Annotated in this window: 46 protein-coding genes and 3 pseudogenes; 16 read left to right on the forward strand and 33 right to left on the reverse strand. The window is 69.3% G+C overall.

The genetic code is table 11. The features are described from left to right. Window positions 1–267 (forward strand): annotated as a pseudogene (locus tag AB0D18_RS38795) (hypothetical protein); the annotation flags it as partial. A 790-nt stretch (window positions 268–1,057) separates the two neighbouring features. On the opposite strand, the gene AB0D18_RS38800 reads toward AB0D18_RS38795, so the two are convergent. The 6 genes from AB0D18_RS38800 to AB0D18_RS38825 form a co-directional block, all read right to left on the reverse strand. Continuing rightward, window positions 1,058–1,300, reverse strand: a complete 243-nt coding sequence (locus tag AB0D18_RS38800; protein WP_362430138.1) for a chaplin — start codon at window positions 1,298–1,300, stop codon at window positions 1,058–1,060. A 755-nt stretch (window positions 1,301–2,055) separates the two neighbouring features. After that, the gene (locus AB0D18_RS38805) at window positions 2,056–2,286 is read right to left on the reverse strand and encodes a hypothetical protein (protein WP_362430141.1); all 231 of its coding nucleotides are present in this window, start codon (window positions 2,284–2,286) and stop codon (window positions 2,056–2,058) included. Continuing rightward, window positions 2,276–2,404, reverse strand: a complete 129-nt coding sequence (locus tag AB0D18_RS38810; RefSeq protein ID WP_362430143.1) for a hypothetical protein — start codon at window positions 2,402–2,404, stop codon at window positions 2,276–2,278. Before AB0D18_RS38810 ends, AB0D18_RS38805 begins: the two co-directional genes overlap by 11 nt. Further along, a complete protein-coding gene (locus AB0D18_RS38815) occupies window positions 2,401–2,577 on the reverse strand; it encodes a replication-relaxation family protein (protein ID WP_362430146.1) in 177 nt (58 codons plus the stop codon). Before AB0D18_RS38815 ends, AB0D18_RS38810 begins: the two co-directional genes overlap by 4 nt. 147 nt (window positions 2,578–2,724) lie before the next feature. Further along, complete coding sequence (locus tag AB0D18_RS38820) at window positions 2,725–3,069, reverse strand: replication-relaxation family protein (RefSeq protein ID WP_362430149.1); 345 nt, start codon at window positions 3,067–3,069, stop codon at window positions 2,725–2,727. Window positions 3,070–3,590: 521 nt separating this feature from the next. Continuing rightward, window positions 3,591–3,836, reverse strand: a complete 246-nt coding sequence (locus AB0D18_RS38825) for a hypothetical protein (protein ID WP_362430151.1) — start codon at window positions 3,834–3,836, stop codon at window positions 3,591–3,593. 774 nt (window positions 3,837–4,610) lie between these two features. Here AB0D18_RS38825 and AB0D18_RS38830 point away from each other — a divergent pair. Beyond that, window positions 4,611–5,042, forward strand: coding sequence for an IS5 family transposase (locus tag AB0D18_RS38830; protein ID WP_362430154.1), 432 nt, complete (start codon window positions 4,611–4,613; stop codon window positions 5,040–5,042). Window positions 5,043–5,365: 323 nt separating this feature from the next. Here the strand turns inward: AB0D18_RS38830 and AB0D18_RS38835 are convergent. From AB0D18_RS38835 to AB0D18_RS38880, 10 genes and pseudogenes are all read right to left on the reverse strand, one after another. Then, a pseudogene (locus tag AB0D18_RS38835) lies at window positions 5,366–5,659 on the reverse strand (IS3 family transposase); the annotation flags it as partial. Next, complete coding sequence (locus AB0D18_RS38840; protein ID WP_362430157.1) at window positions 5,656–5,940, reverse strand: transposase; 285 nt, start codon at window positions 5,938–5,940, stop codon at window positions 5,656–5,658. The pseudogene AB0D18_RS38835 and the gene AB0D18_RS38840, both read right to left, overlap by 4 nt. Window positions 5,941–6,126: 186 nt before the next feature. After that, window positions 6,127–7,380, reverse strand: a complete 1,254-nt coding sequence (locus tag AB0D18_RS38845; protein WP_362430159.1) for a cytochrome P450 — start codon at window positions 7,378–7,380, stop codon at window positions 6,127–6,129. 306 nt (window positions 7,381–7,686) lie between these two features. Then, complete coding sequence (locus tag AB0D18_RS38850; RefSeq protein ID WP_362430161.1) at window positions 7,687–8,703, reverse strand: HEAT repeat domain-containing protein; 1,017 nt, start codon at window positions 8,701–8,703, stop codon at window positions 7,687–7,689. Continuing rightward, window positions 8,697–9,386, reverse strand: a complete 690-nt coding sequence (locus tag AB0D18_RS38855; protein ID WP_362430164.1) for a HEAT repeat domain-containing protein — start codon at window positions 9,384–9,386, stop codon at window positions 8,697–8,699. The genes AB0D18_RS38850 and AB0D18_RS38855 overlap by 7 nt, the downstream gene beginning before the upstream one ends. A gap of 232 nt (window positions 9,387–9,618) precedes the next feature. Next, the gene (locus tag AB0D18_RS38860; RefSeq protein ID WP_362430166.1) at window positions 9,619–10,614 is read right to left on the reverse strand and encodes a carbohydrate kinase family protein; all 996 of its coding nucleotides are present in this window, start codon (window positions 10,612–10,614) and stop codon (window positions 9,619–9,621) included. 345 nt (window positions 10,615–10,959) lie between these two features. Continuing rightward, entirely contained in the window at window positions 10,960–12,168 is a 1,209-nt protein-coding gene (gene metK, locus AB0D18_RS38865; protein WP_362430169.1) for a methionine adenosyltransferase, read from the reverse strand. A gap of 300 nt (window positions 12,169–12,468) precedes the next feature. After that, window positions 12,469–12,654, reverse strand: coding sequence for a DUF5302 domain-containing protein (locus AB0D18_RS38870; RefSeq protein WP_362430172.1), 186 nt, complete (start codon window positions 12,652–12,654; stop codon window positions 12,469–12,471). Window positions 12,655–12,847: 193 nt separating this feature from the next. Beyond that, entirely contained in the window at window positions 12,848–14,038 is a 1,191-nt protein-coding gene (locus AB0D18_RS38875) for a macrolide family glycosyltransferase (protein ID WP_362430174.1), read from the reverse strand. A 488-nt stretch (window positions 14,039–14,526) separates the two neighbouring features. Next, the gene (locus tag AB0D18_RS38880) at window positions 14,527–14,871 is read right to left on the reverse strand and encodes a hypothetical protein (protein WP_362430248.1); all 345 of its coding nucleotides are present in this window, start codon (window positions 14,869–14,871) and stop codon (window positions 14,527–14,529) included. 507 nt (window positions 14,872–15,378) lie between these two features. Here AB0D18_RS38880 and AB0D18_RS38885 point away from each other — a divergent pair. From AB0D18_RS38885 to AB0D18_RS38920, 8 genes are all read left to right on the forward strand, one after another. Beyond that, complete coding sequence (locus tag AB0D18_RS38885) at window positions 15,379–17,622, forward strand: CDP-glycerol glycerophosphotransferase family protein (RefSeq protein ID WP_362430177.1); 2,244 nt, start codon at window positions 15,379–15,381, stop codon at window positions 17,620–17,622. 23 nt (window positions 17,623–17,645) lie between these two features. Continuing rightward, entirely contained in the window at window positions 17,646–19,874 is a 2,229-nt protein-coding gene (locus AB0D18_RS38890; RefSeq protein WP_362430179.1) for a CDP-glycerol glycerophosphotransferase family protein, read from the forward strand. A 51-nt stretch (window positions 19,875–19,925) separates the two neighbouring features. Further along, the gene (locus AB0D18_RS38895; protein WP_362430182.1) at window positions 19,926–22,169 is read left to right on the forward strand and encodes a bifunctional glycosyltransferase family 2 protein/CDP-glycerol:glycerophosphate glycerophosphotransferase; all 2,244 of its coding nucleotides are present in this window, start codon (window positions 19,926–19,928) and stop codon (window positions 22,167–22,169) included. A gap of 145 nt (window positions 22,170–22,314) precedes the next feature. After that, window positions 22,315–23,868 (forward strand): hypothetical protein, encoded by a 1,554-nt coding sequence (locus AB0D18_RS38900; RefSeq protein ID WP_362430185.1) that lies wholly within the window; start codon window positions 22,315–22,317, stop codon window positions 23,866–23,868. A gap of 29 nt (window positions 23,869–23,897) precedes the next feature. Then, a complete protein-coding gene (locus AB0D18_RS38905; RefSeq protein WP_362430187.1) occupies window positions 23,898–25,385 on the forward strand; it encodes a hypothetical protein in 1,488 nt (495 codons plus the stop codon). A 94-nt stretch (window positions 25,386–25,479) separates the two neighbouring features. After that, window positions 25,480–27,531 (forward strand): N,N-dimethylformamidase beta subunit family domain-containing protein, encoded by a 2,052-nt coding sequence (locus tag AB0D18_RS38910; RefSeq protein WP_362430190.1) that lies wholly within the window; start codon window positions 25,480–25,482, stop codon window positions 27,529–27,531. Window positions 27,532–27,597: 66 nt separating this feature from the next. Beyond that, a complete protein-coding gene (locus AB0D18_RS38915) occupies window positions 27,598–28,050 on the forward strand; it encodes a hypothetical protein (RefSeq protein ID WP_362430193.1) in 453 nt (150 codons plus the stop codon). A 56-nt stretch (window positions 28,051–28,106) separates the two neighbouring features. After that, window positions 28,107–28,730 (forward strand): acyltransferase, encoded by a 624-nt coding sequence (locus tag AB0D18_RS38920; RefSeq protein WP_362430196.1) that lies wholly within the window; start codon window positions 28,107–28,109, stop codon window positions 28,728–28,730. A gap of 74 nt (window positions 28,731–28,804) precedes the next feature. Here the strand turns inward: AB0D18_RS38920 and AB0D18_RS38925 are convergent, their stop codons facing one another. Further along, on the reverse strand, window positions 28,805–29,791 hold the full coding sequence (locus AB0D18_RS38925) for a glycosyltransferase family 2 protein (RefSeq protein WP_362430198.1): 987 nt from the start codon (window positions 29,789–29,791) through the stop codon (window positions 28,805–28,807). 126 nt (window positions 29,792–29,917) lie between these two features. On the opposite strand from AB0D18_RS38925, the gene AB0D18_RS38930 reads away from it, so the two are divergent. Continuing rightward, window positions 29,918–30,310: a GtrA family protein gene (locus tag AB0D18_RS38930; protein WP_362430201.1), complete on the forward strand. Its 393-nt coding sequence runs from the start codon at window positions 29,918–29,920 to the stop codon at window positions 30,308–30,310. A gap of 92 nt (window positions 30,311–30,402) precedes the next feature. Here AB0D18_RS38930 and AB0D18_RS38935 read toward each other — a convergent pair whose 3' ends face one another. Together AB0D18_RS38935 and AB0D18_RS38940 are read right to left on the reverse strand one after the other, a co-directional pair. Next, window positions 30,403–31,395, reverse strand: coding sequence for a Gfo/Idh/MocA family oxidoreductase (locus tag AB0D18_RS38935; protein WP_362430251.1), 993 nt, complete (start codon window positions 31,393–31,395; stop codon window positions 30,403–30,405). A gap of 41 nt (window positions 31,396–31,436) precedes the next feature. After that, complete coding sequence (locus tag AB0D18_RS38940; RefSeq protein ID WP_362430254.1) at window positions 31,437–32,540, reverse strand: DegT/DnrJ/EryC1/StrS family aminotransferase; 1,104 nt, start codon at window positions 32,538–32,540, stop codon at window positions 31,437–31,439. A 254-nt stretch (window positions 32,541–32,794) separates the two neighbouring features. Between AB0D18_RS38940 and AB0D18_RS38945 the strand changes: the two are divergent. Then, window positions 32,795–33,227, forward strand: a pseudogene (locus tag AB0D18_RS38945) (Uma2 family endonuclease). Between the two features lie 49 nt (window positions 33,228–33,276). Beyond that, window positions 33,277–33,996 (forward strand): leucine-rich repeat domain-containing protein, encoded by a 720-nt coding sequence (locus AB0D18_RS38950; RefSeq protein WP_362430204.1) that lies wholly within the window; start codon window positions 33,277–33,279, stop codon window positions 33,994–33,996. Window positions 33,997–34,057: 61 nt separating this feature from the next. On the opposite strand, the gene AB0D18_RS38955 is transcribed toward AB0D18_RS38950, so the two are convergent. The 7 genes from AB0D18_RS38955 to AB0D18_RS38985 form a co-directional block, all read right to left on the reverse strand. Continuing rightward, a complete protein-coding gene (locus tag AB0D18_RS38955; RefSeq protein WP_362430207.1) occupies window positions 34,058–34,264 on the reverse strand; it encodes a hypothetical protein in 207 nt (68 codons plus the stop codon). Window positions 34,265–34,389: 125 nt separating this feature from the next. After that, entirely contained in the window at window positions 34,390–35,517 is a 1,128-nt protein-coding gene (locus AB0D18_RS38960; protein WP_362430256.1) for an NAD(P)/FAD-dependent oxidoreductase, read from the reverse strand. 198 nt (window positions 35,518–35,715) lie between these two features. After that, the gene (locus AB0D18_RS38965; RefSeq protein WP_362430209.1) at window positions 35,716–36,063 is read right to left on the reverse strand and encodes a hypothetical protein; all 348 of its coding nucleotides are present in this window, start codon (window positions 36,061–36,063) and stop codon (window positions 35,716–35,718) included. 218 nt (window positions 36,064–36,281) lie between these two features. Beyond that, window positions 36,282–37,214 (reverse strand): methylenetetrahydrofolate reductase [NAD(P)H], encoded by a 933-nt coding sequence (gene metF, locus AB0D18_RS38970; protein ID WP_362430212.1) that lies wholly within the window; start codon window positions 37,212–37,214, stop codon window positions 36,282–36,284. A 256-nt stretch (window positions 37,215–37,470) separates the two neighbouring features. Next, window positions 37,471–38,427 carry an aromatase/cyclase gene (locus AB0D18_RS38975; protein ID WP_362430215.1) on the reverse strand — a complete coding sequence of 319 codons (957 nt, stop codon included), beginning with the start codon at window positions 38,425–38,427 and terminating at the stop codon, window positions 37,471–37,473. A gap of 152 nt (window positions 38,428–38,579) precedes the next feature. Continuing rightward, entirely contained in the window at window positions 38,580–39,311 is a 732-nt protein-coding gene (locus AB0D18_RS38980) for an alpha/beta fold hydrolase (protein ID WP_362430218.1), read from the reverse strand. A gap of 172 nt (window positions 39,312–39,483) precedes the next feature. Beyond that, the gene (locus AB0D18_RS38985) at window positions 39,484–40,305 is read right to left on the reverse strand and encodes an AfsR/SARP family transcriptional regulator (protein WP_362430221.1); all 822 of its coding nucleotides are present in this window, start codon (window positions 40,303–40,305) and stop codon (window positions 39,484–39,486) included. A 280-nt stretch (window positions 40,306–40,585) separates the two neighbouring features. Here AB0D18_RS38985 and AB0D18_RS38990 point away from each other — a divergent pair, with 280 nt between their 5' ends. Then, the gene (locus AB0D18_RS38990) at window positions 40,586–41,680 is read left to right on the forward strand and encodes an AfsR/SARP family transcriptional regulator (RefSeq protein WP_362430224.1); all 1,095 of its coding nucleotides are present in this window, start codon (window positions 40,586–40,588) and stop codon (window positions 41,678–41,680) included. 57 nt (window positions 41,681–41,737) lie between these two features. On the opposite strand, the gene AB0D18_RS38995 is transcribed toward AB0D18_RS38990, so the two are convergent. The 7 genes from AB0D18_RS38995 to AB0D18_RS39025 all read right to left on the reverse strand — a co-directional run bounded on the left by AB0D18_RS38995 (window position 41,738) and on the right by AB0D18_RS39025 (window position 49,981). Beyond that, entirely contained in the window at window positions 41,738–42,559 is an 822-nt protein-coding gene (locus AB0D18_RS38995; protein ID WP_362430227.1) for a 4'-phosphopantetheinyl transferase superfamily protein, read from the reverse strand. A gap of 17 nt (window positions 42,560–42,576) precedes the next feature. Then, on the reverse strand, window positions 42,577–43,386 hold the full coding sequence (locus tag AB0D18_RS39000) for an acyl carrier protein (RefSeq protein ID WP_362430229.1): 810 nt from the start codon (window positions 43,384–43,386) through the stop codon (window positions 42,577–42,579). Between the two features lie 156 nt (window positions 43,387–43,542). Next, window positions 43,543–45,123 carry a DHA2 family efflux MFS transporter permease subunit gene (locus AB0D18_RS39005; RefSeq protein WP_362430232.1) on the reverse strand — a complete coding sequence of 527 codons (1,581 nt, stop codon included), beginning with the start codon at window positions 45,121–45,123 and terminating at the stop codon, window positions 43,543–43,545. A 23-nt stretch (window positions 45,124–45,146) separates the two neighbouring features. After that, window positions 45,147–46,727 carry an acyl-CoA carboxylase subunit beta gene (locus tag AB0D18_RS39010; protein WP_362430234.1) on the reverse strand — a complete coding sequence of 527 codons (1,581 nt, stop codon included), beginning with the start codon at window positions 46,725–46,727 and terminating at the stop codon, window positions 45,147–45,149. A gap of 274 nt (window positions 46,728–47,001) precedes the next feature. Beyond that, on the reverse strand, window positions 47,002–47,403 hold the full coding sequence (locus AB0D18_RS39015) for a DUF6009 family protein (RefSeq protein ID WP_362430237.1): 402 nt from the start codon (window positions 47,401–47,403) through the stop codon (window positions 47,002–47,004). Then, window positions 47,400–48,896, reverse strand: coding sequence for a phage/plasmid primase, P4 family (locus AB0D18_RS39020; protein ID WP_362430240.1), 1,497 nt, complete (start codon window positions 48,894–48,896; stop codon window positions 47,400–47,402). Before AB0D18_RS39020 ends, AB0D18_RS39015 begins: the two co-directional genes overlap by 4 nt. Continuing rightward, on the reverse strand, window positions 48,893–49,981 hold the full coding sequence (locus tag AB0D18_RS39025) for a bifunctional DNA primase/polymerase (RefSeq protein WP_362430259.1): 1,089 nt from the start codon (window positions 49,979–49,981) through the stop codon (window positions 48,893–48,895). The genes AB0D18_RS39020 and AB0D18_RS39025 overlap by 4 nt, the downstream gene beginning before the upstream one ends. 895 nt (window positions 49,982–50,876) lie before the next feature. Here AB0D18_RS39025 and AB0D18_RS39030 point away from each other — a divergent pair. Further along, complete coding sequence (locus AB0D18_RS39030; RefSeq protein WP_362430243.1) at window positions 50,877–52,109, forward strand: ParA family protein; 1,233 nt, start codon at window positions 50,877–50,879, stop codon at window positions 52,107–52,109. Next, a complete protein-coding gene (locus AB0D18_RS39035; protein ID WP_362430245.1) occupies window positions 52,106–53,251 on the forward strand; it encodes a ParB/RepB/Spo0J family partition protein in 1,146 nt (381 codons plus the stop codon). The genes AB0D18_RS39030 and AB0D18_RS39035 overlap by 4 nt, the downstream gene beginning before the upstream one ends. The last annotated feature ends 137 nt before the right edge of the window (window positions 53,252–53,388 follow it).

Genomic DNA, 53,388 nt, shown 5'->3' on the forward strand with positions numbered 1-53,388 from the left:
GACGTCGGTCCGATCGCCTCCCCGAACCTGGAGGCCATCGCCGCACTCAAGCCGGACCTCATCGTCTCGGCGCGCGGTCTGCTCCGCAGACACGACGCGCCGCCGCTACGCGGCGGAAGACGCACCGCGCTCCGCGCGGTGATCCGGCGGCTTCGCCGCACGAATCCGGGCCACTCCGTGGCCCTCGCCGTCGACTTCGTCGTCGGCGGGCTCGGATCGCTCCGCGATCCGGCCAACGGCCCCTGCTCCGCAGTGGCCTTGAGCTAGATACGGGGCCAGGTTGATCGGTGTGCCGGCTGACGGTAAGTCAAGGGTTGGGTTCTGCAAAGTGGTCCAGCCTGTGCGTGCCTGGGAGTGGGGAGTTGGGGTGGGCTGTCACCCTGCTGCGGAGGTTTTGAAGTCTCGCCGTAGTAAGGGCGGGCCCCCTCGTGACGGCTTCTTCCACGTATGTGCGTCAATTCTCTAAGGCGGGTAGGCTCTGGGATAATTAGCCACCTCCGGGTGAGGGTCTGCGAAAAGAAATCTCTTCACCGACCAAAAGAGGGATCGAAACTCCCCAACTCACTCTCAGGAAACCGCAGTTCAAGAATTACGACGACGCCAGAAAAAGACACGCCCCCGGCTAGTCAGGGCACCCGCTACACGCCCCCCCCCCCCCGACCTTCACCAGAATTCAGCGCCAGCTTTCAGCACCAATCCGGCTCCCGGATTCAGCGCACCCAGCCAACCCTCAAACCACACACACCAAACCATCACTGAAAACAGAACACCCAACCGCTGAAACACCAACGACGAGCATCAGTCGAGTGTGCTGAGCGCGGTGATCAGGTCCGTCGCCTCGAACCAGGCCTCGTTGAACGCCCCCGGCTCCCAGCCACCAGGCCGGGCAACACTCAGATCAGTCAAACCTGTTCAACGTCTTCGCCTCCCTTCAGCTCGCGGCACCCGGGAGTAGAGCACGGGGGCGGGTCTTCAGGAAGAGGGGGTGCCGTGCGACTGCGCCCCGGGACCAGAGTGCGGTTCCGGGGCGCAGTCGCCAAGCGGCGCGCGGGTTTGGTCAGGCCGTGCGGCAGTTGTTGTTGGAAGCCGGGTTGAGCAGCCCGATGATGTCGATGGTGTCCTCGCAGACGTTGGCCGGGGCGTTGATGGGAATCTCGACGACGTCGCCGGACAGGACTCCCGGCGGGTCCTCGGCCACGCCGGTCGGCGGTGGCGGCGGGTCGGCGGCTGCGGCGCCGGCGGCGCCTATCACGGTGGCGGCGGCCAGAACCGTGGTGGCGAGTGCGATACGGATACGCACGATTTCCTCCTACAGGTGAGGGGGATCGCTCTTAGCGTCTCCGCGCTCAGGCCCGGGGGAAAATCGCGTGACCCGTTGAGGTGAATGCTGTGGGCGTGAGGCGTAAGCCATTTGTTACTGGTGCATAGAGGGCTTGCAGGCGCGTCACGTGTGGCCGCAGACCCGCGACCGCAAGGAACTGTGGCAGGAGTGGCAGCGTGGCCCGGCGCAGCGCCGAAGCGAGATCAGAACGCGGGATCACATCGAGCGTTGATCGTGTAAGGCCGTATCAGTCGTGCGTTTGCGCCCGACCCTAGGTTCGGCGGGCCCGGACGAACCCGAACCCGCTTCGGTACCATTCTGGGCACTCTGACCTGGTGATTCCTGTTTCGCGTCAAAAGCGTGGAATCCGTGTGCACCTACCACCGCCAGGCCCGATTGCTCACTCCCCCGCGTGTCGGCGTACGTCCTCATTTACGCCGACCGAAGAAGCGGCTGGACCGGCGGTCGGCCTCCCGCCGGGCCTCTTCTTCGGCGCGCTCCTTCGCTGCGAGGGCCCGGGCGCGGGTGCAGGGCCTGCAGAGGCCGCCCTGGGTGAGAGCGGGGCCGGGCTCGGCAAGGTGCCCGCACCCGGGGCAGGTCCAGCGGAGGCTTCGCGGCGGGCGCGCTCGGCTTCCCGTTCCGCCTGCTCGCGCTGGCGGCTCGCTTCTTCGGCGGCACGGCGGGCGGTGTCGCGTACAGAGTAGGCGCGGTAGTCGGCGAAGTTGCCGAGGGCGTCAGCGGGCGTCTCCCCTCGCCGGTGGCCGTACCGCCATCAGAGGCCCGTGCGGCTCCTGGGCGGCCAGACGGGGCAGTGTGGTGGCCAGGACGGGCACCGCACGGTCATAGTCGCGGTAGCCGTCCCGCTCCTGCCCCTGGTGGTAGTCGCCGTGCCAGGTCCCGCCCCAGTACGCGCTCGACAGGCGGGCGATCTCGTCCATCCGCTCACGCATCGGCTCATCGCCCATGGGGCTTGGTGAAGACGAGGGCGACGGGCGGGTGCCCCTCGCGGCCGGTCTCGGGCCACACCGACTGCCACAGCAGCCTGTCCTGCTGCCCCGCAGTCCCCTTCCCGCTCACGGTCACCCGCCGGGCGAGAACTCCTGATAGCGGCGCAGCTTGTCCGCGAGGATCGGCGGGCCTTCGGTGCCGTTGTCGACTTCCAGCACGGGCACGTCCTGGCCCACCGCGCTGTACACGAGGTCGGCGCGCACGCTGCCCCGGGCAGGTGCCGCGAACGTGCCGCCCGTGGGCAGCACCTCCTCCGTCGACCAGGCCGCCCCGGCCCCAGCCCCGCCGGCGGCATCACGAGCGGCCCGGCCGGGACGGTGGGCTGGTGTTTGCGGACGACCGGGGACGTCGCCTCGGCGGGGTCTGGAGGAACCCGGCCAGGGTCTCGGTGACCTTCAACGCGTGCTTCGTCCCGCTCGCCACCGCGTTCTTCGCCGCGCGCCCATCTGCTTGACCGGACGTCCCAGCACGGCGGCGGCCGCTTCCAGCCCTGCCGTGGTCAGCGTCCAGAGCGTCTCGTAGATCCGTGCCCCGGAATCGGTGAGCCGGGAGGTCTTGCCGGACGCCTCGACCAGCTTCTCGTCCTCCAGATCTTTGAGGCCGCCGCGGATCGTCGCCGCGTCCTTGTGCCCCGGCGCCGTCAGCGCCCGGATCTGCGCCGGGGTCGCCACCTTCACCACGCCGAGCGCCGCCAGACACATCGCCCGCGTCTTCTCCGTCGACTTGTACCGCCGTGCCATCCCGTCCCCGTCGCGCCTGCGGTCGCCCCGGGCCGGGAACTCGAGTGTTTTCGAGGCGCTACTAGCCCCTTGACACATAGGCTGACCTGTGGAAACACCGCATACGGTAGGAAATGCCACCGCAGGGGGAACAGGAGGGAGACCCTCGGGAGAGCGCAGGGAGGAATCAGGCGCTGATCAGACTTGCCCACGGCTCAGTTGAGGACCTGAAGTTGACCGACGCTCACCGTGAACGGCGTGGTGCGGGTCTCCGTGAGCTCCCCCGCCTCTCCGGTGCCACCGACGACTTTCCACGTGTTCGCGGGAGACGCAGCACCGCGCCCCCCTCGCCGCCGAACGCCTCCCCGACGACAACCCCGGCCGCCGTGCCCGCGCCCCGGCCGGTTGGGCGCCGCACACTCGGGGGCGGCCCGGCCGCCTGCTGACAGCACCTGCCGGATCCAGCGGACCGGCGGGGTGGCAACCCGGGTTGCCACCCCGCCTGACAGCTACGGGTTGTCAGAAGACTCCGTGGGGCGTGGCTACCGGCCGTGAGGGACTCCGATCTTGGCGGCGAGGGCGAAGCCGGTGCCAGCAATGGTGGTGGCTGCGCCGAGAACGCCGATTCCGGCGGGCAGCACGAGCAGGATCGCGATGGCTCCCGCGAGGGTGCAGATCACAATGAGGACGACGGCTATCGCGTTCGAGCCGGGCAGCGGCGCGACAAACGAGGGCCTGTCTCCCGGCGGTTCGGGCCGGGCACCTTCAGTCAGACGTAGACGTCGCATGACAGTTCTCCTCACTCATAAGCCCAGGTGAGACGGGATACAACGAAGCCCGCAGTAGCAGCTGCGGGCCTGTTTCCGGCGGCTTGCCCTATGCCATGCCCATCACGGGTTTCCGCAGAACGCCGTGGACGGCACTAACTTGCGGCTACGCCCCGCGCCCGAGCCGCTCCTACGGAGAAGGACGCACAGCAGGACACGACGAATGGCCCCACCGCACGTATGCGAAGGGGCCGTTCCGTCCTCGGGTTGCTGCTACAACCCGTCAGGAACAGGAAGCCGATGACGCCCACGGGCCCGAACTCCACTGGATGAACTGCTCTACAGCTGCGCCGCGCTCACCTGGGCTGATGAGGAAAACGGCAGCCGAGTCGGCCAAGTTGGCAACCAACTCTCCTCAGATTGTCCCCACTGAGCTTGGTCCTTTAACCGCCTCCCCCGACAACTCCCGTCAGATGGCTTGAAGTTGTAGTGTCCTGCCGCGCTCCAGCGCTCTGCGGCAATGCCGCCAGGCCACACCGCATCCCGCTCAACGTCCACTGACCTGCGCCGAACCCGGCACCCCTGCCCCCTGAACGGGGCTGCTTGACCTCCCGGACGAGGTCGGAGACCAGGACCCCACACGAGGGTGAACAGGGGCTGCCCCACTTGGCTGAGTCTCCCAAACAACTTCTGAACAACCCCTGATAGCCGTAGCGTTCGGCCGCCTAGGCAGTGTCTGATGGCTCTTGTTCGGACGGTGGGTGGATCTACCGCTGTTCCGGGCAGGAGCCGGTCATGGTGCGTCGGCATGAACTGACAAATGCTCAGTGGGACCGGATAGCTCCGCTCCTGCCGGAAACCGGCGGGCGGTGGGCCGATCACCGCACGGTGGTCAACGGTGTGTTCTACCGGACACGGACCGGGATTCCCTGGCGTGACCTGCCTGAACGTTACGGAAACTGGCAGACCGTCTACGAGCGGCACCGCCACTGGTCGGCCGACGGCACCTGGTTAAAGATCCTGCGAGCCCTGCAGACCGGAGCCGACGCCACCGCGCCGGATGCGGGCGGCGAGTGGGCGGTGAACGCCGACTCGACGACGTGCCGGGCCCACCAGCACGCGGCAGGAGCCCGGCATGCTTCCCCGGCCGACCATCCGGAAAAAGGGGCGGCATCCGTGTGGACGAAGACGGACGTGAGGCCCTGGGACGCTCCCGGGGCGGACTGACCACCAAGGTCCACCTGCCGGCCGACGACCGCTGCCGGCCTCTGGTCTGGCTGACCTCTCCCGGTCAGCGCGCGGACAGTCCGATGTTCATCCCGCTCATGCAAGCCCTGGAGGTGCCCCGCACCGGAGCTGGACGCCCCCGCACCCGGCCGGACCAGCCGGCAGGCGAGGTAGAGCCGGCCCTCGGCGGGGGGCAGGTAGGTGAGGTCGCCGACCAGCTTGGTCCCGGGCCGCTCGGCGCGGAAGTCGCGGCCGATCAGGTCGGGGGCCGGCTTCGCCTTCCGGTCCGGCCGGGCCAGCGAGCGGCGCCCTCGCCGGGTGAAGCCTTGGATGCCGCGCTCGCGCATCACGCGGGCGACGCGCCCGCGGTTCACCCGCTGCCCCGGACGCCGCAGTTCGGCGTGGATGCGCGGGACACCGTAGGTACGGCGGGAGGCGATGTGCAGCACCGTGATCTCGTGCGCGAGCGCCTCGTCGGCGGCCTGCCGGGCCTGGCGGGCGGCTTCGCCCTCGCGCCAGGCGTAGGAGGAGGAGCGGGCGACGTGCAGCACCCGGCACAGCAGAACGATCGGGTAGTTCGCCTTCTCCGCATGGATGAACCGGCACAAGTCGCTCACCGGTCGTTCTCCTTCACGAAGAAGGCGGTCGCTCTTTTCAGGATCTCGATCGTCTGCAGCTGTTCACGGTTCTCCCGCCGCAGCCGCTTGAGCTCCTCGCGCTCGGCACTGCTCAAGTCGCCGGGAGTGCCCCCGTCCCGGCCCGCCTTCGCCTTGCGGTACCAGCCGCGCAGGGACTCGGAACTGATGCCGAGCTCCCGGGCGGCCGCCGTGACCGTCTTGCCCGAGTAGTCGACAAGTGCGATCGCGTCCCGCTTGAACTCTTCGGTGTACCGCTTCATGTACTTGCTTCCCACCTGGTGCTACTTCCTCTGGAACCTCAGGTCCCAGTCTCCAGGTGTCCACGATCAAGGGGAAGGTTCAGCCAGGGTCACCGAAGTCCTCCCTCACTCACCGCTTCCGCGCGCTGCGGGACGCGGGGGTGACCAGGCAGCCGGAGCAGGTGAGGCGCTCGGGCGGCGGTGGTTCTAGTTGGGCAACTGGGTCCAGGTGACCGGGAGTTCGTGGACGCCGTAGATGTTCATGTTGGTCCTGAGTTTTACCTCTTCGGCGGGGATGGCGAGCTTGAGGGTCGGGAAGCGGCGGAGTAGGCCTTCGAAGCCGGCGCGCATTTCGATGCGGGCGAGTTGCTGGCCGAGGCACTGGTGGACGCCGTGGCCGAAGGACAGTTGGCCGCGGGCGTTGCGGTGGATGTCCAGGGTGTCGGGGTCGTCGAAGCGCAGGGGGTCGCGGTTGGCGGCGAGGAGGGAGACGAGGACGGTCGATCCTTCGGGGATCGTCTCGCCGCCGAGTTCGAGGTCCTCGGTGGCGTAGCGGAAGTTGATGTCGACGACGGAGAGATAGCGCATGAGTTCCTCGATCGCGCCGGGCAACAGGTCCGGGGCGGCGCGGAGTTCGGCGAGCTGCTCGGGGTGTTCCAGGAGCGCGAAGGTGCCCAGGCCCAGCATGTTGGCAGTCGTCTCGTGGCCGGCGAGCAGGAGCAGGAAGGCGATGCCGGTGAGCTCTTCGATGGAGAGGTCGTCGTCGCGGGCCAGGTCGGAGAGTATGTCGTCGGCGGGCTCGGCGCGTTTGCCGGTGACGAGTTCGGCCAGGTAGCCGGTCAGGCTGCCGAAGGCGGCCATCTGCTCGTCGAAGGGCAGCTCCTTGTTCAGAATCTTGGCGGAATTGACCTGGAAGTTGTCCCGGTCCTCGTAGGGGACTCCGAGCAGTTCGCAGATCACCAGGGACGGCACCGGCAGCGCGAACTCCTTGACCAGGTCGACCGGCGGGGTCAGGCGCGCCATCTCGTCCAGTTGCCGTTCGGCGATGGCGCTGATGCTCTCTTCGAGCTGCTTCATCCGTTTGACGGTGAACGAGCCGGTGAGCTTGCGCCGCAGCCGGGTGTGGTCCGGCGGGTCCATGGCGATGAACACGCCCGGCGTCTGCGGGGACGGTTCGGTGATGGTGGGCATGCCGGGGATCTCGTACGGCAGGTGGAGAATGCCGATGTCCTGGCGGGAGCTGAACCGGTTGTCGGCCATGAGCCGGCGGACCGCTTCGTAGCCGGTGACGAGCCAGCCCTCGTGGCCGTCGGGGAAGACCAGGGGGCTGACGGGGCGGGTCTCGCGCAGGCGGGTGATCTGGCTGGGCGGGTCGAAGGGGCCGGCGTCACGCTCCCTGGGGAGGCCGTTCGGGGCGGGAAGCGGGTGGCTGGGCTGGGTCGGCCGGCTCGGCTGGCTCATCGGAATTCCTTTCGTGGCGGCTGGAGTTGCTGGGTGGCCAGGGATTCTCCGTGTCCTTGTACGGGTTCTCCGGGGCCGGAGGGGGATCTGAAACGGTGTCCAAGTCACCTATTGCGGCTGCGAGTTCAGCCGGGCCATGTGCAGCAAACCGGTCCGCTGCAGCCGGGCAGCCCCGGTGCGCTCGCGTACGAGGTCACGTTCATGGCGCCACAATGGCACGAGGTTGGTGCCATCCACAAGCCTTGGTGGCTCCTATTGCGTGCCGCGTAGTGCCATCTGGTACGTGGCGGGCTCTTCCGCTCCAGGTCACCGGCCCGGGCGTGCGGTACGTACCCCGAGAACGTAGGCCGCAGTATGCGCAACGGCGCGGTCCTCGTCATGGGACAGCTCCGCGAGGGCACCTGCCGCCGTGCTTCCCGGGATGTCCGCGAGCGCCTGGGTCAGCCGTCGGCGGGTGGACGATTCGGCGGCGGTGCCGGCAGCCAGGCGGTCGACGAGTCCGGCGGCGATCCGGTCCGCCAAAGCGGGGCTGCCCGCCAGGGCGCCCAGTGCGTCGGCCGCATCTACGTCGTTCGTGCCCTCGGCGACCATGTCGATCAGTGTCGGGACCGCGTCGGCCACGCCACGTGCCCCGAGCGCCAGGGCCGCATACCTGCGGACCACGGTGTCGGGGTTCGCGAGGGCGTCCTGCAGCAGTGCCGTCGCCGCATCGTCCGGGATCTCGGCGAGGGACTGGACGGCACGTTTGCGCACCTCGGCCGCGGGTGAGGTGAGGCCCTCGGCCAGCAGTGCCGGGGTGTCGTCGCCCGACTGGGCCAGGGCCCATCGGAGGGCTCCGGCGACGTTCGGGTCCGTCTCGCTCAGCGCCGCTTCGACCAGTGCCTCCACCGGCATCGGGGCCTCTCCGGCCGAGGACAGGGCCGCGCGCTGGCGCTTCCCTGCGCTCGGTGACCCCAGCGCCTGGAGGAGGGTGACGACCTGGAGGACGTCCTCCCAGCCGGCGGGCTCCGCGGCACCGATCCGACGGAGCCGGGTGAGCAACTGCGTCTCGCTCGCGATGCGTTCGCGTGTCTGGCGGACGAGGTCGTCGACGAGTTTGGAGGGCGTGAAGCCGGGGTCGTCGAGCGCGCGCCCGACTTCGCTCAGCGAAAGGCCCAGCGACCGCAGGCATTCGACGTGGAAGATCCGCCGGATGTCCTCGCCGGAGTACTCGCGGTAGCCGCCGCCGGTACGGCCCGTCGGGCGCACCAGGCCGAGCGATTCGTAGTGCCTGAGCATGCGGGCGCTGACGCCGGACTGCCGTGCCACCTCACCGATCAGCACTGCCCCTCCCCCGGGTCGTTCGGGCCGAGGGCCACGACGCGCTTCGCCTCCTCGATCGCGCACTCGAATCCGGCGTCCGGGTCGCGCAGCAGCCGCTGCGTGGCGAGCGCGTGGGTGCGCACCCGGGGGTCGGGGTTCGCCGTCGCCGCGCGCAGGGTCGGCACCATCACCTCGCCGAGTGCGATCAGCGCCCGGCTGAGGCTCAGCTGCAACTCCCGCCCGCCGCGCCCGAGTTGGTACGACAGCGCCACGGCAAGGTCGCGCTCCTCCCCCTCGGGTACGAGCACGACCGCTGCCCGCCACGCGCTCCGCGCCACCTCGTCGTCGGCGTCGGTCAGCAGCTCCGGGGTGATCACCGACCAGGCCTGCCGGTCCCCGATCTTGGACAGCGTGTGCAGCGCCTGGCTCCGTGCCTGCGGACGCTCCGAGTGGACTTCCTTGAGCAGCCCGGGGATGAGTTCCGGGGCCGTCCCTGACGCCGCGTGGCGCAGGAGCGCCCAGGTCAGCATTTCTCGTACGGAGAAGTCGGGCTCGACCGCGCAGCGCTCGATGAGCTTGCCGGCATACCGCGGGTCGGGGGCCGTGCCTACCGCCAGCGCTGCCCGCAGCCGTACCGACGAACGGCTGTCCTCCAGGCTCTGGAGAGCCCGCGATGTCTTCGTGTCCTGATTCACCATGGTCATCCGGACCACCTCCTTGACGCAGTGAAGACCTTGTCACTGTGTCAAGGTCAAGCGCGGGAGGCGGGAGGCGGGAGGTGGGAGGCTGGGCGGCTGGGCGGCGGGCCCGGTGGCAGAGGCACTGCCCGGCGGTACCCAAGGGCCCCGCTCGCGCCGGCCGGCGTGAGCGGGGGCGGGAGCGGGAGCCTGGGCGGGGGCCATTAGCCATTGACCATTTGCTTCAACAGGGCTTCTGTCAGGCCGAGTTGGGCTGGTCTGTCAGAGCGGTGGCGAGCAGTTGTGCCGCGTCCTCGCCGTACGCGCGGGTCGCCGTCGCCAGCAGTTCCTGCGGGTCGGCGCGGTAGGACTGTGAGCCCACCGCTCCCAGTGTCTGTGCCGCCAGGACGCAACCCAGTTGCGCTGCCGACCGCAGTGCCAGGCCGCGGCCGGTGGCCGCCAGGAAGCCGGCGCGGAAGGCGTCGCCGACGCCCGTCGGGTCGGTGACGGGCAGGCCGGGAACCGCCTCGACGGTCAGCGGGTCGTGGCCGCGCCGGTCGATCCGTACCCCTTCCCCGCCTCGGGTGGTGATCCAGGCGCCCACCTTCTCCAGGACCGTCGCGCGGTCCCAGCCGGTGCGTTCAAGGAGCAGGGCGGCTTCGTACTCGTTGGTGAACAGCCAGCGTGCGCCGTCCACCAGCTCCCGGACCTGCGGGCCGTCCAGGCGGGCCAGTTGCTGCGAGGGGTCGGCGGCGAAGGGCAGGCCCAGCTCCCGGCACTGGGCGGTGTGGCGGAGCATCGCCGCCGGGTCGTTCGGGCAGACCAGGACCAGATCGGCCGGGGCTGCGCCGGGGGCGGCCAGCCGGCGGAGGTCGATGTCGGCGGCCTCCTGCATGGCGCCCGCGTAGAACGAGGCGATCTGGTTGGCGTCCTCATCGGTAATGCACATGAACCGGGCGGTCTGCCGGTCCGTGGAGACGTGCACGGGGCCGGTGTCGACACCGTGTTCCTTGAGCCACATCTCGTACTCGGCGAAGTCGCTGCCCACGGCCCCGACCAGCAGCGGCGAGAGACCGAGGCTGCCGAGCCCGAAGGCGATATTGGCCGCGACCCCGCCCCGACGCACCTCCAGCTCGTCGACCAGGAAGGAGAGCGAGAGGTGGGCCAGCTGGTCCGGGATCAGCTGATCCGCGAACCGGCCGGGAAAGACCATGAGGTGGTCGGTGGCGATGGAACCGGTGACAGCGATACGCACGTCAGGATCTCCTCGGAGGGGGTACGGACATCGGCACGCGGTGCGGCTGCGGGCAGGCCGCGGGTCGGTCGCGGATCGGCCGCGGATCGGCCGCGGATCGGCCGCGGGGCAGGCGCAGGCCAGTCGCGGGTGCTGCCGGTCGCAGGCCAGCCCCGGGTGGCGCGGGCCGGTCGCGGGACCGGTCACAGGCCAGTCCCGAGCTGCGCGGGCCCGGCCACAGGACCGGCCACAGGCTAATCCCGAGCTGCGCGGGCCCGGCCACAGGACCGGCCACAGGCTAATCCCGAACCGCGCGGGCCCGGTCGCGCGGGCCCGGGTCACAGGCCGGCTGGGGCCCGCGGTTGCTCAGCGACCGGCGGCGGCCTTCAGCTGCTCGGCGCGGTCGGTGCGCTCCCACGTGAAGTCGGGCAGCTCCCGGCCGAAGTGACCGTACGCGGCGGTCTGCGCGTAGATCGGGCGCAGCAGGTCCAGGTCGCGGATGATCGCGGCCGGGCGGAGGTCGAAGACCTCGGCGATGGCCCGGTCGATGCGGGCCGGGTCGACGGTGGCGGTGCCGAAGGTCTCGACGAAGAGACCGACCGGCTCGGCCTTGCCGATCGCGTACGCGACCTGGACCTCGCAGCGCGCGGCCAGGCCCGCGGCCACGACGTTCTTGGCGACCCAGCGCATCGCGTACGCGGCGCTGCGGTCGACCTTGGACGGGTCCTTGCCCGAGAAGGCGCCGCCACCGTGGCGGGCCATGCCACCGTACGTATCGATGATGATCTTGCGGCCGGTGAGACCCGCGTCGCCCATCGGGCCGCCGATCTCGAAGCGGCCGGTCGGGTTCACCAGGAGGCGGTATCCCTCGGTCTCCAACTTGACGCCGCTGTCGGCGAGTTCGGCCAGCACGTGCTCCACGACATCCTCGCGGACGTCCGGGGTGAGCAGCGAGTCGAGGTCGATGTCCGGTGCGTGCTGCGAGGAGACGACGACCGTGTCGAGCCGGGCCGGGCGGCCGTCCTGGTACTCGATGGTGACCTGGGTCTTGCCGTCCGGGCGCAGGTACGGGATGGTCCCGTTCTTGCGGACTTCGGTGAGGCGGCGGGACAGCCGGTGCGCGAGGTGGATCGGGAGCGGCATCAGCTCCGGCGTCTCGTCGCACGCGTAACCGAACATCAGGCCCTGGTCGCCCGCGCCCTGCTTGTCGAGCTCGTCGTCATCGCCCTCGACGCGCTTCTCGTACGCGGTGTCGACGCCCTGCGCGATGTCCGGGGACTGTGCACCGATGGACACCGACACGCCGCACGACGCGCCGTCGAAGCCCTTCGCCGACGAGTCGTAGCCGATGGACAGGATCGTCTCGCGCACGAGGGCGGGGATGTCGGCGTACGCGGACGTGGTCACCTCACCGGCGAGGTGCACCTGGCCGGTCGTGATCAGGGTCTCCACGGCAACCCGGGAGGCGGGGTCCTGGCGCAGGAGCGCGTCGAGTACGGCGTCGCTGATCTGGTCGGCGATCTTGTCGGGGTGGCCCTCGGTCACGGACTCCGACGTAAACAGATGACGGGACATGGCTCTCCAGAGGAGTGAGGTCGGTTGCGTGCGGAGTACTCAGGGGCTCCGCCGGGAACGCAGGCGCACCCACATCAGTCGCATGCGACGAGCCGCGAGCTGTCTCATCCGGCACCTCCAGAACCCTGCTTCGCACGTGCTTCCGACTCTCACGGCGACCGGTCGAGGACCGCTGGACCAATGGTCGACGTGACGGCCACGTTCCGTGGAAGGGCCTTGATCCTCCAACGGGCGTACGGACAAGGGGTGGTTGCCCCCGGCCGGGAGGCAACAGCCCTTGTCCGTACGCTCACACGCCGGTCAGCCCGTCTTGCGGCGGAACTGCCGCTTGCCGCCGGCCGGGCTGCTGCCGCCCTTCGCGCGCAGCCTGGAGTCCTCGCGCGCCTCTCGGGACGCTCCGCTCCGGTCCTTGCGCGCGAGCGCCTCCCGGAACTTTCGCTTGGCGTCGTTGTCGTCGTCGGCACTGTTCTGCGGGACATCGGTCATGCGAACCTCCTCGGCATATGCAACAGCGAAGTCAGCGTGTCACAGACGGGAAAGTCTGACGAGGTGGCATTCGAGCCCCGATTCAGCGCTTCCGCGCTTCCGCACTTCCCTTCAGTGCTTCCCTTCAGTGCTTCCCTTCCGTGCCACACATTTTCCATTGCGCCGCAATAAAAAACACATCGGCTGGAGGGGGTCAGCGGCCGGAGGCCAGGAACCCCTCGATCGCGTCGGCCGCGACGGCCGGTCCTTCGACCTCGTGCATCCTGCTCTGCAGGGCCGTCACCCGGTCCTTGACGCTCTGGTCCGCGTGGACCTCGGCGGCGTACTTGCGCAGGCTCTCCACGGTGGTGTCGGCGGCGGGCAGCAGCCTGCCGAGGCCCAGTTCCTCGACGCGCAGGCCGTTGGCCCGCTGCTCGTTCATCTGGGGGACGACGACCATGGGCACGCCGTTGTGGAGGGACTCCATGGTGCTGTTCATGCCGCCGTGGGTGATGAACAGGCTCGCGTGGCCCAGCACGTCGAGCTGCGGCACGCGCCGGGAGACGTGGAAGTGGCTGGGCAGTTCACCGAGTTCGGCCGGGTCGACGTGGTCGCCGACCGCCATGACGACCTCCCACTCGGAGTCCTTGAAGGCCTCCACGGCCATCGGGAAGAACTCCGGCCGGCCGGTGGCGGCGGTGCCCAGGGAGATCAGCAGCACCGGCCGGTCCCCGTCTCCCGAAGGCTGCCAGGAGCCCTGGAAGGCGGACCGGTCGCCCAGACAGGGCCCGGCGAAGACGAACCGCTCGTCGAACGAGTCGCCGTCGTAGTGGAACTCCCGCGGCAGGAAGACGATGCCGAGGTCCTCGATCTTGGTGAGGAACTCCATCGCGGTCGTCCCGGGCAGGCCGGTGCTCGGCAGGTGCGCCTCCAGCTCCGTGAGCATGTCCCTCACCTGCGGGTCGCTCATCTCGGCCATCGGGAACTTCTCGTGGATCGCGAAGGCCTCGTTGGCGCCGTACGACGGGAACAGCCGGACCGCCGGCAGGTCGTGCTTCGCGGCGAAGAAGCGGGCGCCCCAGGCCATGAAGTCGTACACGACGACGTCGGGGAGGTCCTTGGCGTAGAAGTCCTCGACCGCCTCCGCGAGGGTGGTCGCCTCGCGGAAGCTGCGCATCCCCTCGCCCTTGACGGTCTCCGCGGTGAACGGGCTCGTGTAGTAGTCGCCGAACACCGAGGTGTAGCGGACCGGTTCGGCGCCGCACGCCTCGATGGCCGGGGCGAAGTGGTCGGTGGCGGTGCAGGTGACCCGGTGACCGCGCCCGACCAGCTCCTGGACGACCCCCAGGTTCGGGTTGATGTGGCCGAAGGCCGGGAAGTTGAAGAAGGCGATGTGCTTACTCATGTTCACCTGTCTCTCTGTGTCGGCCAGCAGCACACCGCGGTACGGACCGGCGGCGGCACCCGGGAAATGGCACCGGGACATGGCCGGCTCCGCTCAATCCGCGTTCGGGCCGCGGTATTTCCCCGTAATGCGTAATAGGTGGCCGGAGCCAGCATCAACCACGCTTGCCCGCAACGCACTTGACCGATGGCCCGCACAGGAATTACCTGACTGATTCTCCAGCCCCCCTCAAGCGTTCTTCCATTTCCGAGGGGGCGGACGCCGTCCCGTACGAAACCGGTCTTGACCGCCACACGGCACGAAGCCTCGTTGAGCGCCGAATGGCCGAGCCCAAGGCGCGCCACGGTCGGCCAGGCCTGTGTGGTCCGCCTCCTGCGGAACTCGTTCCGCCGTGCGGTCCGCCGGGGCTGAACGACCATTACCGCAGGCGTCGGCGGCTCATCGAGAGCCTGGGAGCCGCCGACTGGGCGGTGATCAGCGAGCTCTGCTCAGGTGCGCAGCAGCCGCTGTGTGATCTCTCGGTACTGCCTCATCGCATGGCGGAGTTCGTTGGACTGCGCTTCGGGGTCATGGTTCTGCCAGCCCTCGTGGAGGGCACGCCGTCGTTCCGCGAGAGCGCTCGTGAGCTGGGCGGTGGCTTCGTCGAAGATGACCTCGGCCTCTTCCAACGCCTTGAGCGGGCTGCCGGCGAAGTTGTTGAGGGCCTCTTGGAGTCGCTGGGCGAGCCGGTCTCGTTCGTCCGAGGGGAGCAGCGTCTCTGGGCCCGGGGCGCGGCGTTCAGCAGGGCCGGGGGGTTGGTCCGACGGCTGCTGGGCGCGTGTCTGGTCGTACATCTTGTGCCACTTTCCTGTGCGTCGTGTCGGCCGGGTGGGGGCGGTCGCCGGACCTTTGAGCTGGGGGCGGCGGCGGTGGGAGCGGGCGTCGTCGCGCAGCTCGGTGAAGGCCCGCTCCATCAGACGTCGGTGCCCCGGCGTTCGCGCCGAGCAGCCCCGCGCATCAGTCGGTCGGCAGAGGAGAGAAGCCGATCGGGTCGATGTCGGCGACCAGGTTGTCCGCCGGCTCGGCGAAGGTCCCGGCAAGGAGCTGCTGATCCGGCATGGGCACCCCCTGGTGAGACTATCCCCGCCCGGACGGGGCGGGAAGTGCGCGGTTCGTCCGGCGGGGAGTGTCGGAGCGTCAGGCGCCGCGATCAGTGTCGTCGCCCCGGTCGTTCCACTCGCGGCAGTGTCGGCCGACACCCCCTGATCGCCCAGGCGTCCCTCGTATGCCATATCGGGCGTAACTCTTTCCGCTATCGGTCGTTTTCGCGCAATACGCCGCTGTCGACCCATGGATGCGCATTGTCACGGTTCAGTGTGATTGTCCCCGCCTACATGGTGCAGGCATATCTGCACGAATGCCTTGAATCTGTCTTGGAGCAGCCCTTCACCGATCTTGAGCTGATCGCCGTCGACGACTGCTCACCGGACGGCAGTGGAACGATCATCGACGAGTTCGCGGCCCGCGATCCGCGGGTGCACGCCATCCATCTGACGGAGAACACAGGTCTCGGCCGGGCCCGCAACGCCGGGCTCGCACGCGCCACCGGCGAGTACGTGATCTTCCTGGACGGCGACGACTGCCTCGCCCCCGACGCGCTGCACGCGATCTCCGACCGGCTCAAGAACACCGACAGCCCGGACGTCCTGGTCTACGACTACGTACGGTCGCACTGCACCGGCAGGACGGCCCCCAGCCCTGCCACGGCCCGGCTCGGAGAGGAGGGTCCGGCGGCCTTCACCCTGGACGACAGGCCGGGCCTGCTGAGGGTGCTGCACGTCGTCTGGAACAAGGCGTACCGCCGTGAGTTCCTGGAGCGTGCGGACTTCACCTTCGCTCCCGGCTACTACGAGGACGTCTCCTGGACCTATCCGGTGCTGGTGACCGCGGAGTCGATCGCGGTGCTCGACAGGGTCTGCGTGCGGTACCGGCAGCGCAGGCAGGGAGCGATCACCTGCTCCCCCGGGCCCAGGCACTTCGAGATCTTCGACCAGTACGACCGGGTCTTCGCCTACCTGGACGCACACCCCGAGCTGGAGCGCTGGCGGCCCTTCCTCTTCCGCCGGATGATCGACCACTTCAGTACGGTGTTCACGGCGCGCGACCGGCTGCCGCGCGGCAGCCGCGCCGCGTTTCTGCGCCGGGCCCGCGCCTACTGCCGCCGCTACAGCTGCCCGGGTGCGACTCCCCCCGCGCGCACCAGAATCCGGCACGCCCTGGTACAGCTGGGCGCGCACCGCAGCTACCTCGCCCTGTGCTTCGCACGAGCACTCCAGCGACACGTCCTGCGCGCCGCCCTCGCCGCACACCATGCCGTCAGGGGGGCCGCACTCCAGATCCACTACCGCATCCAGCGGCTCCTTCCGCTGCGCGAGAACGACGCCGTGTTCTGCGCCTACTGGGGCCGCGGCTACGGCTGCAATCCGGCGGCGATCGAGGCGAAGGTCCGCGAACTGGCGCCGGGCATCCGCACCTCCTGGATCGCCGGCCCCGCGCACCACCACACGGTCCCGGCGGCCACCCGTCGCCTCACCCCCGGCTCGGCCGCGTACTGGACGGCTCTGGCCCGCTCCAAGTACCTGGTCAACAACGTCAACTTCGACCGGAGACTCGTCAAGGCCCGGGGCCAGGTGTTCGTGCAGACCCAGCACGGCACCCCGCTCAAGCACATGGGTCTCGATCTGCTCGACCGGCCCGCCGCCGTCGGCGACACCGACGTCCGGCGCATGCTCGCCAACTGCGACAAGTGGGACTACGTCCTTTCCGCGAACCGCCATTCCACGCTCGTCTGGGAGCGGGTCTACCCCGCCGGCTACACCACCCTCGAGTACGGCTATCCGCGCAACGACATCTACCGGCACGCCACCGGCAAGGACGTGGCCTCGCTGCGCGAGGCCCTGGGCATCCCCGGGGACACCATCGCGATCCTCTACGCCCCCACACACCGGGACTACCGCCGCACCCAGCGCCGGGCGATCGATTTGGAGCGCATGCTCCGCTCGCTCGGCCCGAACTACATGGTGCTCACCCGCGCCCACCACTTCTCCGACACCCCGCTCGTGGGCAAGGACTCCTCCCGGCTGGTCGACGTCTCGGACCACCCCTGCGTCGAGTCCCTCTGCCTGGCGAGCGACGCGCTGGTCACGGACTACTCCTCGCTGATGTTCGACTACGCCAACCTCGACCGCCCGATCGTCGTGTACGCCGACGACCGGGAGGTCTACGAGGCGACCCGGGGAACCTACTTCGACCTCCGGAACTTCCCGCCCGGCGCGGTCGCCACCGGCGAGGACGAGCTGATCGACCTCTTCGCGTCCGGCGAGTGGCGCAGCCCGCGCTCCGCCGAGCAGCGGGCCTCATTCCGCGAACGCTTCTGCCCGTACGACGACGGGGGCGCGGCCGAGCGGGTCGTGCGGCATGTCCTCCTCGGTCAGACGCCGGGCCTGCCGCCCGTCGTGCCGCTGGAGGAGCGGCAACCGGCGGCGGCATCCGTTCCGCGGCAGACGCCGGAGGCAACCGTGACACTGCCCACCAGCGCCGCTTGAACGCCCACCGAAGGAGATGTGTGTTGCCCCGCTTCAGCGTTGTCGTCCCGGCCCACGACGGGCCGGGGCGGCTGCCCGACTGTCTTGATTCGGTGCTCGGCCAGTCCTTCGCCGATTTCGAGCTGATCGCCGTCGCCGGGGCCCCGGAAGGGCTGTGTGCCTCGATCGTGGCCGCGCACGCGGACCGCGATCCGCGGATCAAAGTGGTGCACTCGCCACCGGACGACGGCCTGCCGGGCGCACGTAATGCCGGAATCGCCGCGGCCGAGGGCGAGTTCCTGCTCTTCCTCGACGGCGACGACACCCTGGTGCCCGGCGCACTGGGAGTCCTCGACGCGCACCTCACCGAGGTCGAAGAGCCCGATCTGCTGCTCTTCGACCATGAGCGGGTGCACTGGTTCGACGGCGGCAGGGGGCCGACGCTGGAGCGGCTGTGGCAGGGTGCCCCGGCCGGGACCTTCACCGTGGAGCAGCACGCCGCGCTGCCCGATGTGCTGGTGCCCGCATGGAGCGCGGCCTACCGGCGCGACTTCGTCTCCCGGCACGAACTGGCCTTCGTACCCGGCATGTTCACCGACACGGTGTGGAGCGTACTGGCCGCGCTGCGGGCCGAGCGGATCGCGGTGCTCGACCGGGTCTGCGTACGGCATCTGCTGCGCCGGCAAGGCAGCCGGAACCAGCTTCCCGGCCTCCACCATATGGATCTGCTCGACCAGTTCGACCTGGTGATGCGCCGGGCCGTCGAGCTGAAGGCGGACGCGGCGCTGCTCGGCAGGCTCTTCGACCAGTTGGTGTGCGGGGTGCTCAAGACTGCGGCGTCCCCCGGGCGGCTGCCGGGCCCGGCGCTGCGGCGGCAGTACTTCCGGCGGGCCGCCCGGCTCTACCGTCACCACCGCCCCGCGGGCCACCGCCCGCCGGGGGGCAGCGTGGGGCTGCAGTACGCGTTGCTGGCTTGCGGCTGCTACCCGGCATTTCGCGCCTTGCGCGGCACAAGGCGTGGGCTGAGCAGGGTGGCACGGCCTGCCGGGCGGTTCCTGGGAAGGCTGCGGAAGCGGAGCAGCAACCCGTACAGGGCCTTCCTCAGACGGCCCCTCGACGAGAACCTCGCTGTCTTCTCCTCGTACTGGGGCCGCGGCTACGCCTGCAACCCCGCCGCCATCCACGCGGCGGCGCGGCGCCTGGCCCCGCACATCAAGGCGGTCTTCCTGACGACCGAGGACCATGCGCGGCAGATGCCCGACGACGTGGAGAGCGTGGTGATCGGAAGCGACCGCTACTGGGAGGTGATGGCCACCGCCAAGTACACCTTCAACAACGTCAACTTCGAGATGGCGGTCAAGAAGCGCCCCGGCACCGTCCATGTGCAGACCCAGCACGGCACCCCGCTCAAGCGCATGGGCGTGGACCAGGTGGAGTTCCCGGCGGCGGCGGCCACGGCAGGACCGCTCGGCAAGCTGCTGCAGCGCGTGGACCGCTGGGACTTCAACCTCTCCTCGAACCGTCACTCCACCGAGGTCTGGGAGCGTGCCTACCCGGGTGCGTACGAGAGTCTGGACGTGGGCTATCCGCGCAACGACGCGTTCTACACGTCGACGGCCCAGGACGCGGCCGCGATCCGGCGCCGCCTGGGCGTCCCCGAGGACCGGATCGCGGTGCTGTACGCGCCGACCCACCGCGACTACCGCACGGACTTCCTCCCCCAGCTGGACCTCGGCGCGTTCTGCGAGGCGCTCGGCGAGCAGTTCGTGGTGCTGCTGCGGGCCCACCACTCCTACGAGGGGTCCGCGGGTCTCGAAGGGATGCTGCGCTCCGGTGCGTTGATCGACGTGACGGAGCACCGTTCGACCGAGGAGGTGTGCCTCGCCGCGGACGTGCTGATCACGGACTACTCGTCGATCATGTTCGACTACGCCAACCTGGACCGCCCGATCGTCGTGTACGCCGACGACTGGGACGTCTACCGGGAGACGCGGGGCGTCTACTTCGACCTGCTCGCCGCGCCGCCGGGTCCGGTGGCCCGTACCCAGGACGAGCTGGCGCGGATTTTCTGCAGCGGTGAGTGGGACGACGAGGACGCGGCCCGGCTGCGGGGCGCGTTCCGTGAGCGGTTCTGCGAATTCGACGACGGTCTTGCCGCGGAGCGGGTGGTGCGCCGGGTGCTGCTCGGTGAGCCGGCCGAGGCCCTGCCGCCGGTCGTTCCGCTGGGCGAGCGCGTTCCGGCCCCGGCCGCCGCCCGCGTCCTGCACCACTGACCCGTCACAGCCGCACGCCCGCACCCATCCCTCACGACCGTGGAAGAGCCCGTGCCTCGTTTCAGCGTCATCGTCCCCGTCTACAAGGTCCAGGGCTACTTGCGCGAGTGCCTCGACTCGATCCTGACGCAGTCCTGCACCGACTTCGAGGTCATCGCGGTCGACGACTGCTCACCGGACAACTGCGGCAGCATCATCGACGAGTACGCGGCGCTCGACGCACGGATCACAGCGGTACACCTGCCGGAGAACGTCGGCCTCGGCCGGGCACGCAACGCGGGCGTCGGCCACGCCACCGGCGACTATCTGCTCTTCCTCGACAGCGACGACAGTTACACCCCCGGAGCGCTGCGGGCCATCGACGAGCGGCTCAGGGTCACCGACGACCCGGACGTTCTCGTCTTCGACCATGTGCGCACGCACTGGTGGGGCCGTGGCGGCAGGAGCATGACGGCTGATCTGCTCGCCTCCGCGGGCACGGACACCTTCGACATCGTGAGCAGTCCCCAGTATCTGCAGCTGTTCCTGGTCGCCTGGAACAAGGCGTACCGGCGCGACTTCTTCACCGGCCACGGTTTCACCTACCAGCCGGGTCTCTACGAGGACGCCCCGGTCACCTACCAGGCGTTGATGTGCGCCCGCCGCATCGCGTGTCTCGACCGGGTGTGCGTGGAGTATCTGCAGCGCAGACGTGGTGCGATCACCCGTACCCCGGGACGCAGGCACTTCGACATCTTCACGCAGTACGCGGGACTGTTCGCGTTTCTCGACGAACATCCGGAGCTGGACGGGACGAGGCCGCTGCTCTTCGAGCGGATGATCAACCACTTCCTGGCGACGATGCCGCTCGGCGAGCGCGTACTGCCCGAGGACCGGGCCGCCTTCCACCGGGAGACAGTGGAGTTCTACCGGCGCTACAAGCCGGATGGTTTCACCCCGCCGGACGATGTGTACCGCACCCAGTGGCGACTGCTCCCCAGCAGCCCCTACCACGTGTTCCAGGCCTGCGTGCTGGCCGAGCGGCTGCGGAACGCGTCCCTGCGTAAGAAGCGCGAGCTGCGCAGGGCGACCACCCGGCAGATCAAGCGGACCCTCGCCCAGGCCCAGCGCCGGCTCCCGCTCGATCCGAATCTCGCCGTCTACTCGGCTTCCTGGCACCGCGGTGTGCTCGGCGATCCGGCGGCCATCCATGACGCGGCCCGGATGCTGGCCCCGCACATCCGCCCGGTGTGGGTGGTGCGGCCACAGGATGTGGAGGGGCTGCCGAGCGGCATCGACCACGTCGCCCCGGACACGCCGCGCTACCACCGGGTGATGAGCCGCGCCACGTACTTCATCAACAACGTCGACTGGACACACGGCCTGGTGAAGCGCCCGGGGCAGATCCATGTGCACACCCACCAGGGGTCACCTCTGGGGCACATGGGCGTCGACCTGCTCGGCCGCCCGGCCGCGAGGTATCACGTCAATGTCCGTGCGATGCTCCAGCGCGCGGACCGCTGGGACTACAGCCTGGTCTCCAGTGCGTACGCGGAGCAGATCTGGGACCGCGCCTACCCCTGTCACTTCACCTCTCTGCCGACCGGTGCCCCGCGCAACGACGTGCTGGTGAGGGGGGACGCACTGCGGGCGGTCGCCCTGCGCAAGCGGCTCGGTGTCCCGGACGGCAACACCGTGGTGCTCTACGCCCCGACCCGGCGCGACCACCGCAAGTCGTACGTGCCGCGGCTCGACTTCGAGCAGCTGGCGCGGGAGCTGGGGCCGGCGGTCACGCTGCTCGTCCGTTTGCACCCGAGGGACGCCAAGGCCGAGATCCGTACGCTGCAACTGCGCGACCTCCAGCGGCGCGGGCAGCTCCTCGACGTCACCGACGAGCCCTCGGTGCAGGACATGATGCTCGTCTCCGACGCCCTGGTGACCGACTACTCGTCCCTGATGTTCGACTACGCCACCACGGACCGCCCGATCATCGTCCATGGCGACGACTGGACGGCGTACCGGGCGGCCCGCGGCGCCTACTTCGATCTGCCGGCCGAGCCGCCGGGCCACGTCTCCACCAGCACCGGGGAGCTGGCCGAGCTGTTCGCCTCCGGGGCGTGGCAGGACGCGCGCTCCGCCGCTCTTCGCGCCGCGTTCCGCCGGCGGTTCTGCGCGTACGACGACGGGCACGCGGCCGCCCGGACGGTCTCCCTGGTCATGCTCGGCCGGGAGTGCCCCCCGTCGGGCATTCCTCAGCAGCCCGCACGGCTGCTCCGCGACGCCGCGTACCCCGCTCTCCCGGACGGCACACGATGACCCTCGTCCCGGCCGTGGCCACTGCCCTGTCCTTCTTCTCGGCCCGGGACACCGCCCTGTCCTTCTTCTCAGCGTGGGCCACCGCCCTGTCCCTCTTCTCGCCCCTCGCTCGCCGCTCCGGTCCGAACGCCCAGGAGATCTCCGCATGTCAGACGCCTCGTCCCCTCCCCGGCCGCATTCCTCAGCGGCGGCTGTGAAGGCCCAGGACCTGTGGTCTCGCGTACCGGCGGCGCTGCGGCTGCCGCTCGTCGTCTCCCTCTCCTGCCAGGTCTGCTACCTGCTGTGGTGGGCGGCGTTCTACCCGGGTCTGATCGACTACGACGCACTCGCCTACACCTGGCAGGTCACCACCGACCACTGGATCTCCAATCACTCGGTCCTCTACAACTCCCTGCTCTGGCTGTCCCTCAACGCCACCGGGGGCTTCGCGGCGCTGACGCTGCTGCAGACGATCGCGATGTCGGCGGTGCTCGGCTACACGTGCGCGAGCCTGCGCACACTCGGTGTACGCGGACGGTGGAGCGCGCCGGCCGCGGTGGCCTGCGCGGCGGCTCCCCCGCTCGGTGTGTTCACTGTCTACGTGGGGAAGGACGTGCCGTTCACGGTCTGCGCGGTGCTGGCATTCGCCGTGACGGTACGACTGGTGGGCAGGCGGCTGCAAGGGAACTGGAACGGCCGGCTGCGACGCTCCGAACTCCTCCTGCTGTGCGTCGCGTTCCTCGGAATCGGCCTCTTCCGCAACAACGGCTTCCCCGTTGCCGTCATCGCAGCACTGGCCCTGCTACTGGCGCTGCCCGGGGCCCGGCGCGTGATCGCCGCACTGGTCACCGTCACCACTACCGTGACCTTGACGCTGATGTTCGTGGTCTACGCGGCGGTCGGCATCGAGAAGCCGCCCAAGACGCTTGTCTACAACCTCCACTACGCCGACCTGGCGGTGACCTATGCGCAGGCGCCGGGGCTGTTCACCCGGGCCGACCGGAGGCTGATGGCCCGGGCGGCGCCGCTCTCGGACTGGCGTACGGCCGGAGCCAGTTGCTTTGCCTCCGATCCCATGTACCAGAAGCTGAACACGCACGTCAGCGACCCACTCACCGAACCCGTCGTGCAGTTGTGGTGGCGCACCTTGCGCAAGGCCCCCCAACAGGTGATGGCCGCACGCATCTGCCGGGGGCACATCGCCTGGGCCGTCTTCCCCGGGCCGAAGGATCAAGGCGGCAGGACGTACAACTCCCTCAACAAGGTGCCCCCGACGTTCCTCAAGTGGCACCCGGACATGAAGTCGAGCCCGTACCTGCGGGCGGCCCGGCCCCAGCCCCTGTCCAAAACCCTCGGCCACGTCGGCAACTTCGCGTACGAGGCCGCCCACGTTCCCCAGCTGGAATGGCTCCTGTGGCGCGGTGCGATCTGGTGCTACGCCACCTACGTGCTCGTCACCCGGTTCGCCCGGTCTCGCGGCTGCCGCCCGTTGTTCGCCCTGGCCGGCGTCACCTTCGGCATTCAGCTCACCGTATTCGTCGCGACCCCCTCGCCGTGCTTCCGCTACATGGCAGCCCCCATGTTCATCGGCGTGCTCTGCCTGTCGCTGATTCCCGCGCTGCGCGGCGCCGTACGTCCCGTCGTACCGCCCCCGGCCTCCCGGGCGACGCCGTCCGCTTCCTCACCCGCCTCACCGAAGGACGTGGAGTACGTCCCGTGAAAAGCGCGCGCAGCAGCTGAAAGCGCTCGGTGTCCGACGCCCAGGAGATCTCCGTCCATCCCCCACAGCAGGTCCGGGCCCCATGGTCACGCGTACCTTCAGAACTGCGGCTGCCGCTGGCCGTCTTCCTCTCGTGCCAGGCCTGCTACCTGCTGTGGTGGGCGGCCTTCTACCCGGGCCTGATGACCATCGACTCGGTGGTCTACACCTGGCAGGTCACCACCGACCACTGGCGCTCCGACCACTCGGTGCTCTACAGCTCGCTGGTCTGGCTCTCCCTCACCGTCACAGGGGACTTCGCGGCGCTGACGCTGCTGCAGACGATCGCGATGTCGGCGGTGCTCGGCTTTACGTGCGCGAGCCTGCGGACTCTGGGTGTGCGGGGGCGGTGGAGCGCGCCGGCCGCGGTGGCCTGCGCGGTGGCTCCGCCGCTCGGGTCGTTCACCGTCTTCGTGTGGAAGGACGTGCCGTTCACGGTCTGCGCGGTGCTGGCATTCGCCGTGACGGTACGACTGGTGGGCAGGCGGCTGCAGGGGAACTGGAACGGCCGGCTGCGACGCTCCGAACTCCTGCTGCTGTGCCTCGCGTTCCTCGGAATCGGCCTCTTCCGCAACAACGGCTTCCCCGTTGCCGTCATCGCAGCACTGGCCCTGCTACTGGCGCTGCCCGGGGCCCGGATCAGGATCGCCGCACTGGTCACCGCCTCCACGGCCCTGACGCTGCTGCTCATGCTCGTGGTCTATCCGGCGGCCGGCATCGAGCGGCCGGGCAAGGCGCTTGTCCACAACCTGCACTACGCCGACCTGGCGGTGGCCTACGTGCGGGCACCCGACCTGTTCACCCCGGTCGACCTGCGGCTGATGGCCCAGGTCGCGCCGGTCTCGACCTGGCACGCTGCCGGCACCAACTGCTACACGTCCGACGTGCTCTACTACGACGCCTCGATGAACCGGACCGCGGCCGGCCGGCTCAACGCACCGCTGATGCAGTTGTGGTGGCGCGTCCTGCGCACGTCCCCCCAGCAGATCTTCGGCGCGCGGCTGTGCCGAGCACACATTGCCTGGGCCGTCTTCCCCGGACCGCCGGACAAGAGCGCCAGGACATGGACGTACGGAACCTCGATCCCCGCCGACCTGTGGGGTTTCCGCCGGGCCTGGCTCCAGGACAGCCCGTACCGGCCGGTGCTCAAGGCCCGGCCGCTGTCCCAGACCCTGAACCACGCCGCCGCCTTCGGCCGCTCCGCCTTCGGCGTCCCCCAGCTCGAGTGGCTCTTCTGGCGCGGCGCCACCTGGTGCTACGCCACCTACGCGCTCGTCGCCCTGCTCGCCCGGGCCCGCCGCTGCCGTCCGCTGCTCGCCCTGGCGGGCGTCACCCTCGGCGTGCAGCTCACCGTGCTCGCAGCCAATCCCGCGCCGTGCTTCCGCTACATGGTGGCGCCCCTGTTCATCGGCGTGCTCTGCCTGTCGCTGATCCCCGCCCTTGCAGGCCACCGTGGGCGGTCTGTGTCAGTCGGATGAACCTCGACCCGAATCGATCGTGTCGATTCTTGCGCGTGGACAAGTAACGCACAATTGCGCCCACGGCGATTTACCTGAAAGGGCGTCAAGGAATATGGCCTACGACCCTCAACAACGGTTCTTGAGCTTGGTGCCCGGCGGCAACGGAATTATGTACGCGATTCAGGCCGACGGAAATCTGTATTGGTATCGGCATATCAACTGGACGACGGGTACCCCAGCCACCTGGGCAAACTCTGGCACTCCTCGGCTCATCGGCACCGGGTGGCAGAAATTCCGTTTCGTCCTGGCCGCCGCCGACGGACAGATGTTCGCGTTCCTGCCGAACGGGGACCTTCTTTGGTACCGATACATCCTGTCGGACCTCAACACCGGCGCCGGGAGCTGGCACTCGGCGAGCGGCAGTCGCATCGGTACCCAGTGGAACTTCCCGCGTGTCATCGGCGGGTGGAACAACGTCCTCTACGCGCAGGACGGCAACGGGGACCTGCGCTGGTACAAATACACCGGCACCAACGGCTCCTTCAGTTGGGCGGCGAATTCGGGTGCCAAGATCGGCTCGCAATGGCAGGCCTACACCCAGCTGTTCGCCGACCCGAACGGGGTTATTTTTGGCACACGGCACGGCCGCGCGCTCAGCTGGTTCCGCTATCTCAGCTCCACTGGATCTTTCAACTGGGCAAATGGTGGCGCGCCTGTTGACACCACCATTCTGGGGCCGTTCGAGAAGGGGCTCTTCTCCAACGGTTCTGGTGCCGTGTACAAGATCAGGACGAGTACCACCAGCCCGCCGGGCGCCGACCACCAACTCCAGTGGCATCGCCTCCTCAACTCCGAGACCGTCCATACCAGCGGCGTTCAGTGGGCCGGCGGGTCCGGCGCCGTGGTCGGCTCGGGTTTCACCCGCGAGAATTCGGCGGCGTTGCAGGGCTACCCGACGTCGGTCTCCACCCAGCAGGGCACGAGTCTCGGCATCCACGTGTCCACGACTTTCCCTTCGTACACGTCGTCCACCGTTCGCCTCGCTCCTGCCTCCGGTGCCCCCGTCACGGTCACCGCGCCCACCACTCGCACCGGGCAGTTCCAGCTGCTGAAGAGCGGGTATCACAGCGCTGGGTGCGGGTGGAACGCGTCCTTCTCGGTATCCGTCGGGACCGGGGCAGGCTGGCCTTCGGGCGTCTACGCATCACAATTGAAATCGCCTCAGGGCAAAGAACACCACGTGATGTTCGTCGTGCGGCCTTCGACACCGCAGCGCCAGCTCGCCGTCCTGGTGCCGACCAATACCTATAACGCCTATAATTTCTGGGGCGGGCACAACCAATATACGACCGGTCAATCCGATGCACAGCGGACCGTCACCCTACAGCGCCCCAATATGGGAACCTCATGGGACAACTCCTATGTGACAGCGCCCGGAATCATCGACCATATGCTCTACAGTGACCTGCTGCTGTTTCGATGGATGAGCTCGCAGAACATTCCGTACGACTGCTACGCGGACAACGACCTGCATACGACAGGTGCCTCCTGGCTGCGGACACCTGCACAGGGCGGGAATTACAAGGCGCTGGTACTGACCACCCATCCCGAGTATTTCACGCAGGCCGCGCGTGACAACATCGCGGAATTCCAGAACAACGGCGGCCGCATCATCTACCTGGGCGGCAACGGCATTTACGAACGGGCCCAGTACACACCGGACGGTCACGCGGTCATTTTCCGGCGACCCGACGGATCACGAGATCTTTTCGCAGATTCCGGACAGTCCGAATCACAGATCCTGGGCGTATCACACTTCCCGCCGACGTATATGTCCTTCTCCCCGTACCAGGTGCGCGACACCGGTAACAATCCTTTTACGGCGGGAACCGGCCTGAGCGTGGGAGACACCTTCGGCAGCGTCTCCTACGACCTCGCTGCCAGCGGCTGGGAAGTCGACCGTCGACAGGCCGCCGTGCCCGGATCCGTGCTCGTCGCGGAAGGGCTCAATCCGTCGGGCGGGGCCGAAATGCTCTATGTCCCGCCCGCTTTCCCCAAGGGCTGGGTGTTCTCGGCCGGCTCGCTGTCCTTCACCGGCAGCATTCCGTTCGACACCGCGATCCAGAAGATCCTGTTGAACGTTTTCACGAGAGCGGTGGCCTAACGTCTTGCCACACAAGACGTCTTGGCGCACAAGATCAGGTACCGCCGAACGGAGAGAGGAGAGAGCATGAAGGAGATGTCGCGCCGTACCGCATTGGCCGGCGCCGTCGCTGCGGTGACTGCGCTGGCCCTTCCCGCCTCGAGTGCTGGTGCGGAGCCGGCCCGGGAGAAGACGCCGACCACCGTGAAAGAGAAGCGGTCGGCAACCAGCACCTGCGGAATGCTGGGCAGCACAGGGGTCTGCGTCACGGCACGGGAAGTCCAGGATGTCACCGGCCTTCAGTACGTCATCACCAATGGCGGTTCCCAGCCGATGACCTACACGCTGTGGTACGTGGATACGACCGGAGGGCCTGAATCAGGCAGGGTCACGGAAACGGTGCAGGCAGGGCAGACCGTTACCGGCTACTTCTATGGCGCTGTCCAGCACTGTTTCACTCTGTATGTGTGCGAAGAGGCGGGAGACGCATGCATCACTCTCGGACCCGTTTGCGGCGAAGGTCCCTCGGGCTGGGAGTAGAGACCGAACGGGCCAAGTCCCCGCACCCAGAGACCCATTGGGTCGTTCCACAGCACATGAAGCAGAACAGTGAAACGCCGCTCGCCCCGGTCCGGATCGCAGCCGGGGCCCAGGTCGACGAGTCGGCCGCGCTGGGCCCCGGCACCGCCGTGTGGGAGCTCGCCCAGATCCGTGAGCAGGCCGTGCTCGGCGACGACTGCGTGGTGGGGCGGGGCGCCTATGTCGGCCCCGGTGTCCGGATCGGCGACGGAGTCAAGATTCAGAACCACGCCCTGGTGTACGAGCCGGCGGAGCTCGACAACGGCGTCTTCGTCGGTCCCGCGGTCGTGCTGACCAACGACCACAACCCGCGCTCGGTCGATCCCGAAGGGCGGCCCAAGCGGGGTGGCGACTGGGAACCCGTGGGGGTCACGGTCGCCGAGGGCGCATCGCTCGGCGCTCGATCGGTCTGCGTCGCCCCGGTCCGCGTCGGCCGCTGGGCGATGGTCGCCGCCGGCGCCGTCGTCACCCGGGACGTGCCGGACTTCGCCCTGGTCGCCGGCGTCCCGGCCCGTCACATCGGCTGGGTGGGCCGTGCGGGCCGACGGCTCCGCGAAGTCCCCGGCTCGGCCGGGATGTGGGAATGCCCGGACACCAGCACCCTGCACACCGAGAAGGACGGCGTCCTCACGGAGGTCTGATACGAAAAGCCGTCACGGGCAGGACGCAACTGCGGCGGACTCATCCGGCGCTTGTGATCCCGACGGTGGCGGACTTATCCGGCGCCTGTGATCCCGACGGTGGCGGCCCGGCGGTCCGGGCTCTCCTGGATGTCGAGCATGAGGGCGCCGACGAGTAGGTGAATCCCGGTGAGGATCGGCATGGTCGCCAGCAGGACACTCCCCGCGCTGGCGCTCGCGGGCCCGAGCGTGTGGATCAATACCCAGGTGCTCACCGCGCCACCGAAGGCGATCAGGAAGAATCCCGCCAGGAGCAGGAGAGCGATCGGCGAGAAGGAGAAGACGACGTACTTCAGAAGGACGCGTCGCCCGGACCCGCGAGCCAGTTGGCCGATCAATGCCGGAATGACCTTGTGCATCCGCATGGTGGACACCTCAGTCCCGTAGACCGCGGGAATCGGGACGTCGCAGGCCGGGATCCGAAGGATATTCAGATTGATCAGAAGGTCGTTTTCGAACGAGTAGTCCTTGGCCACGCGGTCGAGGTCCAGCCGTTCCAGCGCTGCCCGGTGGATCGCGGTGTATCCGTTCTGAGGGTCGAACAGATGCCAATACCCGGATGCCAGCTTGGTCATGAAGGAGAGGATGACGTTGCCGAGAATCCGGTGTTTCGGCATGCCGCGGTAGGAGTCGCGCGAGTAGAAACGGTTCGCCTTCGCGAAGAGAGCGGTCCCGTCACAGATCGGCGCCAACAGGGCGGGAAGATGGGCCGGGTCCATTTGCCCGTCGCCCGCCATGACCACCGAGATGTCACACCCCAGCCGCAATGCCTCCTTGTGCCCGTCGCAGACCGCTCCGCCGACTCCGGTGTTCTTCTCGTGCCGGATGAGCACCACCCGCGGGTCGCCGGCGTCGATCGCCTCGACGGCCGTCGAGTCACTGCTGGCGTCGTCGATCACCACGATGTGGTCGACGAAATCGGGCGTGGTGTTGATCGTCCGGGCGATCAGCTTTTCCTCGTTGTACGCCGGCACCACAACCGCGACCTTCATATTCTGATACACGGAGAAAAGACCTCTCACGTTTCTCTAACTGGAACCCGTCTGCAACGATGGGCCGGAGCAAAGAGGAAGGTATCAGAAATCATCCGTAAATTATGGAACATCCTTTGTCGCTTTTCCTCGTCTCATACGACAAGGTTCCTTCTGGTGGGGGGGCTGTCCTACACGATCGATGTCGGGACGCTGGTCCTGTTGCACGGCGGACTTCGTATGCCGTTGGCCGCAGCCACCTCACTGGCGTTCGTGACCGTACTGGCGGTCAACTTCGGCCTCAACAGAGCCTTTGTGTTTCGCAGCGACGCACTGGCCGGACCGGCCTTTGCCAAATACCTCGTGCTCGTCGGGCTGAATTACTGCGCGACCGTGGCAACGGTCACCGGGCTGACAGCTCTGGGCATGGCGTACGTAGCGGCGAAGACGACGTCGACCCTCGTGAATGCGGTGGTGAATTACGCCGCATTCCGGTGGTGGGTCTTCAGGCCGCCCGGTGCGCGAAGCCCCCGCAGTACGGGCAGGCCCGCGCCGGACCGAGTGCCCTGACCGGCAACCGCGTTGCGAGGACCACGCCCCCGCGGCCCTGTGTGATCGTTCTGCGGGGAGAACAGAAACGATCACACAGGGCCGCGGGCACCTCACGACCGCGGGGCGACCGCCGCCGGATTCCGGGGGTGCGGGCTCTGCAGCGGCAGGTACGCCTTCCGCCGTGCCGAGTCGAGGACCGCCTCGGCGACCTCCACCGTCCTCAGCCCCTGTTCGAGGGTGACGATGTCCGTGCCCCTGCCCTCCACGGCGTCGCGGAAGTGCTCGTGCTCGACGAGCAGCGGCTCGCGCTTGGGGATGGCGAACCGGACCATGTCGCCCTCGGCGGCTCCGCGGAAGGTGCTCAGCGCTTCCCACTCCGTGGCGACGGCGCCGTTGGCATGGAAGGTGAGGTCCGCGGTGAGGGTGTCCGCGATGAAGCAGCCGCGCTCGCCGGTCACCGCCGTGAAGCGCTCCTTGAGCGGGCTGAGCCAGTTCACGAGATGGCTGACCATGGTGCCGTTGGTGAGCTCACCGACGACCGCGACCATGTCCTCGTGCGGGCGGCCGCTCTTGGAGAGGGTGCGGGCCGCCACGGAAGCGTATGCGCAGCCCGTCACCCAGCTGGTGAGATCGATGTCGTGGGTCGCCAGGTCCTTGACGACGCCCACGTCCGCGATGCGTTGCGGGAAGGGCCCCTGCCGCCGCGTGACCACCTGGAACATCTCACCCAGCTCGCCCGCCTCCAGGCGCGAACGCAGGCTCTGCAACGCCGGGTTGAAGCGCTCGATGTGCCCGACCCCGGCGATCAGACCGGCCCTGTCGAAAGCGTCGACCAGTCGTCGGGCCGCAGCCGCGGAGTGGGCGAGCGGCTTCTCGATCAGCGCGCACACGCCGTCCGCGGCCAGGGCGAGGCCGGTCTCCTCGTGCAGCGCCGTGGGGCAGGCGACCACGGCGTAATCGAGGCCGAGCGCGAGCAGTTCGGGCAGGGTGGCGACGACCGGGGCTCCACGGGCGGCGCCCGTGGAGTCTCCCGCCGGGTCCATGACGCCGACGAGTTCGACGCCGTCGAGCGACGAGAGCACCCGGGCGTGGTTGCGTCCCATCGCGCCCAGACCGACGAGTCCCGCACGCAGGTTCCGCTTGCTCACCGGGCACCTCCGGCGATGCTCACGGCGCGGGCGATGCGCTCCAGTTCGCCCTGCCCGAGGGTGGGGTGGACCGGCAGCGAGAGCACCGAGGCCGCAGCGCGGTCGGTCTCCGGCAGGGGAGGTCCTGCCGGGTGGCGGTACGGCTTCAGACGGTGGATCGGCGTCGGGTAGTACACCGCGCTGCCGATGCCCTGCCGCGCCAGTTCCTGCTGTACGGCGTCCCTGCGGCCGTCGGGGACGGCGACGGTGTACTGGTGGTAGACGTGCCGGGCGCCGTCGGCCACGTACGGCACGGGCAGTCCTTCGATACGGGAGTCGAGCACCTTGGCGTTGGCCCGCCGCTGCTCGGTCCACGCCGGCAGCTGCTTCAGCTGCACCCGGCCGACGGCCGCCGCGACGTCGGTCATCCGCATGTTGGCGCCGACGATCTCGTTCTCGTACCGCTGCTCCATGCCCTGGTTCCTGAGCAGCCTGAGGGTGCGGGCCAGCTGGGGATCGGCGGTGCTGATCATGCCGCCTTCGAGCGCGTGCATGTTCTTCGTCGGGTAGAAGCTGAAGCATCCGGCCTGCCCGAACGTTCCGACGGGCTGTCCGTGCAGCGCGGCGCCGTGTGCCTGGCAGGCGTCCTCGACGACGGCGAGGCCGTGGCGTGCGGCGAGCGGCATCAGGCGGTCCATGGGAGCGGGGTGCCCGTACAGGTGCACCGGCATCAGCGCCGCGGTACGCGGACCGATCGCCGCCGCCACGGCCTCCGGATCGAGACAGTAGGTGCCGGGAGTGATGTCGGCGAAGACCGGTTCGGCGCCCACCAGGCGCACCGCGTTGGCGGTGGCGGCGAACGAGAAGGAGGGCACCACCACCTCGTCGCCCGCCCCGATGCCGAGCGCCATGAGGCTCAGCTGCAGCGCAGAGGTGCCGGAGTTGACGGCTACACAGGTACGTTCGGCGACCAGGTCCGAGAACTCCTCCTCGAAGGCGGCCACTTCGGGCCCCTGGATGACATGGCCGCTGCGCAGGACGCGTACGGCGGCTTCGATCTCGGCTTCGCCGATCACGGGCCGGGCGGCTGGGATGGACAGGCTGGACGCGCTCACGGGCAGCCTCCGTTCGAGAGCGAGGGAGTCGGCCTGCCTTTAACCGCGGTTGCGCATCAGGAGTTTCTGATGTCACTGCCTCTCCACCCGAAAGGCAGTATGCGTATGATGAGGCGATTTGTCCGTATAGGAGGGCTGACAGATGCCCTGCATGGAGAGCGCCCCTTCTGCACCCGCCTCGCTCCGGCGGACGACGAGCCGGAAAGTACCCTGGGTCGAGCAGCACCGGAGCTGACGAACGTCCTCGAAGGAGGTGCGCCATGACCGCGGAGAGGGTGGCGCCCTCGTGGATGCACACGCAGATCAGCGCGGAGCAGTACGACTCCTGGTCCGAGGAGCAGTGTGCCGGCATTGAGATCGTGGACGGGATGGTCGTCGCGAGTCCGAGTGCGTCCAAGCGGCACCACCGGCCGGCCCGGATTCTGGCCAACGCCCTGGACGCCGCCGCGGGCCCGGGCTGGAATGCCGGCACCGGCTTCGATGTCCGGCTGCAGGACGTACCCCTCACCAACCGGCGTCCGGACGTCATCGTGTACCGGGCGGACACCGTCGACTTCACGCCCACCCGTCCGGAGCACGTCCTTCTTGTGATCGAGGTCGTGTCGCAGGGTCTACCGGGACGGCGAGATGTTCACCGGGGTGGTGAAGGCCGTCGCTCCTTTCTCCGTCATGGTCGATCTGGGGACCGTGTGAGGTTCCTTGACCGGGCACGGCCGAGACCGCTGAGGGGAGCGAGAAGGCCGTGCGGCACGAACTGAATCTGTGGCGTCATGAGCTCGGCGAGGTGCCCGAGTCGGTGTGGCGGCGGACCGAGCTGCGCGTACTGATCCTGGCGGACAACGGCCTCACCGCCCTCCCCCCGGAGATCGGGCGGCTGCACCGGCTGACGACCCTGGACCTCGGCCACAACGCACTCACGTCGGTACCCGACGAACTGGGCGATCTGAGCGGGCTCGATGGCTGTCTCTACCTGCACGACAACCGGCTCTCCCAAGTCCCGGACACGCTGGGCGAGTTGACCCGGCTGCGCTACCTCAACATCGGCGAGAACCGCCTCGCTTCCCTCCCCGAGACCATCGGCGGGATGACCGGTCTCATCGAGTTGAGGGCACAGCACAACCGGCTCACCACACTGCCCGACTCCCTCGGCCGGCTCCGTAACCTGCGTGAGCTCTGGCTGCGCGGAAATACGCTCAAGGACTTGCCCCCGTCGACCGCCGAGCTGCACGAACTCCGTCACCTGGACCTGCGCGAGAACTCCTTCACCGAGCTGCCACCGTCACTCGCCCTCCTCCCCCGGCTCCGCCAGATCGACCTGCGGAGCAACCGCCTGGGGCGACTGCCGGACTGGCTCGGCCAGATGCCCGCGCTGGAAAAGCTGGACCTGCGATGGAACGCGATCGACCCGTCCCTCCCGCTCCTGGCCGGGCTGGAGGGACGGGGGTGTGTGGTTCTGACATGACCGAGGACACCGGCCGTGGACGGCGACCGTGGAAGCCGGCCGTGGAAGCCGGCCGTGGCTGTCAGTGCGCGATCAGCCATCCGATGCCCGCTACTGCCACCGCGCCGGTGACCGACAGGGCGACCGGACGGCGCCGGCGAAAGAGGAAACCGAGAATCCCGGCGGTGAGCAGCACAGCGAGCGTCCCCGTCAGCCCAGGCAACAGGCCATTGCTGTAACCGAGTTCGTTCATGTGCCGGATGAGCCAGGCGAACCAGACGATCCTCATGCGTTCCCTCCCCTTGGGCCCCTCATCGGGCCCGGGTCTCCCGGCCGTCCTCTCCGGACGACTCCCCCATGATCATCGTGCGGAGACTGGGAGGTGCGCCCGGCAGGGCCTGCGCCGCAGTCCGCTTACTCGCCCCGGGCGAAGAAGTCGATCAGGTCCTGGGGTGTGGGTGCGCCGTTGTTGGCGCCCTCCGCCTCGGCTGCTGCGGCTGCCGCTGCGGCGTTACGGGGGAACAGCGCGTGCTCGTACGCGGTCAGCGCGGTCTCGGTGTCGTCGGGGTGCGCGGCAATGGCCTTGCCCAGTTCGGCGCCGTCCAGCATCGCCAGGTTCGCGCCTTCGCCGCCCTGGACCGCCAGGTGGGCGGCGTCACCGAGCAGGGTCACCCCCGGCACCCGGGGCCAGCGGTGGTCGTCCGGCAGCTTGTGGTCGGGGCGCAGGACCGGCGCGGTGTCGCACTCGGTGATGAGGGCGGTGAGCTCGGGGGCCCAGCCGTCGAACTCCTTCGCGATCCGCGCCCTGGCCTCGGCGGCATCGGTGAAGTCGATGCCGGCGAACCAGTCCAGCGGCCTGGGCAGCATCACGTACGTGTGCAGGGTCTCGCCGCGCTCCCGGTGGGCGAAGATCCCCCTCTCCTCCGGGCCTGGCACGATCAGCGACCCGCCGCCGACCGCCTTCGCGGCAGCGGGGTGACGGGTCTCGCTGTCGAACAGGTACGTCTCGACGAACGAGCTGCCGGTGTACTCGGGTACGGCGTCGGACAGCAGCGGCCGGACCCGGGACCACGCCCCGTCCGCGCCGACCAGCAGGCTCGTGATGACGGTGCTGCCGTCCGCGAAGGTCACCTCGTGACGGCCCTCGCCGAGGGCGCGGGCGCTGCTTGCCTTGTGGCCCCACCGGACGGTGCCGGACGGGAGCGAGTCGAGCAGGATCTGCCGCAGCTCGCTGCGCTGCACCTCCGGACGCCCGCCCCTGCCGTCGTCGTCCTGCTCGAACAGGACGGTTCCGTCCGGGTCGAGGATCCGTATCGCCTGGCGGCCCTCCAGGATCGCGCCGCGGAACTCGTCCATCAAGTCGGCGTCCTGCAGGGCGAGTTGGCCGTTGTAGTCGTGGATGTCGAGCATCCCGCCCTGCGCACGCGCCGTCGGTGAGGCCTCCGCCTCGTAGACGGTGGCCTGTATGCCGTGGAGGTGCAGGACGCGGGCGAGCGTGAGGCCGCCGAGGCCGGCGCCGATGATCGTGACGTCAGTGGTCATGGTGGTGGTCATGGTGATTCCTTGACTGGTGGACGGCTGCCGGACGGGCACCCGGCAGGTTCTCCAGCAAGGTGCCAGCCCTCGCCGACAGGCAGCCGACAGTGGGCCGACAGTCCTCGACACATGACCGACACCCCGCAACGGCTCGCCCCGCCCGGCAGTGCAGCCGGGCGGGGCGAGAGCGTCAGGAGTCAGAGGTCAGGAGAACAGGACCGACCGCAGCTTCAGGCGCTCGCTCGCGCCGCCGGTGTGAGGGCGCAAGGTGAACGAGTCGCCGGAGCAGTCGGCGTTCGTAAAGACAATCGCGAAGGTGTCGGTGCGGTTCTTGGGCGAGTGGGCGGGCGGCTGGCTGTACTCCTGGGCCGCCTCGGGCAGGGTGATGCACTCCCCGCTCTCGGGGTCGTGGAGCGTGACCGTCTCTTCGTCGCCCGGAGCAGTGACGTACGTGTACTGGAAGTCGCCTTCGGCCGCGTACGCCGAGGTGGGCAGGGTGACGACCAGTGCCAGGGCACCTACGGCGGCGGCAACGGTGGTACGGAAGCGCATGTGCGCCGTCCTCTCAAGGGTGGTGGTGACAAACGAGTGGTCACTCCCCCTTTGATGTCGGCGTATGCCGGGAACCACCTGACTGGCGGGCGTACGGGCCCGGAAAGGGGCGGGTGCCGGGCGCCCCCGGCCCCGGGCGTGCGGACGGCCCGCCGGTCCAACCGGCGGGCCACCGCGGTCTGCACGGTCATGTGGAGCGAGCGGACGGCTCCCTGACTTCAGACGGTATGGAGGCTCCTTGTGTACGCAGGGGTGGGGGTGGGCGGGGGCGGGGGTGTGTGCTGCTGGATGTTGCGGTGGATTTCGAGTGCGGCGGTGGACCGGTTGAGGGTGATGTAGTGCAGTCCCGGCGCGCCCTCGTCGAGCAGCCGGCGGGCCATCCGGGTCCCGTGCTCCACCCCGATGCGGTGCCCCTCCTCGGGGTTGCCGCGGGCCGCTTCGAGGCGGTCCGCGAGGGCGGAGGGGAAGCGCGCGTCGGAGAGTTCGGCGAACCGGCGGATCTGCCGCGCGTCGGTGGCCGGCATGATCTCCGGGATGACCGGGGTGTCGCAGCCCGCTGCCGCGAGCCGGTCCCGCAGCCGCAGGTAGTCCTCCACGTCGAAGAACATCTGGGTGATGGCGTAGTCCGCGCCTGCCCGGCACTTCTCGACGAAGTACCGGATGTCGCTCTCCCAGTCCGGCGAGCGCGGGTGCCGCTCGGGGAAGGCGGCGACGCCGACACTGAAACCACCCAACTCCCTTATCAGAGTGACCAGTTCATGGGCATGGGTGAAGCCCTGCGGGTGCGGGGTCCAGGGCCCGTGCGGGTCGCCCGGCGGATCGCCGCGCAGGACGAGTACGTCGGTCACGCCCGCGTCCGCGTACCGGCCGACGATGTGCCGCAGTTCGGCCACCGAGTGTCCGACCGCGGTCAGGTGGGCGACCGGGCGCAGGGTCGTCTGGGTGGCGATGCGGGTGATGGTCTCGACGGTGCTGTCCCGGAAGGAACCGCCCGCGCCGTAGGTGACGGAGACGAAGGTCGGGGACATGGCCTCGACCCGGCGGATCGTCTGCCACAGGGCGCGGCTCCCGGCCTCGGTCTTCGGCGGGAAGAATTCGAAGGAGAAGGTGGGCGCGCCGGTGTCTGCCAGGGCGTCGCGCAGGGTGGTCATGGCGGGGGTCTCCTCGGCTCGTTGACGTACAGCTGACGTGGTGCACGACGAGCCGCGGACGAGAATCGCTGGAGGAATGCGATCCGCCGTTCGATCCGCCGTTCGACCGCGGCTGCTCGCACGGCCCCCGGTGCGGGCCCGCTGTGCGGGCCACCGGCGAACGGCACTGATTCCGCCCGGGAATGGGGCTGCCGCGCGCTCCAGGGGGGAGAGCACGCGGCAGCCGGCGCGGGGCCGGTCGTTGCGGGACCGGCGGTCACAGGACCCTGACGGCGCTCTCCGCGTGCTTCTTCGCGAGGGCGAGCGTGGCCGAGCTGTTGCGGCCGAGCGCCTCGCGCACGTACCGGCGGGCCTGTGCCACGCCGGCGTCCTCGCCGAGCACCTGCTTGATGTTCTCGTCTCGCAGCACGACGCTGTGCTGCGAGACGACGGTGACGCCCGTCTCGTCCGGTACGACGGACCACTCGCCGGTGTGCGCCGACATCAGCAGCGGGGTCGCCGTCTGCTTGTAGACGATGCGGCCGGCGTGCGGGAAGCAGATGCGGACGGACTCGGTGGTGTGCGAGGAGCCGTCGGGGGTGACGGTGTCCATCGCCATGACCTGCACGCCCGGCTCGTCCTCGGTGAGGTCGAGGCGGGAGACGTGCGGGAGGAGCTCGGGCCAGTCGCCGACCCGGTAGAGGAAGTCGTAGACCAGCTCGGCGGGGCCGTTGACCCGTACCGAGTCCTCGAAGGAGAGGACCAGGTCGTCCAGGTGCTGCCAGCGCTCGGCAAGCTGCTTGAGGTTGGCCAGTTCGGCGCGGCTGTTGGTGTCGGTGGCACGCTCCACCCAGGCGACGTCCTCGGGGTCGTCGTCGGCGACCGTGTAGTCGTGGTGCAGGGTCAGCCGGGAGTTCGCCGGGCCCCTGGACTCGACGATCCAGGTGCCGCCCATGTCCTGCACGGGTGCGGCGGACACCTCCTGCCGGAAGTCCACCCGGTGCCGTGCGACGTCCAGGGTGCGGCGCGAAGTCCAGGACTTCACCTGCCCGTTGGCGGTGACCCACATCCGCAGGCGCTCGGTGGACCCGTCGAACTCCAGCTGTTCGACGTGCACGTTCGGCGGGAAGAAGAGCGGCCATCGCACCGCGTCGCCGATCAGTCCGTAGACCACGCCCGCAGGCGCGGCGACGGTCACTTCATGCGTCGTACGGTGCACTCGATCGGCGGACATCGGGCGATCCTCTCTCGCGATCGGGACTGATCTCGATCGTGTCCTGAACCGCTCGACGCCCGGACGAGCCAGGCTGGAGGAGGGCTGGAGGACGGCTGGAGACTGCGGGAGGGATACGGGAGGACCGCTTGCGGGACGGACGGCGGGCGTGGTCACACGGGGCGGCGGCGTGCCACCCGGCAGGCGCGGCCGAGGAGTTCGGCTATCTCCCGGTCGCGTACGAAGAAGTGGTCGCCCGGCACGGTGCGGCGTACGCAGCGTTCGGTGGTCCAGTTCTGCCAGGCGTCCACCGCGGCGGCGGCGACCGCCGGATCGTGCTCGCCGTCGACGGCGAGCACGGGCACCGGCAGCGGACCACCGGTGGCGGGGTCTTTCGCGGCGGCGCGCAGGGCGTCGGCCAGGACGACGTCGTCGCGCAGTACGGGCAGGACGACGCGGTGCCAGACGCTGCCCTGCTCGGCGAGCAGACCCGTGGGCGCGGCGCCCATGTCCCCCACGAAGCTGAGGAGTTCGGCGTCGGAGAGGCTGCCGGTGTCCCGTAGCGGAGCGGTGTCGGGGGCGGGGCAGGCGCCGACGGCCAGGAACTCGGGAGCGGGCAGCCCGGCCTCCAGGAGGGCGCGGGCGAGGGTGTAGGCGACCAGCCCGCCGAGGCTGTGCCCGTACAGGGCGTACGGGCCGTCGGCGGCGGCCGCCGCGGCCAGCGGGCCGAAGAGGTCGCCGAGCAGCGCGTCGCGTCCGGTCGGTCGCGGTTCGCGCCGCCGGGCCTCCCGGCCGGGCAGCAGCACCGGCACGATGTCGGCCCCCTGGCCCGACCGCTCGTGCCAGCGGTCGAAGCTGGAGACCCCGGCACCGGCGTGCGCGAAGCAGTACAGCCTTACGTCCATGGGCCCGGAGCATCGTCGAGCCGGGTGGAGTACCGCTCGATGCGGCCGGTCCGGGCGCCGGACCTGCTGCCGGACCCGCTCCCGGTCCTGCTCCCCGCAGGCGGGCAACCGGCCGCGGCCGGGCGGCGGTTGCACGACCGCCCGTCGTCAGGCCGCGTACAGGCGCCCGTCGTCAGGCCGCGTACAGGTCGAAGGTGGAGCTGCGGCGCGGTCCTGAGACGACGTCCAGCTGGGGGTCGACGGCGAGCATCGCCTGGTGCAGCCGCTGGAGCTGCGGTGCGGGCTCCACTCCGAGTTCTTCGACGAGGCGGCGGCGCAGCCGGTGGTAGAGGTCCAGGGCGGTGGCCTGCCGGCCTGCCCGGTAGAGCGCCACCATGGCCTGCGAGTGCAGCCCCTCGTGCTGCGGGTGCCGGGCGATCAGGTCGACCAGTTCGGCGATGACCTCCACGTGCCGGCCGAGCCGCAGGTCCGCGTCGATGCGGCGTTCGCGGGTCGCCAGGCGGCTCTCCTCCAGCCGCATCACCTCGATCTCCAGGATCGGGCCGACCCGTACATCGACCAGCGCGGGCCCCTGCCACAGGTCCAAGGCCTTGCGGTAGGTGGCGGCCGCCCTCTCGTCCTCGTTCTCGTCGAAGGCCTGCTGTGCCTCGCCGACCAGGCGCTCGTACTCGTGTACGTCGACGGATTCGGCGGGCATCTGCAGCAGATAGCCGCCGTGGCGGGTGGCCAGCACGTCCTTGGCGGTGCCGGGGGCGCCGGGGCCCATGGCGGTGCCGAGCCTGCGGCGCAGCTGAAGGATGTACGTCTGGAGGGTGGTGAGGGCGCTCTGGGGCAGGTCGGTGCCCCAGATCTCCTCCATGAGCGTGGGCACGGGCATGACCCGGCCCGGGTAGAGCGCGAGCAGAGCAAGGATCTGCCGCGGCTTGCCCGCCGTCGGAACGATCGACATTCCGTTGATGTCGGCACTCAGTGGGCCCAGAACCTGAATTTTCATGGCTTCCTCCGTAACGGTCTCCGATGCGTGTCGAATGTGCTCCACCCAGGTGACCGCAGTCCTTTTTCAACAATCGACGGACGACTGGCAAGGTAACCGCCTTCAGTACATGGCCTCGTCAATCTCCAGTGGCTTTCAGGCGTTTCTCTACGCTGCAAAGGGACTTGACTCCGCGCCCAGGGCTGCTCAAGTACCGCTTGCGGCAGGGCTGTTGGGGTGTCGGACCGTCTATGGTCCGAATTCCCGAGAAGGCGAGGGAGCGATGCAAGGGATGCAAGGGATGCAATTCCGCATTCTCGGTCCCGTGGAGATGCAGGACGAGCGCACCGGCCTGAGAATCCTTCCGACCGGCGCCAAGCAACGCGCCCTGCTGGGTGCCCTCGTGGTGAAGTCGGGGCAGGTCGTGTCCGCGCACCGTTTGATCGACGAGCTGTGGGGCGAGAGTCCCCCGGCCAACGCGACGAACGCACTGCAGGCCCATGTGGCCCGGCTGCGCCGGCTGCTGCCCGTGCCCGCCCCCGGGTCGGGCGAGCAGCACCACGAGTGGATCGCGACGTCCTCGCTCGGCTACGTACTGCGCCTCGGGCACGGCACCCGGGACGTGGACCGCTTCAACGAGCTTGCCGCGCAGGGCCGTTCGGCCGCCGAGACCGGGGACCCCGAGCATGCCAGGGGGCTGCTGCGCGGCGCGCTGGCCCTGTGGCGGGGGCCCGCGCTGGAGGACGCCGTGCGCGGGGAGATCTGCGCGGCCGAGGCGGCCCAGCTGGAGGAGAGCAGGCTCACCGCCCTGGAGACGCTGTACGACATGTGTCTGCGGGCGGCCCGGCACGGCGAGATCATCGGCGAGCTGGAGGAGCTGACGGCGGACCACCCGATGCGGGAACGGTTCTACGACTTGCTGATGGTGGCCCTGTACCGGTGCGAGCGCCAGGCGGAGGCCCTGAGCGTGTACGACAGGGCGCGCAGGCACCTGTCGTACGAACTGGGCGTGGAGCCGGGGCCCGCACTGCGCAGCCGCATGGCGGCGATCCTCAGGCACGACCCGGAACTCGCGGTGCCGGGCGCGGTACGGCGGAGGGCGGCGGTACGGATGGTGCCGGTGCAGGGGCCGCAGGGGCTGCCGGTGCAAGGGCTGCCGGTGCGGGAAGCGTCGGAGCACCGGGCGTCGGTGCACCGGATGCCGCCGCTGCCGTCCGGGGCGCAGGCCGCGCCGTCCACGCAGGCCGCGGTGCTCGGTCTCGGCAGGGAGATCGCCCGGCTGCAGCACCGTATCGAGCGGCTCTCGCTGGAGCAGGAGGAACTGGTGCGCCGGTTCGACCTGTTGGCCGCGCGTGCGGTGCCCGGGGACGGCGCCCGTGCGGTGTCCGGGGGCTGACCCGGGGCTGACCCGGGGCTGACCCGGCGGGGGCGCCTGTCCTTCACCGGGCCGCGGTCATACGTACTGCGGCGTACGGGCGGGCAGCGCGACCTCGCACGGCGAGGTGCGGCTCCAGGGGAAGCCGTCGTGGAGCAGGAGCCGCCGGGGCGCGGTGGACTCGGAGCGGTCCACGGCGAGGGACACCAGGACCTTGGGGCGCGGTCGCAGTTCGGCAAAGGTCCAGCGGTCCGCGGTGTCGTCGGCGGGCGGCCGGAAGCCCAGAACGCCCTGCTCGTCGTCGAGTTCGAAGGCGAACGAGTCGAAGGGCAGCCCCAGGCCGAGGCCGCGGGCCTTCGCGTACGCCTCCTTCAGCGTCCACAGCCGCAGGGTCGCGCGGTCCCGTTCGCCGCCCGCTTCGAGCGTGGCGAGGTACGCGCGCTCCTCGGGGGCGAAGGACTCGACGATCGGCCCGAAGCCGCGGGCGGCACTCCGGTCGAGGCACTCCACGTCGACACCGACCCGGCGGCCGCGCGCGGAGGCGACGACGTTGTAGCCGCGGGAGTGCGAGAGGTTGAAGTCCAGTCCTGGCACGTCGGCGGGGGAACCGGCGGGGAGGGGCCGGAGGAAAGGGCGGCCCCGCGAGGTGCGCCAGATCGTCGCCTCGGACTCGGGGGTGCCGGTCTCCAGGGCCAGCACGCGGCGGACGAGGCAGTGCGCGACGAGGTACTGACGCCGGTCGCGGGCGAAGAGGAACCGGCGGGCGGTCTCGTGCTCGTGCTCGTCCAGCCAGTGCCCCGCGAGAAGACTGCCGATCGCCTCGTCGAGCCCGTCGTTGGGGCAGAACCAGAGCTGTACCGTGTCGCGGCCCGGCCCGGCAGGAGTGAAGGTCCGGGTCATGGTGGTCCTGTTCTTCCTCAGGAGTGCTGGGGCAGCAGGGTCAGCGCCTGCTCCACGGTGACCCGGCCGTCGCGTACGGCACCGAGCAGGGCCTCCAGACCGGCGCTGCCGTCCGCTGCGCTGCTGTCCCCTGCCTCAGTGGGTGTGACAGGAGTGGGTTCGAGGGACAAGGGCGCTGCGGGCTCGGACACGGTCGCCGTACGGGTGCAGACGTACGCGGCGAGGGCGGTCAGGTTCGGACGGTCGTAGAGCACCTCGGCCTTCTCTTCCATGCCGTAGGCGTGGTTGAGGCACGCGACGAACTCGACGGCGAGGATCGAGTCGAGCCCGAGGCTGCTGAAGGGAGCGTCGGCGTCGATGTCCCAGGCGTCGCAGTACAGGATCTCGGCGAGCTGCTCGCGCAGGGTCTCCAGGACGCCGGCACCCGGATCTCCTGCTGCGGGGGCCGCGGAGGCCGCCTGCGGGAAGAGCGGAACACTCGGTTCCGCCATCGCTCCCCCGGTCACGGCTGCCACGTGGCGGGCGAAGGCGCTCGGTGTGGGGTGGTCGTACAGCTCGGTGGCCCTGAAGTCGGTGCCGAACCTGGCGTTCACCAGCGCCACGAACTCCACGCTGAGCATCGAGTCGACGCCGAGCAGCCGGAAGGTCTGCTCCGGGTCGAGACGGTCGGGCTCCGTACGAAGCACCCCGGCGAGCACTTCGCCGACCTGCTCGGCGACCTGGGCAGAGTCCTGGGCGGGGGCCTGGGCGGAGTCCTGCTCGGCGACCTGGGCGGGGGCGGGGGCCTCGCCCGGCGGCCGGAGGGCGATGTTGCGGTCACGGATCATGGCTGGCGTCTCCTGTGGCGGTGGTCTCCTGCGGGATGCTCCTGCGAGGGCTTCGCCCCTCCCCCGGCATCCTGGCCGGGGGCACTGACGCAGCGCTGATCGGCACCTGACACACACAGGGGATTGCGGGGATGCGCCGGGCTTCCCCCACCCCGCTCAGTGGGCGGCGGGCGGCGGCCCGTGACGGGGGGAAGCAGTGGCGGACTGTACGGCCGCCTCCTTCTCCGTCCCCTTCCCTGTTTCCGCCGACGCCTGCCCCGCCAGCCGCAGCAGCAGCCCGGCCAGCAGGCCGCCCACGAACACCGCTGCGGCACCGATCAACTGGCTGGCGCTCAGCGCGTTCCCGAAGGCCTGGTGGACCTCTCGCAGCCGCGCCGGGTCCGCGCCGGCTTGTGCGAGCGCCTCGGCCAGCGATCCCGGAGCGCCCGCTCCGGCCGGCAGCTGCGCCGCGAAACGCGAGCCCAGGACCGCGCCGAGGACCGCCACCCCCAGCCCGCCACCGAACTCCGTCAGCGTTCCCTGCACACCGGCACCCACCCCGGCCTTTGCAGTCGGGATCGACGACATGATGGCGACGGTCATCGCAGGAAGCGCCAACGAGATGCCGGAACCCATGATCACGAGCCCCACGAGGATGCCCCCGTAACCAGCGCCAGGACCGGACCCGAGCACGGCCACCACGACGAGACCGGCCGACAGCATGGTCATCCCGAGCGCGATCGCATACGACTCCCCCAGCTTGGCCAGCAGCTTTGCGCCCGCACCCAGGAAGTTGAGGCAGACGATCGTCAGAGCCAGCGGAGCTGTACGCAGACCGGCCTGCAAAGCGTCGTAGCCCAGCACCAGTTGGAGGTGCTGGGTCAGCAGGAACATCGATCCGGCCATGCCGAGCGCCACCAACATTGCACCCGCAACCGCCCCGTTGAAACGGCGGTTGCGGAAGAAGCCCATGTCCAGCATCGGGTCACCGACATGCAGTTCCCAGCGCGCGAAGATGCTCAGGGCCAGCACGCCGACCACGGCCGACAGCAGCACCTGCGCGGACAGCCACCCGTGCTCGGGGCCGGAGATGATCGCGTACACCACTCCCACCATGCCGATCATGGAAAGTACCGCACCGAGGTAGTCGGGCCGTTTGCCCTGCGGGGACTTGGTCTCCGGCACGAGCCGGAAGACGGCCACCAGCCCCAGCAGCGCGACGGGGACGTTGATCAGGAAGATCGCTCCCCACCAGTAGTTGTCAAGGATCACTCCGCCGATCAGCGGACCGGCCGCGATGCCCAGCGAACTGACCGCACCCCACACGCCGATGGCCTTCGGCCGCTCCTCGTCGTCGAAGATCTGCATGATCACGGCGAGGGTGGTGGTCGCGAGCAGCGCTCCCCCGACGCCCATCCCCGCACGGGCCGCGACGAGCTGGCCGGAGCTCTGCGCGAAGGCGGCCGCCGCCGAGCCGAGCCCGAACAGGGACAGCCCGGTCAGGAGCAGCAGCTTGCGCCCGTAGCGGTCGGCGAGGCTGCCCGCGGTGAGCAGCAGCCCGGACTGCACCAGGGCATAGGCGTTGACCATCCACTGGATGTCCGCGGTGGACGCGCCCAGGTCTGCGGTGAGTACGGGGATCGCCACGTTGAGGACGGTGTTGTCGAGCAGGACAACGAGCTGGGCCAGGCAGATCACCGCCAGGATCGCCCAGCGCCTGGGATCGCGCTCCACCGAGGTCGTCGGCTGTGTGAACAAGGAATTCCTCCTGCGTTCCCGCCCTACTGGGGCGGGTTGCCGTGCTTGCGGGACGGCAGGTCCGCGTGCTTGTTGCGCAGCATCGCCAGCGAGGCGATGAGTACCGAGCGGGTCTCGGCCGGGTCGATCACGTCGTCGACGAGCCCGCGCTCGGCGGCGTAGTAGGGGTGCATCAGCTCGGCCTTGTACTCCTTGACCATGCGTGCCCGCATCGCCTCCGGGTCCTGGGCCTCCGCGATCTGCTTGCGGAAGATCACGTTCGCCGCACCCTCCGCACCCATCACCGCGATCTCGTTCGTCGGCCACGCATAGGTGAGGTCCGCGCCGATGGACTGCGAGTCCATGACGATGTACGCACCCCCGTACGCCTTCCGCAGGATCAGCGAGATCCGCGGGACCGTCGCGTTGCAGTACGCGTACAGCAGCTTCGCGCCGTGCCGGATGATCCCGCCGTGCTCCTGATCCACACCCGGCAGAAAGCCCGGGACGTCGAGCAGCGTCACGAGCGGAATGTTGAACGCATCGCACAACTGCACAAAGCGCGCGGCCTTCTCGCTGGCCTCGATGTCCAGCACCCCGGCCAGGGACTGCGGTTGGTTGGCGACGATGCCGACGACCTGGCCGTCGAGGCGGGCCAGGGCGCACAGGATGTTGGTGGCCCAGCGCTCGTGGATCTCCAGGTAGTCGCCGTCGTCGACGAGCTCCTCGATGACCTTGCGCATGTCGTACGGACGGTTGCCGTCCGCCGGGACGAGGTCGAGCAGCACGTCGCCGCGCCGGTCGGCCGGGTCCTCGGAGGCGACCGTCGGCGGGTTCTCGCGGTTGTTGGAGGGGAGCATCGAGATGAGGTAGCGGACCTCGGCGATGCAGGTCTCCTCGTCGTCGTACGCGAAGTGCGCCACACCCGAGGTCTCCGCGTGCACGTCCGCGCCGCCGAGGCCGTTCTGGGTGATCTCCTCACCGGTCACCGCACGGACCACATCCGGACCGGTGATGAACATCTGCGAGGTCTCACGCACCATGAACACAAAATCCGTCAGCGCCGGACTGTACGCCGCACCGCCCGCGCACGGACCGAGCATCACACTGATCTGCGGGATCACACCCGAAGCACGCGTGTTCCGCTGGAAAATGCCGCCGTACCCGGCAAGAGCGGAAACGCCCTCCTGGATACGGGCACCCGCACCGTCGTTCAGCGACACCAGCGGCGCACCCGCCGAAATCGCCATGTCCATGATCTTGTGGATCTTCGTGGCATGCGCCTCGCCCAGCGCGCCGCCGAAGATCCGGAAGTCGTGCGCGTAGACGAAGACCGTCCGGCCCTCCACCGTGCCCCACCCGGTGATCACACCGTCGGTGTACGGCTTCTTGTTCTCCAGCCCGAAACCGGTCGCCCGGTGCCGGCGCAGCTGCTCGACCTCCTTGAAAGAGTCCGGGTCGAGCAGCAGCCCGATGCGCTCACGGGCAGTCAGCTTGCCCTTCGCGTGCTGTGCCTCGGTCGCCCGCTCGCTCGGGCCACGGACAGCCTGCTCACGCAGCGCGTGCAGCTCGGCCACCCGGCCGCAGGAGTCGGTGGGCCCCGCGCCGTCCCAAGAAGGATCCATCACCACGGAAATCGCCTTCCTCTCTGGAGGAAGACCTTCGGCCACTCTGCTCAAGAACGGCTCGTGCAGCGCTCAAGGCGCCTGCTGAGGGTGGTGCGGGCGGTGGGTGATTACGCCGTAATCACCCGGACGGCGGGTCGTAGGTGATTACGCCGTAATCACCTGAGCGCCGGGCCTCGGTGATTACGGCGTAATCACTCGGACGGCCGCGCTCGTGCTGCCGCTGTCGCGGAGGCATGTCAGAGGGGCAGGTCAGGCAGGTCGGACAGGCAGGTCACAGGGGCAGGGTTATGCCCAGTTCCTGCATGGCCGAGGACGGCGGGCCGCCCTCCGAGCGTTCGGTCTTGCGGCCCTTGCTGCCCGGTGCCAGGGTGCGCGGGTCGACCGCTTCGGCGGGCGCCCCGCTGGAGTACAGCCCGGTGGGGGCGGTGTCGCGGTCGTGCGGCAGCAGCCAGAACACCCGGCGGCGGAAGGTGCCCGAGGAACGGGACGACTTGGCGCCCGGTCCGAGCTGGGCGTAGCCGACCATGCGGCCGTCCCGGTGGTAGGCCGGTTTGCCCCGCCGGGTCGGCAGCCGGTCGAGGCTCTGGCGTACGTAGTCGAGGTCGCTGACGTCCTCAAGCCAGACAAGTGCGATCTCGTGGAGGATTTCGTCCTCTGCGATAAGGGCGCTCATGCTGTCTCCTCGTCGGCGAGCAGTCCGATGCCCGGGTAGTACTTCCGCTGGTTCGACAGGATCATCTGCTTGGGCGAAGCCAGCCCCACCGCCTCACGGACCCTCGCTGCGAACCCGCGCGAGGAAATGGCCGGTGCGCCTTCATTTTGACACCATGCCCGGTAGGCGGCGTAAAGGTGTGCCTGTTCCGCTCTCAGATCGGGATCGATCGCGCAGGATTCGCTGAGGAAACGCCCGGTGTGGTCCTCGGTCTCCGCGTACGCCGTGGTGGCGATCCGGACGCGTTCGGGCCCGGTCAGGTTCTTCTCGCCGCGCAGATAGCGGCGGGCGCCGTCGATGAGCCAGTTGAGGATGCCGGAGCCCTCCTCGGTGACCAGGATGTCCGCCAGGTTGTCGATCTTGCGGTCGTCGGAGACGACGCGCTCGAAGGGGATCATCCGCATGCGCCGCCAGAAGGCGAAGCCGCCGGTGCCGACCTCGGGGCGGTGGTTGCCGAGCAGCCACAGCTTGTGGGTCGGTTCGAAGCTGAAGAAGTCCTGGCGCATCCGGCGGGCCTTGATGCGGTCGCCGCCGGTGAGCAGCTTGACCCGGGCCTCGTCGAACTTGTCGCCCGGCTTGACCTCGCTGCACACGATGACCCGGCGGCCGTGCAGTTCGGCCAGGTCGGTCGGGTGGCCCTCGTACGGACGGGACATCAGGAAGCCCGGTGGGGCGGCGTCCGCGTAGTCCCCCAGCAGCTTCATCAGGACGTCCAGGAGTACCGACTTGCCGTTCTTGCCGGAGCCGAAGAGGAACGGCATGACCTGGCCGCCGACGTCGCCGGTCACCGAGTAGCCCAGCAGGAGGTGCAGGAAGTCGATCATCTCCTCGCCCTCGGCACCGTTGCCGAAGGTGTCGGTGAGGAACCTGTTCCAGCGCGGCGTGGCCATCGGCCGCGGTGCGAGCGAGGTGGAGCGGGAATGGAAGTCCTTGTTGGGGTCGGGGGTACGGATCGCTCCGCTGCGCAGGTCGACGATGCCCGCCGGGGTGCACAGCGCGTACGGATCGGCGTCCAGGAGCGCCGCGTTGAGCACCATGCCCGGGGCCGACCTCGCCTGGGTCAGCATCGCGTTCATGCCGCTGGTGCTCAGGGCACGGCGGCGGTGCTGCTGCAGCGACTGACCGGTGTAGACACCGCGTGGGTCGGTGAGCGCGATGGATTCGGCGAGGTCCCCGGCCGCCCATATCACCGTGTCGTCCTCGTCGATCTGCCAACGGGCGCTGTCCCAGCGGTACCAGCCGAGGCCCGGGATGTGCCGGTAGTCGTTGGCGTACAGCTTGACGAACAGTTTGGCGTTGCCACGGTCGGTGAGCGTGTCGGGGAGCAGCCCCTGCGCCGTGGCCGGAGCGGTGCTCCCACCGCCCTGCGCGGGCACCTCCGGTGTGACCTGCGCGAGGATCTGCGCGGCCACCGCCTGGGCGTCGAAGAGGGTGTTGCCCTCGCCCGCGGTCACAGTCGGCTCCTCAGCGACAGAGGGCGCAGGGAACCGGCGTTGAGACCGCTGCGGATGATCGGGGTGTAGCGGCGTTCCTGCCCGGGTCGGGCCTGTTCTGCCACCTCTCTCAGGATGTTCTCGGCCTCGTTTTGCGTCAGGTGTCCCGCAGCCACCAGTCCCCCAGCTGTGTAGGCAGCCCTGTTCAGTTTTTCGGAGAATGCCGCTCCTTCCGGAGCGGCTGCACAGCCCGCCACTTCCGCAAGGCCCTTGGAAAGGGCTCTGAGGGGGCTCTGACGGCCTCCCCCGGCCGCGATGACCGCTTGGCGGGCTCGGGGCGGCACAGGCCGCGGAGCGGGCACGTGGGCGGTTGCCAGGTGTCCGGTGCGCTCCAACTCGCGGGCCAGCCAGTCGGGGAGCAGCGCGGGCTCCCGCACTTCGTCGACGGGGGTGTACGCACCGGCCCTGGTCGTGGTCCCGGGCGCGACGATGTACCCGCCGTGCGCCCGGACGTCCACCTGCCAGGCCAGGGCGCGCCCTGGGCCCGACCCGGTGGAGCAGCGCCAGTGGTGGCTCCGGTGGGCCCGGTACCAGACGTGCAGGCCCCCCGAAGGGGTCCGTACGCGAAGGGTCGTCGTGTCGTTCGCCGGGCTGGTGGTGCCGCGCAGGGCGGCCAGCACGGCGAGCGTGTGGAAGCCGTTGGCGAGCCCGGCCAGGTCGACGTCGGCGGAAATGCTGATCCCGGGCAACAGGCGGTCCCGGCCCGGGAGCTGCTGCTGGTGCGCGTCGATGTCGATGATGACGAGCCCGGCAGGACCGCAGGCGACACCGACCCCGTGGCCCGGTGAACTCCCCCACCACTGCCCGATCCTGTCGGGGTCGAGCGTCGCGGCATGGAACCCGTGGCACCAGCGGCCGGCGGGAAGACAGCCGCATCCCTGGTGCGTGTGGCCCGGTGCGCGGCACGACTCGCAGTTGCCTGCGGGGGTCTTGCGCCCCGGAGCCAGAGGATGGACCGGCCAGCCACGGCCCGCACACCACCTGGCGGTTGCCAGCGACTGGGGCACCGACGGCTCGGACACGGACGACGGCACGGACGACGGCACGGACTCTGGCACGGACGACGGCACGGGCACGGACTCGGGCACAGGCGTCGGCGTGGACGCGGGCATGGACGACTGAGGCACCGGCGACAGCGGCGAGCCAGGGCGCCCGGAAGTGGGCTCGCCTGAGTCGCTGCGTGAAAACCGCAGCTCAGGAGCCATGCGCATCCCCTATCAGCGACCGAAGCGACTCAACGACAGACATAGACTAGCGAAACCAGAGTGACATGGCGGGCACTTGAAGCCCCCACCCCGGGTGTGTTGGTGAGGCACCGGTCTCCGACCCCGAACTACGGCCCAGCGACTGACGACTCTGGGCCCAGCTACTCAACACCTTTCGGTCGCTCTTCAGTCGCTCAGAAAAAACCCCAGGTCAGAGGCCATGCCGAGACCCTAACAGCGACTGAAGCGACTCAAGCTCCCTATATATGACGCACACGCGCACACGCCAATGTCTTCATATACCCGGACCTAGAGTCGCTTCAGTCGCTTTCACCCCTACATACCCTCTCTGACCTGCAGTTTTCCCAGCTACCCAGACAGCTACCGAAACACCTCTTGGTCGCTGTTCTTCAGTCGCTGTTGCCGGAGGCCCCAAAATCGTCAGCGACTGAACAGCGACGGAGCGACTGAGAGCGACTCAAGCTCCACCTCGTCCCAGCCTTGAGAGCAACTCGAGCGACCGAAGCGACCCAGGCCCGAAGAACACCGATTCCCGCCCGACTTCACCAGCCCCCACCCCCTCCGCCACCAGGCCGTTTTTGATTCTTTTCACCCCTACGGTCGCTTCGGTCGCTCCTCCCCCCTCCAGCCGCTCCCCCGGCATGTTTTTCAGAAAGAGAGGGAAACCTAACGTGTCAGTGCGTCAGGGTTGCTTGCGAGTTAGTAATGTGACGCCATGGCATCTCCTCACTCGCAGGCAGACCGGGACAAGGTCGTCTCGAAGCTCCCGCCCTGGCTCCGCCAGGAACTCAAGATCCGTACCGCCCAACTCGGTGTCGACATCCAGGAAGCTGTCGCCCAGGGCACCGCCGACTGGCGGACCCTGGGTGCGAACCTCTCCCCCGTCGACACCTCCGGCGCGGAGTCCTTCGCGACCCTGCTGCCCGCGGGCCTGTGGGAGGAGTTCCGTACGGACTGCAAGGCCCGCGGGGTCTCCCTCGTCCAGGGGCTCTCGCAGTCCGTCCAGTTGTGGCTGGAGAAGAACCCGGCCCCGACCGTCCAGCGGCCCGCCTTCACCAAGCGACTGATCGTCTGCAACCAGAAGGGCGGCGTCGGCAAGACCGCCATCGCCGCGGGCACCGGCGAGGCCCTCGCAGAGGACGCCCTCTCGCTGTACCCCGTCAGGGTCTCCCGGCACTTCGCGGCGCTCACCGACGAGGAGAAGGGCCTCTGCGACGAGTCCCTCCCCGGCCCCGGACTGCGGGTCCTGCTTGTCGACTTCGACCCGCAGGGCCATCTCACCAAGCAGCTCGGCCAGGACACCCTGCCGATGGCGGGCGAGAGCCTGACCAAGCACATGTCGGGCGAGGCCGCGGGCGACATCCGGGACCTGGTCGTCGCCATCGAGGACGAGCGCTTCGGCGACCGGCTGCATCTGCTGCCCGCCTGCACCGACGCCTTCCTCCTGGACGTCAAGCTCTCCTCCGTACGCGCCCGTGAGGCGGCCCTGGAGCGGGCCCTGGCGCCGATCGAGGGTGATTACGACGTAGTCCTCGTGGACTGCCCGCCCAGCCTGGGCCTGAGCATGGACGCCGCCGCGTACTACGGCCGCAGGCGCCCCGACGAGCCGTCGGGCAACTCCGGGGTCCTGATCGTGGTGCAGGCCGAGGACAGCTCCGCCGACGCGTACGACCTGCTGACCACCCAGATCGCGGACCTGCGCGACGACCTGGCCCTCGACATCAACTACCTGGGCATCGTCGTCAACCAGTACGACAGCCGGCGCGGCTACATCGCCACGTCCTCGCTCCAGGCCTGGACGGACATCAAGGACCCGAGGGTCGTCGGCGTCATCGGGGACCTCAAGGAGCAGAAGGAAGCAGTACGGGTCAAACGCCCGCTGCTGGCCTACGCGCCCAAGTGCGAGCAGGCGGTCGCGCTGCGCGCACTGGCCCGGGAGATCTCATGAGCAGCAAGGCGAGCCGCCTCGGTACCAGCGCCTCCTTCGGCAACGCCCGGCCGGTGAGTGCCCGGCGCGCGGCGATCAACAGCGCGACCAAGGCGCCGACGGAAGGGGCCCCGCCCCCCGTCGTCCTGCCGCTGCGTCACATCAGCCTCAACCCCGCGAACCCGCGTGCCACTCTCGGGGACCTCAGCGCCCTCGCAGGCAGCCTCAAGGACCACGGGCAGAAGCAGGCCATCACCCTCATGGCCAGGGACGCCTACCTGGCGGCCAACCCGGACCAGCGCGAGCACCTCGAAGCCGACACCTCGTACGTCGTCATCGACGGCAACAGCAGGCTGGCCGCCGCCCGCGAAGCCGGTCTGGCGACCCTCAAGGTCATGGTCGACGACGACCTGGGCAGCGACCCCGACGAGCTGCTGGAGTCCGCACTCGTCGCCAACATCCACCGCCAGGACCTCGCCCCGCTCGACGAGGCGCGTGCCCTGGAGGCCCTGCTCCGGGTCCACGGCAGTCAGCGCAAGCTGGCGTCCCGGCTGCACCGTTCGCAGGGCTGGGTCGCCCAGCGGCTGGCGCTGCTCGGGCTGACCCCCGAACTCCAGCAGCTGCTGGAGAGGAAGGAAGAGTCGGTCGAGCTGCTGCGGGCCGTCGGCAACAAACCGGCCGAGGAGCAGCAGGCCGAGTTCGAGCGACTCAAGCAGCTCAAGGCGCAGGAGGAGGCCGACCGGGAGAAGCAGCGCACCGCCCGGTCCGCACCGGAAGGTGATTACGGCGTAATCACTTCCGCGCCTGTGCCTGTGCCCGCGTCCGTCCCCGAGTCCGTCCCCGTGCCGGAGCCGAAAAGTGATTACGGCGTAATCACCCCCGGGTCCGAGCCGACGTCCGCACCCGCGCCGGGACCGCAAAGTGATTACGGCGTAATCACCTCGCAGGCCCCCCGCGGCCCCCGGCCACAGGAGACCGACTCCCCCGCACCTGCCCGGACCGAGCCCAGGAGCAGAGCCGCCGCCGACCGTGCCGGGGCGGACGCCATGCCCTGGGAGGACCCGAAGGCGGTACTCACGATCGCCAGGCAGTGGATGACTTCGGAGAACTACCGGACGCTGCTGAAGCTGGCCGCCGCCACCGACGACGAGGCAGGCGCCTGACACCAGGGAGGACTGTGGGCGGGGGTGGAGTGATTACGCCGTAATCACTCCCGGCCGCCGACGGCCGGGCGCGGCCCGGTCCTCCGGGCAGTGCGCTGCTCGAACTCGTCGTCGTACTGCGGCAGTTGTACCACCAG

Source organism: Streptomyces sp. NPDC048442, assembly GCF_040651475.1.
In the GTDB taxonomy this organism is placed as follows: domain Bacteria; phylum Actinomycetota; class Actinomycetes; order Streptomycetales; family Streptomycetaceae; genus Streptomyces.

Bases quoted from the DNA above. Each gene is read 5' to 3' on its own strand.
- AB0D18_RS38805 (WP_362430141.1), bottom strand. From the start codon at position 2,286: ATGGGCGATGAGCCGATGCGTGAGCGGATGGACGAGATCGCCCGCCTG.
- AB0D18_RS38820 (WP_362430149.1), bottom strand. From the start codon at position 3,069: ATGGCACGGCGGTACAAGTCGACGGAGAAGACGCGGGCGATGTGTCTG.
- AB0D18_RS38825 (WP_362430151.1), bottom strand. From the start codon at position 3,836: ATGCGACGTCTACGTCTGACTGAAGGTGCCCGGCCCGAACCGCCGGGA.
- AB0D18_RS38830 (WP_362430154.1), top strand. From the start codon at position 4,611: ATGGTGCGTCGGCATGAACTGACAAATGCTCAGTGGGACCGGATAGCT.
- AB0D18_RS38840 (WP_362430157.1), bottom strand. From the start codon at position 5,940: ATGAAGCGGTACACCGAAGAGTTCAAGCGGGACGCGATCGCACTTGTC.
- AB0D18_RS38845 (WP_362430159.1), bottom strand. From the start codon at position 7,380: ATGAGCCAGCCGAGCCGGCCGACCCAGCCCAGCCACCCGCTTCCCGCC.
- AB0D18_RS38855 (WP_362430164.1), bottom strand. From the start codon at position 9,386: ATGACCATGGTGAATCAGGACACGAAGACATCGCGGGCTCTCCAGAGC.
- metK (WP_362430169.1), bottom strand. From the start codon at position 12,168: ATGTCCCGTCATCTGTTTACGTCGGAGTCCGTGACCGAGGGCCACCCC.
- AB0D18_RS38870 (WP_362430172.1), bottom strand. From the start codon at position 12,654: ATGACCGATGTCCCGCAGAACAGTGCCGACGACGACAACGACGCCAAG.
- AB0D18_RS38875 (WP_362430174.1), bottom strand. From the start codon at position 14,038: ATGAGTAAGCACATCGCCTTCTTCAACTTCCCGGCCTTCGGCCACATC.
- AB0D18_RS38880 (WP_362430248.1), bottom strand. From the start codon at position 14,871: ATGTACGACCAGACACGCGCCCAGCAGCCGTCGGACCAACCCCCCGGC.
- AB0D18_RS38900 (WP_362430185.1), top strand. From the start codon at position 22,315: ATGTCAGACGCCTCGTCCCCTCCCCGGCCGCATTCCTCAGCGGCGGCT.
- AB0D18_RS38910 (WP_362430190.1), top strand. From the start codon at position 25,480: ATGGCCTACGACCCTCAACAACGGTTCTTGAGCTTGGTGCCCGGCGGC.
- AB0D18_RS38915 (WP_362430193.1), top strand. From the start codon at position 27,598: ATGAAGGAGATGTCGCGCCGTACCGCATTGGCCGGCGCCGTCGCTGCG.
- AB0D18_RS38920 (WP_362430196.1), top strand. From the start codon at position 28,107: ATGAAGCAGAACAGTGAAACGCCGCTCGCCCCGGTCCGGATCGCAGCC.
- AB0D18_RS38935 (WP_362430251.1), bottom strand. From the start codon at position 31,395: ATGGGACGCAACCACGCCCGGGTGCTCTCGTCGCTCGACGGCGTCGAA.
- AB0D18_RS38955 (WP_362430207.1), bottom strand. From the start codon at position 34,264: ATGAGGATCGTCTGGTTCGCCTGGCTCATCCGGCACATGAACGAACTC.
- AB0D18_RS38960 (WP_362430256.1), bottom strand. From the start codon at position 35,517: ATGACCACTGACGTCACGATCATCGGCGCCGGCCTCGGCGGCCTCACG.
- AB0D18_RS38965 (WP_362430209.1), bottom strand. From the start codon at position 36,063: ATGCGCTTCCGTACCACCGTTGCCGCCGCCGTAGGTGCCCTGGCACTG.
- metF (WP_362430212.1), bottom strand. From the start codon at position 37,214: ATGACCACCCTGCGCGACGCCCTGGCAGACACCGGCGCGCCCACCTTC.
- AB0D18_RS38975 (WP_362430215.1), bottom strand. From the start codon at position 38,427: ATGTCCGCCGATCGAGTGCACCGTACGACGCATGAAGTGACCGTCGCC.
- AB0D18_RS38980 (WP_362430218.1), bottom strand. From the start codon at position 39,311: ATGGACGTAAGGCTGTACTGCTTCGCGCACGCCGGTGCCGGGGTCTCC.
- AB0D18_RS38985 (WP_362430221.1), bottom strand. From the start codon at position 40,305: ATGAAAATTCAGGTTCTGGGCCCACTGAGTGCCGACATCAACGGAATG.
- AB0D18_RS38990 (WP_362430224.1), top strand. From the start codon at position 40,586: ATGCAATTCCGCATTCTCGGTCCCGTGGAGATGCAGGACGAGCGCACC.
- AB0D18_RS38995 (WP_362430227.1), bottom strand. From the start codon at position 42,559: ATGACCCGGACCTTCACTCCTGCCGGGCCGGGCCGCGACACGGTACAG.
- AB0D18_RS39000 (WP_362430229.1), bottom strand. From the start codon at position 43,386: ATGATCCGTGACCGCAACATCGCCCTCCGGCCGCCGGGCGAGGCCCCC.
- AB0D18_RS39010 (WP_362430234.1), bottom strand. From the start codon at position 46,727: ATGGATCCTTCTTGGGACGGCGCGGGGCCCACCGACTCCTGCGGCCGG.
- AB0D18_RS39015 (WP_362430237.1), bottom strand. From the start codon at position 47,403: ATGAGCGCCCTTATCGCAGAGGACGAAATCCTCCACGAGATCGCACTT.
- AB0D18_RS39030 (WP_362430243.1), top strand. From the start codon at position 50,877: ATGGCATCTCCTCACTCGCAGGCAGACCGGGACAAGGTCGTCTCGAAG.
- AB0D18_RS39035 (WP_362430245.1), top strand. From the start codon at position 52,106: ATGAGCAGCAAGGCGAGCCGCCTCGGTACCAGCGCCTCCTTCGGCAAC.